This is a genomic window from Aeromonas sp. INTO2, assembly GCF_049860605.1.
In the GTDB taxonomy this organism is placed as follows: domain Bacteria; phylum Pseudomonadota; class Gammaproteobacteria; order Enterobacterales; family Aeromonadaceae; genus Aeromonas; species Aeromonas caviae.
Genome location: NZ_CP187588.1, coordinates 3594810 through 3651587, shown reverse-complemented (window position 1 = coordinate 3651587; position 56778 = coordinate 3594810). Strand labels below are relative to the sequence as shown.

Below are 56778 nucleotides of genomic sequence, written 5' to 3'. Positions count from 1 at the left end.
TAACGGAGAGGGCTTGCAGCACGAAGATGGTCACAGCCACATCCTGGCCAACACCATCCCGAACTGCATCTCCTACGACCCGTCCTACGCCTATGAAGTGGCGGTGATCGTACAGGACGGCCTGCGCCGCATGTACGGTGAGAACCCGGAGAACGTGTTCTACTACATCACTACCCTGAACGAGAACTATGCCATGCCGGCCATGCCGGAAGGCGCCGAGGAAGGCATCCGCAAGGGTATCTACAAGCTGGAAACCGTGGCCGGCACCAAGGCCAAGGTACAGCTGCTGGGTTGTGGTTCCATCCTGGGTCACGTGCGCACTGCCGCCCAGATCCTGGCCAGCGAGTACGGCGTGGGTTCCGACGTGTTCAGCGTCACCTCCTTCAACGAACTGGCTCGTGACGGTCAGGACGCGGATCGCTGGAACATGCTGCACCCGACCGCCGAAGCGCGTGTGCCCTACATCGCTCAGGTACTGGGTTCCGAAGCCACCATCGCTGCGACTGACTACATGAAGTCCTTCGCCGATCAGGTGCGTGCCTTCGTTCCGACCGAGAACTACCGTGTACTGGGTACCGACGGTTACGGCCGCTCCGACAGCCGTGCCAACCTGCGTCGTCACTTCGAAGTGAACGAGTTCTACGTAGTGGTTGCTGCCCTGACCGAACTGGCCAAGCGCGGCGAGGTAGACAAGCAGGTTGTGGCCGAAGCCATCGCCAAGTACGGCATCGATGCCGACAAGGTCAACCCGCTGTACGCGTAAGAGGATTGAGTGTCGCGCCGGGTATCCAGCGCGACCTTGCCTGGGTTTAAACGGATAACGCGGGATGCGCGTGGTGATGCTCAGGCTGCCACGCGGATGCACGCAAGAGGATAAAGCGCAATGTCCAAACAGATTATGGTGCCGGATATCGGTGCCGATGAAGTTGAAGTCACCGAGATCATGGTGGCTGTGGGTGACAAGGTCGAGCTGGACCAGTCCCTGATCGCCGTGGAAGGTGACAAGGCCTCCATGGAAGTCCCGGCTCCGGCCGCCGGTATCGTCAAAGAGATCCTGATCAAGGTGGGCGACAAGGTTGCCACCGGTTCCCAGATCATGGTCTTCGAATCCGAGGGTGCTGCCGCACCGGCTCCGGTCCAGGCTGCTGCCCCGGTTGCTGCCGCGCCGGCCGCCGCTCCTGCTGCTGCCGCTCGCCAGGACGTCAACGTGCCGGACATCGGTGGTGACGAAGTCGAAGTGACTGAGATCATGGTTGCCGTGGGCGACATGGTTGAAGCCGACCAGTCCATCATCGCCGTGGAAGGTGACAAGGCCTCCATGGAAGTACCGGCACCGTTCGCCGGCCGCGTGGTCGAGATCAAGGTCGCCGCCGGCGCCAAGGTTTCCACCGGCTCCCTGGTGATGGTCTTCGAAGTGGCGGGCGCTGCCCCGGCCGCTGTTGCCGCGCCGGCTCCTGCTGCTGCCCCCGTGGCTGCCGCTGCTCCGGTTGCCGCCGGTGCCAAGGACGTCAACGTGCCGGACATCGGCGGTGACGAAGTGGAAGTGACCGAAATCATGGTCGCCGTGGGTGACAAGGTTGAAGCCGACCAGTCCCTGATCACCGTGGAAGGCGACAAGGCCTCCATGGAAGTGCCTGCGCCGTTCGCCGGTGTGGTCAAGGAGATCAAGGTGAAGGCGGGTGACAAGGTCTCCACCGGTTCCCTGATCATGGTATTCGAAGTGGCGGGTGCCGCTCCGGCTGCCGTGGCTGCTCCGGCTCCTGCCGCAGCACCTGTTGCTGCCGCTCCGGCTGCCGCCGCGCCGGCTGCCGCCGCTCCTGCACCGGTTGCCCAGGCTGCTGCCGCCTCCGATTTCGTCGCCAACGACGCCTACGTTCACGCCTCCCCGGCAGTACGCCGTCTTGCGCGCGAGTTCGGTGTCAACCTGGCCAAGGTGAAAGCCTCCGGTCGCAAGGGTCGCATCGTCAAAGAAGACGTGCAGGCTTACGTGAAGGATGCGGTCAAGCGCGCCGAGTCCGCTCCGGCTGCCGGCACCGGCACTGGCAACGGCATGAGCGTCGTGGCCTGGCCGAAGGTTGATTTCAGCAAGTTCGGCCCTGTCGAAGAGCTGGAACTGACCCGCATCCAGAAGATCTCTGGTCCTGCCCTGCACCGCAACTGGGCCATGATCCCCCACGTCACCCAGTTCGACGAAGCCGATACCACGGATCTGGAAGCGTTCCGCAAAGAGCAGAACATCCTGGCCGAGAAGCAGAAGCTGGACGTGAAGATCACCCCGCTGGTGTTCATCCTGAAGGCGGCCGCCAAGGCCCTGGAAGCCCATCCGCGCTTCTGCAGCGCCCTGTCCGAAGACGGCAGCAAGCTGATCATGAAGAAGTACATCCACATCGGTGTGGCGGTGGATACCCCCAACGGTCTGGTGGTTCCGGTGGTTCGCGACGTCAACAAGAAGGGCATCCACGAGCTGTCCCGCGATCTGGCCGAGATCTCCAAGAAGGCCCGTGCCGGCAAGCTGACCGCTGCCGACATGCAGGGCGGTTGCTTCACCATCTCCAGCCTGGGTGGCATCGGCGGTACCAGCTTTACCCCGATCGTCAACGCGCCGGAAGTGGCCATCCTGGGCGTCTCCAAGTCCGAGATGAAGCCGAAGTGGAACGGTAAAGAGTTCGTGCCGCGCCTGATGCTGCCGCTGGCTCTGAGCTACGACCACCGCGTCATCGATGGCGCCGACGGTGCCCGCTTCATCACCACCCTGAGTGGTGTGTTGTCCGACATTCGTCGACTGGTCCTGTAAGTGAGAGGGCGGGCCCAGAGCCCGCCCTTTTTGCTTCTCATTTCGTTAACAGGATTGTAAACTTGCCCCGTTTTTTTCACGGCTGCAGCGGCCTTGTTTGGCATAAGACTGTGCTGTCCGGGGATATAAGAACGACAAAGAGGTCATGATGAGTAAAGAAATCAAAACCCAGGTCGTAGTACTGGGTGCTGGCCCTGCCGGTTATTCCGCTGCCTTCCGTGCGGCTGACTTGGGTCTGGATACCATTATCGTCGAGCGTTACTCCACCCTGGGTGGCGTCTGCCTGAACGTGGGTTGCATCCCGTCCAAGGCACTGCTGCACGTCGCCAAAGTCATTGAAGAAGCCAAGGCGCTGGCCGAGCACGGCATCGTCTTCGGTGCCCCGCAGACCGACATCGACAAGGTGCGTCTGTGGAAAGAGAAGGTCATCAACCAGCTGACCGGCGGTCTGGCTGGCATGGCCAAGATGCGTAAAGTCCAGGTCGTGAACGGCTTCGGCAAGTTCACCGGTCCGAACACGCTGGAAGTGGAAGGCGCCGACGGCAAGACCACCGTCACCTTCGACAACGCCATCATCGCCGCCGGTTCCCGTCCGGTGAAGCTGCCGTTCATCCCCCATGACGACCCCCGCGTATGGGACTCTACCGATGCGCTGGAGCTGACGACCGTTCCTGGCAAGCTGCTGGTCATCGGTGGCGGCATCATCGGTCTGGAGATGGGTACCGTGTACTCCTCCCTGGGTTCCGAGATCGACGTGGTGGAGTTTGCCGACCAGCTGGTACCGGCTGCCGACAAAGACATCGTCAAGATCTACACCAAGCGCGTTGCCAAGAAATTCAACATCATGCTGGAGACCAAGGTCACCGCCGTTGAAGCCCGTGAAGACGGCCTGTACGTCTCCTATGAAGGCAAGCACGCCCCGGCCGAGCCGGTTCGCTATGACAACGTGCTGGTTGCCGTAGGCCGTGTGCCGAACGGCAAGATGCTGGATGCCGAGAAGGCCGGTGTTGCCGTCAACGAGCGCGGTTTCATCGAGGTGGACAAGCAGCTGCGTACCAACGTGGCCCACATCCACGCCATCGGCGACATCGTCGGTCAGCCCATGCTGGCCCACAAGGGTGTACACGAAGGCCACGTGGCGGCCGAAGTCATCGCCGGCAAGAAGCACTACTTCGACCCGAAAGTGATCCCGTCCATCGCCTATACCGAGCCTGAGATGGCCTGGGTGGGTCTGACCGAGAAGGAAGCCAAGCAACAGGGTCTGAACTTCGAAGTCGCCACCTTCCCGTGGGCTGCTTCCGGTCGCGCCATCGCGTCCGACTGCTCCGACGGCATGACCAAGCTGATCTTCGACAAGGAGAGCGGCCGCGTCATCGGTGGTGCCATCGTGGGCACCAACGGCGGTGAACTGCTGGGTGAAATCGGTCTGGCCATCGAGATGGGTGCCGACGCCGAAGACATCGCGTTGACCATCCATGCTCACCCGACTCTGCACGAGTCCGTGGGTCTGGCTGCCGAAGTGTTCGAAGGCTCCATCACCGACCTGCCGAACGTCAAGGCCAAGAAGAAAAAATAATCTTCTGCCCGTTTCATAAGAAAAGCCGCTCCATGGAGCGGCTTTTTGTTGTCTGTCTTTCGGCACCCTACGGTCAGCAGCGCCCCTTCTTGGCCTGTCCCGGTGGGCAGAAGGTACCGTCACCTCCGCGATCCCCGTCACTGACCCGGATCCGGGTATCGTCCACGCTCACATCGGCCCCGTGCACCCGCACGGGCCCGCTGCTGCAGGCACTGAGCAGCCCCCCCAGCACTATCATCACGACCAGCTTACCCATCATACCTCCTCGCGTTTTCCTGATTATGAGGTATGTGGCAGGGCGGTGGGAGACGGCGTATCCCCCGTGCGTCACGGCTTGCCGTGGTCATGAAGAAGGGCGCCGAAGCGCCCTGGTGCGGGTCAGGAAGAGGTGCCGTACGCTCAGAGGCGGAAGTTGCCGACCAGCTTGTCGAGCTCGCCGGAGAGGTGCTGCAGGTTGCGGCTCGACTCGGTCAGGTGATGGGCGATATCGGCGGTCTCCATGGTGAGCTGGTTGATGTCCTCCACGTTGCGGTTGAGCTCCCCCACCACGCTCGACTGCTCTTCGGTGGCGGTGGCGACCTGGATGTTCATGTCGCTGATCTGGGTGATGTGTCCGGTGATCTGGTCGAGGGCGCCGTTGGCCTCGTCGGCCTGGGTCACCACCCGCAGGCTCTGGTTGCGGCCCTGGGCCATGGCGCTGACGGCGCGGGCGCTCTGCTCCTGGAGGCTGTTGATCATGCTCTGGATCTCGGCGGTGGAGGCGGCGGAGCGGCTGGCGAGGTTGCGCACCTCGTCGGCCACCACGGCGAAGCCACGGCCCTGCTCGCCGGCGCGGGCGGCCTCGATGGCGGCGTTGAGGGCCAGCAGGTTGGTCTGCTCCGAGATGCTGCGGATGGTGTCGAGGATGCTGCCGATGGAGTCGGTCTGGCTCGCCAGGGACTCGATGACCCCGGCGACCTGTTCGATTTCACCGGAGAGGCCGACGATGCCGTGACGGGCCTGGGCGACGACCTGGGCCCCCGCATCGGCCTGCTCGTTGGCCTGCTTGGCGACGTCGGCGGCGAGAGACGCATTGCCGGCGATCTCGGTGACGGTGGCCCCCATCTCGTGGATGGCGGTAGCGACCTGGACGGTGCGATCCCGCTGGGCGGTGCAGTTGTGCTGGGTGAGCTGGGCCTTGGCGGCCACCTCGCTGGCGGTGGCGGCCACCTGGCGGGAGTTGCTCGCCACCTGCACGATGGCCCCGTGGATCCGGGTCACGAACTGGTTGAAGCTGTGGGCAATCTCGGCCAGCTCGTCCTTGCCGGTGAGACTGGCGCGGCTGTCGAGGGCGAGGTGGCGGGCCACCTCGCCAATATGGGATTGCAGGAAGGAGACCCGGCGGCGCAGCCCGATGAGGATGAGGGTCGAGACGAGCAGCGAGATGGCGATGGCGATGACGATGATGGCGATCATCTGGGTACGACCGCTGTCATAGCTGTTTTCGCTCAGGTCGTTGCGATGCTGGGCCTGACCTATCAACCCGTCGAGCAGCTCATTGGCGCCCTTGCGCATGACCCCGTAGCTCTGGCTGTAGCGATCCCGGTAGATGGCGCGTGCCTCGTCCATCTTGTTGTCAGAGAGCGCCTGCAACATGGGGGTCAGCTCCTCCCGCTCCACCCGGGTGAATTGATCGAGCAGGGTCTGGGCCCTGGCCCGGGCGTCCGGATCGACCTGGGCCTTGACGGCCTGCTCCATGGCCTGGCGCATCTCGGGAATGTCTTCCTCGCGGGTCTCCTTGACCCGGGTCAGCACCCCCTTTTCGTCGCGCAGGGAGGTGTCCTGCAGCAGCATCATGTCGATGCCGACGCGCATGCGCGGGATGCGGGAGGCCACTTCCGCCATGGCCCGCATGGGGGTGGCGGTATTCTGGAACAGCTCTTCGGCCTGCTGCCTGATGTTGTCCATGCTGCGCAGACTGGCGGCGCCAACCAGCAGCAGGGCGAGACAGGGCACGGTGACGGCCAGGATCAGTTGGGTTTTGATGGTGAGGTTGCCTGCCAGCATGTTGACTCCTTGGTGTGTTGCTGTGTCGCTACTGTAGCGGCTTGTCATGACGGTTCGCCGTCATGGGGGTCGGTATTCCCTGTCGACCCGTTGAAAAAAGGGCGCCGCAGCGCCCTTTCATCTTATAACCGGAAGTTGCCGACCAGCTTGTCGAGCTCGCCGGAGAGCTGTTGCAGGCTGCGGCTGGACTCGGTCAACTGGTGGGCGATATCGGCGGTCTCCATGGTGAGCTGGTTGATGTCCTCCACGTTGCGGTTGATCTCCCCGACCACGCTGGACTGCTCTTCGGTGGCGGTGGCGACCTGGATGTTCATGTCGCTGATCTGGGTGATGTGCCCGGTGATCTGGTCGAGGGCGCCGTTGGCCTCGTCGGCCTGGGTCACCACCCGCAGGCTCTGGTTGCGGCCCTGGGCCATGGCGCTGACGGCGCGGGCGCTCTGCTCCTGGAGGCTGTTGATCATGCCCTGGATCTCGGCGGTGGAAGCGGCGGAGCGGCTGGCGAGGTTGCGCACCTCGTCGGCCACCACGGCGAAGCCACGGCCCTGCTCGCCGGCACGGGCGGCCTCGATGGCGGCGTTGAGGGCCAGCAGGTTGGTCTGCTCCGAGATGCTGCGGATGGTGTCGAGGATGCTGCCGATGGAGTCGGTCTGGCTCGCCAGTGACTCGATGACCCCGGCGACCTGTTCGATTTCACCGGAGAGGCCGACGATGCCGTGACGAGCCTGTGCGACGACCTGGGCCCCCGCATCGGCCTGCTCGTTGGCCTGCTTGGCGACGTCGGCGGCGAGAGACGCATTGCCGGCGATCTCGCTGACGGTGGCTCCCATCTCGTGGATGGCGGTGGCGACCTGGACGGTGCGATCCCGCTGGGCGGTGCAGTTGTGCTGGGTGAGCTGGGCCTTGGCGGCCACCTCGTTGGCGGTGGCGGCGAGCTGGCGGGAGTTGCTCGCCACCTGTTCGATGGAGCCGTGGATCTTGGCGACAAAGTTGTTGAAGCCGGTCGCCACCTGGGCCAGTTCGTCACGGCCATCGACCTTGAGGCGATGGGTGAGGTCGCCATCACCGCTGCCGAGTTCGCGGAACAGGCGGGCCAGTTCGTTGAGGGGGCGGCTCACGGAACCCGCCAGGAGAACGCCGAGCAACCCCATGCCGACGGCGATGGCCAGGCTGACCAGCACCATGTGCAGGCGCGCTCTGTCCAGTTCGGCATAAATCTCGGCCTCCGGCACCTGGGCCACCAGATACCAGTCGAGCAGGGGGATGTAGCTGCTGGCCAGGATCACGGGCTGGCCGTCGACCTCGGCATGGGTGGCGGAAAAGGGCTGCTTGTTGAGCAGGTTGGTGCTACTGCCGCTGGCCAGCTGGGTCAGGTTGTCCCGATCGATGCGGGCGGCGTCGGGGTGCAGCTTCACCTTGCCGCTGCCGTCTGTCATGAAGACGAAGCCGCTGTCGTCGATGCGGAAGTTGGCGAGCATGCTGACCATGCTGTCGAGGGATTTGGCGAGGCCGGCGAGGCCGCGTCCGTCGAGTTGCTGGAAGTTGACGAACAGTTTCACCTCGCCGTTGCTTTCCCGAAAGATGCTGAGCATCAGATCCTGGCGGCTCTTGGTGTAGTCATAGAACCAGTTGTCCTGCTCGTGGTTCAGGATGCGCAGAAAACCGTCCTGGTTGTAGTAGGCGGCACTCTGACGATCGGCGAAGGAGGCGGTGACCAGACCATACTGGCTCGTCATGTCCTTGAGCTGGTTGATGAGGATGGACTCCTGCTCCTTGGGCATGCCGCGCTCGACCCAGTCCAGCACGAAGCGGTCGTTGGCAAGCTGTCTGGCGGCATTGGCGACCGAAGTGAGATCCTTTTCGATCTCCTTGCCGATGCGCTGGGTCAGGTTGGGCAGCTCCTGCTCGAACATGCGGTCCTCGATCAGCTGCTGGGCAGAACGCTGGCTGAAATAGCCCACCAGCAGGCAGGAGAGGGCCACGGCGAGGATGACGGTGGCCAGAATTTTCTGTTTCAGTGTCAGGCTTGCGAACATAAGGGTGACTCCGAAGTGTGAACCAGGGTTGAACTCATAATAGCGGCTGATTTGGCGCGCTCTTGAGGCGGCGGGGGCCTTTATTGTCGATTAACGTTTGCGCTCACACCCGGATTGGGCTGGATTGGCGCCCGATTTTGCCAAGACATCGTCGCAAGCGGGGCGACCCCTCGCCAGCACCCCGGCTTGCGGTTAAAGTGCTTGCACTTATAGTAGGCTGCACCTGACTGGCGGCCTGCCCGCTCGACTCGCACCGGATTTATGGACTCTCATATGCGCATCTTTCATCGGGGATGGACCCACCTGCTCGTGCTCCTGCTGGCGACCCTGCCGTTCATGGCGGCGGCCGGAGCCAATGATCCCGCGCCTTCGGCCAGAAACCCGGGGGCAACCAAGATGGATCGTCCGAGGATCGCCCTGGTACTGAGCGGCGGCGGGGCCAAGGGGTCGGCCCATATCGGGGTGCTCAAGGTGCTGGAGGCAAAGCACATCCCGGTGGACATCATCGTCGGGACCAGCATGGGCTCCTATGTGGCGGGCATGTATGCCATGGGGCTCAGCGCCGAGGAGGTGGAGCGCACGACGCTGGCCATCGACTGGAACAAGGGCTATCAGGACAAGGTGGGGCGCGACGAGCTCTCCCTGCGCAAGAAGCAGCAGACCGAGAAGTACCAGCTGCGCACCGACATCGGGGTCAACGGTGACCAGACCCAGTTGCCGGACGGCTTCTTCCAGGGGCAGTCCATGGCCAGCCTGCTGCGCCACGCCACCTCCAACCTGCCGGCGCAAAAGAGCTTCGACAACCTGCCTATCCCCTATCGCGCGGTGGCGACCGACATGGAGACGGTGACCCCCTTCGTGCTGGATCACGGCAGCCTCGCCAAGGCGATGCAGGCCTCCATGTCCATTCCCGGTGCCCTCAAGCCGGTGGACTGGGACGGCCGCATCCTGGCCGATGGTGGCACGGTCAACAACATGCCGGTGGACGTGGCCAAGGCCATGGGGGCCGACGTGGTGATCGCGGTGGACATCAGCGCCAAGCTGCGTACCCGGGAGTCCCTCAAGTCGGGATTGGCCATGATCGATCAGCTCACCACCTACATGACCCAGGTGGGGACCGAAAAGCAGAAGGCGCTGCTCGGCCCCAAGGACATCCTGCTGACCCCCGAGTTCGGCAACATGGGGATCGCCGACTTCGCCCTGATGCCGGAGGGGATCAAGATCGGGGAGGCGGTCGCCAATAGTGCAGCGGCCCGGCTCGATGCGCTCTCTCTCTCGCCCGCCGCCTACGCAGACTATCGCAACGGCAAGCTGAGCCGGCGCGCCGAGCGCAGCGGCCAGCCCGCCTACTACATCGACAAGGTGGAGATCATCAACAAGTCGCGCCTCTCCGACGACACGGTGCGGGCCATGCTGAACGTGCGTCCGGACAAGGTGCAGACCTACGAGAGCCTGGAGGCGGGGATCCGTCGCCTCTACGCCCTGGAGTCGTTCGATCGCATCACCTACGAGGTGGAGGAGCGGGACGGGGAGAACGTGCTGGTGGTGGACGCCAGCGAGAAGAACTGGGGGCCGGGTTATCTCAACTTCCAGCTCGGTTTCTCCGATGACTTCGAGAGCAGCTCCAACTACAACGTTGGCATGTCCTACACCCTGACCAACGTCAACGACTGGGGAGGCGAGTGGCTGACCGAGGCGTCCCTCGGGACCGCCAAGCACCTCAAGACCGACTTCTACACCCCGCTGGAGCCCTCCCAGACCTACTTCGGCGAGACGAGCCTGGCCTACGACAAGACCCAGCGGCGGGTCTTCTTCCCGGAAGAGAGCAGGTCGTCGTCCGGGGTCAGCTATCTGGACTCCGAGTACAGCTTCACCAGCGTGGATCTCGCCGTCGGCTGGAATCGCCAGCCCTGGAGCCGCTTCTCCCTTGGACTGGAGGGCAAGATCGGCAGCGTGGAGATCCAGAACCTCACCAACGCGGATGCCGATGCCTCCGCCTGGGGACCCTACATCCGCTTCGAGCACGACACCCTCGACAGCCGCTACTTCCCCTATCAGGGGGTCTACTGGGACATCAAGGGGGGCTACTCCTACGTCGATCTCGACCCCTCGGACGGCCCCTCCGAGCAGGCCGAGGGGGTGAATTACCGGCTGGTGATGATCAAGCCCTGGTCCTGGGACAGGCACAGCCTCAACCTGATGCTGGAAGGGGGCGGCTCAAGCTCCCAGGAGACGGTACCGCTGTTCGTGCAGGATCTGGGGGGGCTGTTCCGCATGTCCGGTTTCCAGCATTACCAGTTGAGCGGTCGCTACAGCCTGTTCGGCGGATTGCGCTACATCTACCGGGTGGCGGACAACGACTTCGGTGCCTTCAAGGCGCCCCTGTTCCTCGGGGGCTCCCTCGAGCAAGGGGGGGTCTGGGACAAGGGAGAGGACATCAGCATCGAATCCTCCTATACCTCGGGTTCCCTCTATATGGGGGTGGAGAGTTTCCTCGGTCCCATCTTCCTCGGCTATGGCGTGGCGGAGGGGGGACACGACATGTTCTATCTGCAATTGGGCACTACGTTCCAATAAGGGCGAAATGCTGCCTTTTTGTTAACTCACCTTGGGTGGGCGGCTTGTCACTCTAAAAAAACCTAATGGGTTTATATGGTTATGCTGGTTTGATGAATAACTGCACAGGGTTTGGATTTTAATTAGTCGTTAAAACTTATATAGTGGGGGGCACCCTACGGGTGTCCCGCAAGGACGATCGCCGCGAGCTTGGGCGAACCCCAAAAAAAAGACCAAAGAGGAATTAGTCGTGCTTGAAACATACCGTAAACACGTCGCAGAACGTGCCGCCGAAGGCGTGGTCGCCAAACCTCTGGACGCAGAGCAGGTTGCCGCCCTGGTTGAGCTGATCAAGAATCCGCCCGCCGGCGAACAGGACTTTCTGAAAGAACTGTTGTCCTCCCGCATTCCCCCGGGTGTTGATGAAGCGGCCTATGTGAAAGCCGGCTTCCTCACCGCCGTCGCCAAGGGCGAGGCCCATTCCCCCATCCTGACTGCCGCCGAAGCCGTCGAGCTGCTCGGTACCATGCAGGGTGGTTACAACATCCAGCCGCTGATCGACCTGCTGGACGATGCGACCCTGGCTCCTCTTGCCGCCAAGGGTCTCTCCCATACCCTGCTGATGTTCGACTCCTTCCACGACGTGGAAGAGAAGGCCAAGGCGGGCAATGCCCACGCCAAGCAGGTACTGCAATCCTGGGCTGACGCCGAGTGGTTCCTGAACCGCCCGGCCCTGGCCGAGAAGATCACCGTCACCGTCTTCAAGGTGACCGGCGAAACCAATACCGACGATCTGTCGCCGGCGCCGGACGCCTGGTCCCGCCCGGACATTCCGCTGCACGCCCTGGCGATGCTGAAGAACGCCCGTCCCGGCATCACCCCGGACAAGGATGGCGTCATCGGCCCCATCAAGACCATCGATGCCCTGAAAGAGAAAGGTTTCCCGCTGGCTTACGTGGGTGACGTGGTCGGTACCGGCTCTTCCCGTAAATCCGCCACCAACTCCGTGCTCTGGTTCATGGGCGATGACATTCCGTTCGTGCCGAACAAGCGTGCCGGCGGCGTTTGCCTCGGCGGCAAGATTGCCCCCATCTTCTTCAACACCATGGAAGATGCCGGCGCCCTGCCCATCGAAGTGGACGTCTCCAAACTGGAGATGGGCGATGTCATCGACATCTTCCCCTATGAGGGCAAGATCACCCGCCACGGCACCGACGAGGTGCTGGCCCGGTTCGAACTGAAGACCGAGGTGCTGATCGACGAAGTGCGCGCCGGTGGCCGCATTCCGCTGATCATCGGCCGCGGCCTGACCGACAAGGCCCGCGAAGCGCTGGGTCTGCCGTTCTCCACCGTGTTCCGTCGTCCGCAGCCTGTCGCCGACACCGGCAAGGGCTTCACCCTGGCCCAGAAGATGGTGGGCAAGGCATGTGGCGTGAAGGGCATTCGCCCGGGCACCTACTGCGAACCCAAGATGACCACGGTCGGCTCCCAGGACACCACGGGCCCCATGACACGCGACGAGCTGAAAGACCTGGCCTGCCTCGGCTTCTCCGCCGATCTGACCATGCAGTCCTTCTGCCACACCGCCGCTTATCCCAAGCCCATCGACGTGCAGACCCACCACACCCTGCCTGACTTCATCATGAACCGCGGCGGTGTCTCTCTGCGTCCGGGTGACGGCGTCATCCACTCCTGGCTGAACCGCATGCTGCTGCCGGATACCGTGGGTACCGGTGGTGACTCCCACACCCGTTTCCCCATCGGTATCTCCTTCCCGGCGGGCTCCGGCCTCGTGGCCTTCGCCGCCGCCACCGGCGTGATGCCGCTGGACATGCCGGAATCCGTGCTGGTGCGCTTCAAGGGCGAGCTGCAGCCGGGCATCACCTTGCGTGACCTGGTCCATGCCATCCCCTACGCCGCCATCCAGAAAGGGCTGCTGACCGTCGAGAAAGCGGGCAAGAAGAACATCTTCTCCGGCCGCATCCTCGAGATCGAAGGTCTGCCGACCCTGAAGGTGGAGCAGGCATTCGAGCTGGCGGACGCCAGCGCCGAGCGTTCCGCCGCCGGTTGCACCATCAAGCTGGATAAAGAGCCGATCATCGAGTATCTGAACTCCAACATCGTGATGCTGAAGTGGATGCTCTCCGAAGGCTACGGCGACGTGCGCACCATCACCCGCCGCATCAAGGGGATGGAAGAGTGGCTGGCCAACCCGGTACTGATGGAAGCGGACAAGGATGCCGAGTACGCCGAAATCATCGAGATCGACCTGGCCACCATCAAGGAGCCGATCCTGTGCGCGCCGAACGATCCGGACGACGCCCGTCTGCTGAGCGACGTGGCGGGTGACAAGATTGACGAGGTGTTCATCGGTTCCTGCATGACCAACATCGGCCACTTCCGCGCCGCCGGCAAACTGCTCGAGAAGTATCAGGGCGAGCTGCCGACCCGCATGTGGATCGCGCCGCCCACCAAGATGGACAAGGATCAGCTGACCGAAGAGGGCTACTACGGCATCTTTGGTCGCGTCGGTGCCCGCATCGAAATCCCTGGCTGTTCCCTCTGCATGGGCAACCAGGCGCGGGTAGCGGAAGGGGCCTCCGTGGTCTCCACCTCCACCCGCAACTTCCCGAACCGTCTGGGCAAGGGGGCCAACGTCTATCTGGCCTCTGCCGAGCTGGCCGCGGTTGCCGCCATCATCGGCAAGATCCCAACCGTGGAAGAGTATCTGCAGTATGCCAAGGCGCTGGACGCCACTGCGGCCGACACCTACCGCTACCTGAACTTCAACGAGATCGCCTCCTACACCAAGAAGGCCGATGCGGTGATCCTGCAGCAAGCGGTCTGAGACTCGTCGGTCTGACCACTGAAAATAACAATGCCGCGTCTCGACGCGGCATTTTCCATTTCAGGGGGCTGCGCGATAATGACCCGCCATGCCCAGCAACGGCGTCGTCGATTTGCCTGGTACGCGCGTTGCGCTTTCGTTGTCTGGCCATGATGGCCCCACCGTTTCCTGGTGGGCACTTTTATACCGCGGTACCTGCGAAGCGGGCCCGCGCATTGCGGCGTGGTTGCTATGTTTCTGTTCCGGATTGATCTGGCCCGCATGAAGTGGCGCCTTGGTTGTGCCCTGCTGGTGTTGGCCCTGCCCCTGGTGGTGGGAGGGTGGATAGTGCACGACAGCTACGAGCAGGAGCTGAAGAACGATGCCAGCGCGTCAGCCAGCAAGGCCAGAACCTTGCTGGAGCGCATGCTGGATCAGGCCGAACGGGCCAACCTCGAGGTATTGCCGCTGGCCGGTCGACCTTGCAGCGACAACCTGTTGCTGCTGCGCAAGCGGGTGGCGCTGGAGCCTTTCCTGCGTTCCATCAATCTGGTGCGACAGGGGATCATCAACTGCACCTCGCTGTTCGGGCCTGCCAGGGAAGTGGATGACGGCTCCCGCTACACGGATCGCAAGTTGCTGCTGATGAGCGGCAACCTGGTGCGCAAGAATCACCCCTTGCTGGTGGTGCGTCAGGAGCGGGGGCGTGATGCGGCACTGAGCGCCATTGACAGCAGCCAGCTCAGTTTCATGCTCACCCTGAGCAGCGATCCCAGCGAGCTGTTCTTGCAGGTGGGGTCCGCCTGGCTCGATGAGTCCGGCCACTTCCAAAGCGATCCGCCGAAACTGCACAGCAAGTTTGCCCTGATACTCGCCTCCCAGCGTTACCCCTTCACCATCCACGCCGGTTATGCCATGCCGATCTACTGGCGTGCCCTGTGGGAGGCTCGCCATCTGCAACTGATCTGGCTGGGAGCCAGTTCGCTGGTGCTCTCACTGCTGGTGTGGTGGCTGCTTGGGCGGCCTGGGGCCCTGACGGACGAGCTGAGACGCGGGCTGCGAGCCAGGGAATTTGTCCCCTATCTGCAACCGCTGATCGCCAGCAAGGGCGGCAAGATGGTGGGAGCCGAGGTACTGATGCGCTGGCAACATGCCACCGAGGGGCTGATCCGCCCCGATCTCTTCATCCCCCAGGCGGAAGAGTCTGGCCTGATCGTGCCCATGACGGTCAACCTGATGAAGACGGTGGCCAAGACACTCCACCCGGTGCAGGAGCAGTTGCCCGAGGCATTTCACATCAGCTTCAACATCAGTGCCATCCACTGCCGGGACCTCTCCCTGGTGGCGGAGTGCCGCGACTTCCTCGGCCACTTCGTGCCGGGACGGGTGGTGCTGGTGCTGGAGCTCACGGAGCGGGAGCTGCTGGTGACCAGCCCGCAGACCCTCTCCCTGTTTCGCCAGCTCGACGAGATGGGAGTGCAGCTCGCCATCGATGATTTTGGCACCGGCCACTCCAGCCTCATCTATCTGCAGCAATTCCACGTGGACTATCTCAAGATCGACCGCTCCTTCATCGGCCGTATCGGGACGGAGTCCCTCTCCGAGCACATCGTGGACAACGTCATCGACCTTGGGGGACGGCTGGGGTTGTCCCTGGTGGCCGAAGGGGTGGAGACGGAGCAGCAGGCCGCCTATCTGAGAGGCAAGGGGGTCCAGTATCTGCAGGGATACCTGTTTGCCCGCCCCATGCCGATACGCCAGTTCTGCCGGGAGCTGACGGCGGGAGAGATACAGGTCGCTGCCGGGCGCACCGCCCAGGGCTAGGCCGGGCCCACCAGGCTGTGCAGCCAGTTCACCAGGATGTCGTGGGGGCTGCCGGGTTCGGGAGGGGCGGGGGCGAGCAGGTGATAGCCGGTGCCGTCGGGGACGAAGCCGAGCGGTGCCACCAGCAGACCGGCCTCGATATCGTCGCACACCTGCCGGTAGGGGCCGATGGCGACCCCCAGCCCGGCGACTGCCGCCTGCAGGCTGAAATAGAAGTGCTCGAAGGTCTGACCCGGCCCCTCCTCGTCGGCGGACATACCTGCGTGCTGCTGCCACTCCAGCCAGGCGCCCGGACGGGTCTTGGTGTGCAGACGGGGTGCCGTTGGCCTGAGGGCCTGCACATCCCCCCTGGATTCAAAGAAGTGCGCCACCTTGCCCGGCGGGCAGACAGGGCCGGTCCGCTCTTCGAACAGCAACTGGTTGTAGAGCTCGGCAGGCCACTGGAAGTCGTTGCGCCGGATGGCGAGATCGATGCCGCTGCCAAAGCTGAGGGCGCCGCCGCCCGCCATCAGGTGTACGTCCAGCTCCGGGTGCAGGGCCTGGAAGGCGGGCCAGCGCGGGATCAGCCAGCGCATCAGGAGGGTGGGTTCGCAGGAGAGCACCAGCGACTGGGGGCGGCTCTGCTGGCGCAGGGCCTGCGCCGTCTGGCGGATGCTGCCCAGCCCCTCTCTGACCGCCTGATAGAACCGTTCACCCGCGTCGGTCAGAAAGACCCGGCGCTGGCGCCGCTCGAACAGCATGACCCCCAGATCCTCCTCGAGCAGTCGTACCGCCCGACTGATGGCGCCATGGGTGAGGTGCAGTTCGTCGGCGGCGCGGCCGAAATGCTCGGTGCGGGCAGCCACCTCGAAACAGCGCAGGGCGGTGAGGGAGGGAAGCGAGAGGGCTTTTTGTGAGTTTTTTTTCACCATTCATGTCAGAAATCATCGTTCGTTATTGGTGTTATTGGCAAATAAAATAGCCGATACCCCCTCTAATCAGGACTCTTTTCATGACCGAACTGTTAGCCGTTGTCGCCATTACTCTCTTTGCCGTCATCAGCCCCGGGCCCGACTTTGCCATGGTGTCGCGCAACAGCCTGCTGCTCTCGCGCCGCACCGGCGTGTTGACGGCGATCGGCATCGCGGCCGGGGTCTGCGTGCACGTGGCCTACACCCTGCTGGGGGTGGGCCTGCTGATCCAGCAATCCCTCTGGCTGTTCAACCTCATCAAGCTGGCGGGGGCCGCCTATCTCATCTTCCTCGGCATCAAGATGCTGCGGGCCAAACCGGCTGCCGATGAAGAGAGCATCTGTCAGCCTGCCCTCTCCAGCCTGGGGGCGCTGCGCACCGGATTTTTGACCAATGTGCTCAATCCCAAGACCACCATCTTCATCGTCAGCCTCTTCATGCAGGTGGTGCAGCCGCAGACGCCGCTGGCGGTCCAGATCGGCTATGGCGCCTTCATCGCGCTGGCGCACGCCCTCTGGTTTGGTGCGGTGGCGCTCTTCTTCTCCACCCCTGCGGTGCGGGACCGACTGCTGGCGGTACGCCACTGGATCGATCGGGTGTTCGGGGGGCTGCTGGTGGGATTCGGCATGTTGCTGGCATTGACCCAGCAGACGCGCTGAGGCGGGGAGGGGCGCTCCCCCTATCCACCCCCGACTGTAGGGTCTTGTTTTTCATGCCTTGGCAGCCACTTTTCGGTAGAATTGGCGCTCATTTTGAAGTCAGATGAGGCGCGGTATGACGGTCAGGTTCCAGGCATTTCACAGCATCAAGGCGATTGGCAATCGGGAGGTGCTGTTCAACTGGTCCAGAACCAACCCCCTCGGCGCCCTTGATCAGGTGTGGCGCCCGACGACCCGTGACGAGCTGCAGCAACTGCTGCGGGAATATCCCGAGCGCAAGCTGCGGCTCATCGGCTCCGGCCTCTCTTTCGAACCCATCCACAGCGTCTACGCCGAAGGCAGCCAGGCGCTGCTGGTGGACCTGCACCACCTGCGCGGCCAGCTGGACAAGACTGCCGATACGGTGACCTACCTGGCGGGGACGCCGCTTGATACCGTCTATGCCGACCTCATCGCCATGGATCGCATGCTGCCGGCATCCCCCGGCGTCATCGGCATCCAGACCCTGGGCGGTGCGCTCAGCACCGGCACCCATGGGCAGGGACTGCACCAGTCCGCCCTGTGCGATGCGGTGGCTGCCCTGACCGTGATGCTGGCGAGCGGCGACATCATCCGTGTGGATCGCACCGATCCGCGCTTCGGCGCCTTCGTGATGGGCATGGGGATGCTCGGTATCCTGCTGGATGTGACCCTCAACACCGTGCCCAACCGCATCATGCGCTGCACCAAGTTCACCACCGACTACCCCTTCCTGCTGGAACACAACGAGCGCCTCAACCGGGAGCACGCCTTCGTGAAGAGCTGGTGGTTCGCCTGGACCGGCGAGAGCCACATCTGGCTGGTGGATCCCGCCTCCGATGACGAGGTGGCCCGCTACCGCGCTGGGGGCAGCGAGCCGCTGGTGCTGGAGGGAGACATGGACGAGCGCATGAACCTGGCGCTCAATGCCACCATAGACGCGACCCTGCAGAAGATGGCCAGAGACACCAAGGACGAGGCCAGGGCAGGCGAGCACTTCGAGACGGTACGCCGCTTCAAGGACGCCTCGGATCTGGTGGGCAACGTCTACCAGATCCTCTGCAAGGGAATTCCTGCTCCCCAGATCAACTGCGAGGTGGCCGTGCCCCTCGAACGCATGGGGGAGGCCCTTGAAATCCTGCAGACATGGCAGGAGGCGAACCCCGGCGTGCTGCACTACCCCTTCATCCTGCGCTGCACCGGTCCATCCGTGGCCTGGCTCAGTGCCGCCCATGACAAGTCGGTGTGCTGGATAGGTTTTCTGGTCTATCTGGCGGCGGACGGGACCTTTGTCGGGGGCTCCATGGAGCAGATGCGCGAGTTGCAGCAACTGCTGGTGCCCCTCGGCGGCATTCCCCATTTCGGCAAGCACCTGGCGATGGACCTCTACGACTTCCCGGCCCTGTTGCCGCGCTGGCACGACTTCCTGGCCCTGAAGCGGGAGCTTGACCCCCATGGCCGTTTCGAAAACCGCTGGCTCGGCGACCTGTTCGCCAACCGGTAAGGATCTGACATGACCGATATGCAAGACACTCGCTTACTCATCCTCCTGCCGATCAGAGGGGGGGCAACCCGATGACAGACATGCAAGACACCCGCATCCCCGTGACCCTGCTGACCGGCTTTCTCGGCAGCGGCAAGACCACCTTGCTCAACCATTGGGTCAAGCAGCCCGAGCTCGGGGAGTGTGCCGTGCTCATCAACGAGTTCGGCTCCGTGGGGCTGGATCACCATCTGGTACAGCAGGTGGACGAGCAGGTGGTGCTGCTCGATTCCGGCTGCATCTGCTGCTCGGTGCAGGGCTCCCTGGTGGAGGCGCTGCAGGGGCTCTTCATGAAGGCCATCCAGCGCAAAATCAAACCCTTCAAACGGCTGATCATCGAGACCACGGGTCTGGCCGATCCGGCCCCTGTGCTGTTCACGTTGAGGGAAGAGGGCTTTACCGCCCAGCGCTACCGCTTCGATGGCACCGTCACCGTGGTGGATGCCGGCCATATCGAGCAGCAGCTGGCCGCTCAATATGAGGCGGTCAAACAGGTGGCGCTGGCGGATCTGCTGGTGGTGAGCAAGGGCGATCTGGTGGATGAAGAGACCCTTGCTCGGGTGGAAGCCCAACTGGCGGCCCTCAATCCGGCAGCCCCCATCCAGCGGGTCAGCAATGGGGTGCTCTCACCCGCGGTGCTGGAGAAGCTCGGCGCCTACAACGAGGAGGCGGGGCGCGACGTGCGCCAGTTGCTGGCCTGGCTGCGTACCGAATCCCCGAAGCAGGGGCTGGCTTCGCCCATGCAGCCGAAGATGACGCCGTTTGCCGCCAAGGTGGGGACGGCCGCGCCCACCCGCTTCGAGCACGGCAATATCGAAAGTTTCTCCCTACGCATCGGCGAGCCGCTCAAGCCTTCCCGCCTGCTGGCCGCCATCGATGCGGTGCAGGCGCAATACGGCGATGCCCTGCTGCGCCTCAAGGGGATATTGCAACTGGAAGGGGAGAGCCAGCCCGTGGTGATCCACGGGGTGCACGGCCAGCTCTATCCGTTGCAGGCGCTGGGGGAGTGGCCCGAAGGCAAGGCCCAGTCCCGGCTGGTGTTCATCGTGAAGAGCCAGGACAGGGTAGGCATAGAGCAGTTGTTCCTCTCAACCCTCAAGGCCCCCGAACCCAGCCTGGAAGAGCACCTCAAGGCCATGCTCGGCCACCCGGATGCCTGATATGCTGATATGGCCCGCGCTCGTGCGGGTCTAATGAGATGGTCACCCCCACCCTGTGAGCGGTACGCTGACAGGGTGTTTTTCTTTCAGGAGAGGCCATCATGGAAAACGTTGCGCTTATTGGTATTGATCTCGGTAAACACTCTTTTCACATTCACTGTCAAGACCGGTTCGGCAAGGCTCTTCTTCGCAAGAAGTTCAACCGGACAAAGCTCATCGAATCCCTCGCAACTTTTCCTGTATGCACCATCGTCATGGAGGCATGTGCCGGAGCCCATTACATGGCTCGTCGGCTGGCTGAATTTGGGCATGAGAGTAAGCTCATTTCGCCTCAATTCGTGCGCCCATTCGTCAAGAGCAACAAGAACGACTTCATCGATGCTGAAGCTATTTGCGAGGCCGCCTGCCGTCCCTCCATGCGGTTTGTAACGCCCAAGACCGAAAGCCAGCAAACGTTGGGAGCACTGCATCGTGTGCGCGAATCGTTTGTGCGCGATCGGGTTAAGGCATCGAACCAGATACACGGCTTTTTACTCGAATTTGGCATCAGTCTGCCCGTCGGTCATGCCGCCATCAAGCGCCTGCCTTCTGTGATGGCTGAACACGAGTTACCAGCGCGACTGATTACCATGTTGGAGAGGCTGCATGCCCATTTCAAGTATCTGGAGCAGCAAATTGCCGAGATCGACAAGGAACTGGCCAGCCAGCTTGGCGATGACGATCTTGGTCAGCGTCTGATGACAATCCCTGGTGTCGGCCCGATCACTGCCAGCGTGTTGGCCGCCGAGCTCGGTGACGGAAAACACTATCGATGTAGTCGTGATTTCGCGGCGTCAGTCGGATTGGTGCCACGCCAGTACAGTACTGGGGGCCGGGCAAACCTGAAGGGTATCAGCAAGCGTGGCGACAAAAATCTTAGACGATTGTTGGTGCAATGTGCACGAGCCTATATGCAACGGCTAGAGCGGCAAACGGGACGATTGGCTGATTGGGTCAGGTCTATGTTGACTCGGCGACATTCGAATGTTGTGGCTTGTGCACTAGCCAACAAGTTGGCCCGCACGGCTTGGGCGCTGGCGGCACGGCATACCGAATTTCGGGCAATGCCAACCTGACGCGCCCCTATTTACTTTTGTACTGACACACCCACCTGGTTTTGCGACTGTGATATTGGATGACGTGAACGGCATACCGGCCTGACTGATAACCTGGCAAAAGAATAGGCTTTCTAGGCCGAGGGTCTTTTTAGGACAGTCAGGCGCGATTCTCATCGTGGCGCGGAGAACATTCTCCATCAAGACGCCGGATAGATTTAAGCAAGCCAACCACAACACCCGAAATCAAGGTTGCAAAAAAGGGGGTGACCATAGATTTTCTTATGTGATGAGGAGAGACAGAACCATGCCTGACAGCTCCCCGATGGTGACGCCCGCCCAGCGCAAATGGCTGCCCTGGCTGACGGCGGTCGGTTTTTTTATGCAGACCCTGGATGGCACCATCCTCAACACCGCCCTGCCCAGCATGGCCGAGGCCCTGGGCGAGAGTCCGCTGCAGATGCAGTCCGTCATCATCGCCTACATGCTGACGGTGGCCCTGCTCATTCCCGCCTCCGGCTGGCTGGCGGACAGATTTGGCACCCGCCGGGTCTATCTGGTCGCCATCCTGCTGTTTACCCTGGGTTCCCTGGCCTGTGCCATCGCCAACACCCTGCCCATGCTGGTGATCGCCCGGGTGTTGCAAGGGGTCGGGGGGGCCTTGCTGATGCCTATCGGGCGTCTGGCGGTGCTGCGGGTCTACAGCAAGCATGAGCTGCTGAGGGTGATGTCGTTCGTCACCATCCCCGGTCTGCTCGGCCCCCTCATCGGCCCGGCCCTGGGGGGCTGGCTGGTGGAGGTGGCGAGCTGGCACTGGGTCTTCCTCATCAACCTGCCAGTGGGCCTGCTCGGCTTCGTGGCAAGCTGGCACTTCATGCCCGACCTTCGCCAGCACACCGCCAGGTTTGACTGGCAGGGGTTTGTGCTGTTCAGTGTCGGCATGGTGCTGGTATCCGTCGGTCTGCAAGGCCTGGGGGAGCACAGCATCTCAACCGGCTGGGCCCTGTTTGCGGTATTGTTCGGTCTGGCCGCCATGGCGAGCTACTGGCTCTATGCCGCCACGGCGGAGCAGCCCCTGTTCAGTCTGGCGCTGTTCAAGACGTCCACCTTCGCCATCGGTATCTGGGGCAATCTGTTTGCCCGCCTCGGCAGCGGCGCCATGCCGTTTCTCACCCCGCTCTTCCTGCAACTGGGGCTCGGCTTCTCCCCGAGCAAGGCGGGGATGACCATGATCCCCACGGTGATCGGCGCCATGCTGACCAAGACGCTGGTGAACAAGCTCATTCCGCGCATCGGTTATCGCCGCATCCTGATCGGCAACACCCTGGCGCTCGGGGCCATGATCGCGAGCTTCTATTTCATCGACAACCAGGTGCCCCACGGCGTACTGCTGGTGTGGCTGGCGGTCTTTGGCGCCATCAACTCCCTGCAATTTTCCGCCATGAACACCCTGACCCTGCAGGATCTCAGCAGTGAGCACGCCAGCAGCGGCAACGGTCTGCTGTCGGTGGTGATGCAGCTCTCCATGAGCCTGGGGGTGGCCATCGCCGCCAGCCTGCTGGGACTCTTCTCCATCGGCCAGCCCGAGGAGAGTGGCCGCTGGCTGGAGGGGTTCCACCTCACCTATCTGTGCATCGGCCTGATGTCCATGCTGGCGGCGCTGATCTTCGCCCAGCTGGCGCGGGAAAAGCGCTGAGTCCCAGGCTCAGGGGGCGGGCAGGTAGCTCACGTCGCAGGGCAATCGGGCCAGCAGTCCGGCCAGGTGGGTAGTCTCCAGCAGGAAAGTCTGCTCGGGGTGGCCCGGCGTCCAGGTAAAGGCGTGGTGATTCATGAGCACGGGATCCACCAGCAGGGGGATGTCGGCGCGGGGCAGGAAGGGGCAGACGGCTCCCGGCAGGCAGCCAATCTCGGTCTGCATCTCGTCGGCAGTGCAGATGGAGGGTTTGGCACCGAGCGCCGCCTTGACCGCCTTGCTGTCGAGCCGGCCGTCCCTGTGGGTCAGCAGCAGGGCGAAGCGACCATCCTTGAATTTGAGGAAAAGGGTCTTGCTGAACTCGGCCTGCCAGCCGAGGCGAGCCTTGACCCGCTCGTCGGTGGCGTAATCGAGGATGGGTTCGTGCTCGAAGTGCTGGTAGGGCAGGTCGGTGAGCAACTGACAGTTGAAGTCGTGAATGGCATCGAGTGGCATGGGGTTCTCCTGTGATGGCGGTCATCCTGCCACTTGCACCGGCGCAGGCCCAATCACCGTTTCTTATCCATCATCAGCGGAGTCATCAACAAGGGCACCCGAGGGTGCCCTTGCTGTTCAGTGATGCTGCAATTCGCCCGCTTTCCAGTGGAAGGGAATGGGGTCAAGGCGCTGAGAGGCTTTGTCGTAACCTGCCCACAGCTCAGCGATGGTGCGACCATCGATGGGGTGGCGGAATGTGGGGGCCAGCTCCGCCAGCGGCCAGAGCACGAAGGCGTTGGTGAGGATCTCGCCGCGGGGCAGCACCAGCGGTGTCTCGCAGACCAGCTCGCCGTAGAGCAGCAGATCGAGATCCAGGGTGCGCGGGGCGAACTTTTTGGCATCCGGCTCGCGGCCGTGAGCGAACTCCATGGCGCGCAGCCGCTGGCACAGGGTTGCCAGGGGCAGCTCGGTATCGGCACCCACCACCAAGTTGTAGAAGGGGCGGCCGTTGAAGCCCACCGCCTCGCTCTCGAATACCCGGGAGACCTGCAACTCGCCGAATTCGGCGTGCAGGGCATCGAGGCCGGCGCGGATATGGCGTTCCCGATCGATGTTGGATCCCAGACTGATATAGATGCGGGTCATCAGTTGGCGCTCGCAGCCGGCGTGCGATGGCGCAGGATCTCGACCCCGACGCCTGCCGCATTGGGCACGGCACCCGGTTTGGTCAGGGTCACCTTGACCCACTGTACCCGCTCGTCTTCCAGCACCAGGGCGGCGACCTGCTCGGCCATGGTCTCGACCAGCTCCACTATCTTGCCCTGGGCGTGATCACAGATCTTGCGAGAGAGGGTGGCGTAATCCAGCGCCAGATTGATATCGTCGGTTGCGGCGGCTGGGCGGTTGTCAAACCCCATCTCGAGGTCGAAACAGAGCTTCTGGCGAATGCCCTTCTCCCACTCATATACCCCTATGGTGGTCAAAACCTCGAGTCCGCGAATAAACACCTTGTCCATGACAGTACTTCTTCTTTACTCTTGATGGGCTGTGAAAACAGCGCAGGGATGCAGGCCCGGCAAGCAGATTGCCGCTGGCGGCCGGTTTGGGCGACACGCTTTCGGGCAAGCCCGGGCCTGGGAATGTGGCCCGCATCATACCCCATTCATATCGTGGTAAAAACGACCAAGATGACGGCCCTGACGATTTTGATGATTATTCTGGCCTATCTGGGCGGCTCGCTGTCCAGTGCCGTGCTGGTTTCCCGCATCACGGGTCTGCCGGATCCCCGTGACCATGGTTCCCACAACCCGGGGGCGACCAATGTGTTGCGCCTCGGCGGCCGGATGGCGGCGCTGATCGTACTGCTTCTCGACGTGCTCAAGGGGATGGCCCCCGTCTACCTCGCCTGGTATCTGCAGATCAAGCCCGTCTACCTCGGCTTTATCGGGGTGGCCGCCTGTCTGGGCCACATGTACCCCCTCTTCTTCCACTTCCGTGGCGGCAAGGGCGTCGCCACCGCCCTCGGTACCATGCTGCCCATTGGGTTTGCCATGGGGGGCGCCGTCATCACCACCTGGCTGCTGGTGCTGCTGGTGAGCGGCTATTCGTCACTGGCGTCCATCGTGACCGTGTTGCTCACTCCGCTCTTTACCTATCTGCTCAAACCGGAATACACGTTGCCGGTCTCCCTGCTCTCCTGTCTCATCCTGATCCGTCATCATGAGAACATTACCCGCCTGCTCAAGGGGGAGGAGTCCCGCCTCTGGGGGCGCCGGGGAGCGGTCCCGCCAGCAGAAGTGATGAAAATGGATGATGCTGCGCAAAAAAGAGACGAACGAGACGAAAAGTGAAATTTCCCGTTGACCACCTGCCCTAAAATCCGTTTAATAGCGCCCACGCCCAGATAGCTCAGTCGGTAGAGCAGGGGATTGAAAATCCCCGTGTCGGCGGTTCGATTCCGTCTCTGGGCACCATATTTTGGTGCCATGAAATAAAAACGTGTTCATGCACAATGGTTTGAAGTGTGCCGGCTTAGCTCAGTAGGTAGAGCAACTGACTTGTAATCAGTAGGTCACCAGTTCGATTCCGGTAGCCGGCACCATTTGCCCAGATAGCTCAGTCGGTAGAGCAGGGGATTGAAAATCCCCGTGTCGGCGGTTCGATTCCGTCTCTGGGCACCACGAATAATTCCTCCTTAGCTCAGTCGGTAGAGCGACGGACTGTTAATCCGCAGGTCGCTGGTTCGAGCCCAGCAGGAGGAGCCAAATAAAAAGCCCAGCAGCAATGCTGGGCTTTTTCTTTTCCCGTTTTTCGATGTTCCGCTTCCCGCTGTTCGAAAAGCGTCCTGTCCGGTGACAAAGCTGTCGCAGCGCCCCTCTTGAATCTTTCCTCCCAGTGACTTGGCCCGTCTGCCGAGTATGATGGCGTGGTGAGTCCCTATGCTGTGCCCGCCGGATCACCCTGTCGTGATCGACGCTTGCCGTCACCCCGGCCCGGCAAAACGGGATCGGTTTCTTGAGTGAGGTCATGCATGAATGCAACAGAGCTTTGGCAGCTTTCCCCCGAGCAATTCAACGAGTGGCGGCGTGAGAACGATTATCCCCGTATCTGGGCGCTGCTGGTGGCGTCGCTGCCCCATTTCGACGACTGGATGGCGGAGCAGAAGATAGAAAAAAGCGTGATCTTCCAGATCGGCATCGCCCGCTTCATCAGCTCCCGCTGCGTGCTGAGCCTTTGTGTCTACATGAGCGACGACAAGGTCCGTCTGTATGAGAGCGCCTCGAGTGCACTGGAATCCCTGCGCAAGAGCGGCCTCATCCGCTCGGAGACCCGTTTCGAGCCTTACAGCATGTGGTTGGCGGGAAAACATGGCAATGACGAGGTGAAACGGGTGCAAAGCCTGCTCTCGGTCTCGGAGAACAACAAGGGGGAGGCCCAGGTGCTGGGCAAGCATCGTCTGCTCAACATCGGCGGTGTTGCCCTCAAAAGCCCCATCATCTCCGGCCGGTTGCTCGATTTTACCTGTCTCGACGAGCTCTCTCTCGATGGGGCCGTCAACAACTCCAAGGTTTATCTGTGGCACTGCTCGGCCAAGGGGGTCAGGGTCAATGGCGGGGTGATCGGGCTCGATCTGTTCGACTCCCTGCTGTGGGACCACAGGGCCTGGGCCAAGAAGCGGGAGCTGGCGCTGGAGGACGGGGTCTTTCAGGACTTCACCATAGAGTGCGAGGAGATCCGCTTCCACTCCTCCCGGGCGGTGCTGAAAAACTTCAGCGTCAGCGCCAAGAACTTCGATGCCACCATGGAGCACACCAACCTGGACAAGGTGGAGGTGGTCTACAACGACAATGGGCGGATCGACCACAACGAGGCGAGCAAACTCTATCGCAATGCCAAGCGTCTCTTCTCCAGCGTGGGTGACACCGTCGACGCCGGCGAGTGCTACTACAAGGAGAAGCTGCACGAGATGAAGTCCCTGGCGAGCCCGCGGGAGCTGTTCCGGGAGCGCTGGTTGCGCAGCGGTCCGATGACGAAGTGCTGGCTCTCCCTGCTGTGCTATCTCAAGTGCGCGGGCAAGTTCATCAGCTTCATCACCTGGGGGTTTGGGGAGCGTCCCATCAGAAGCCTGCTGATGTCGATGGGGGTGATCCTGCTGGCGACCCTGACCTATTTCCTGGCGCCGGAGTCTGCAACCCACGGCCATCTGGGACGCTCCCTTTATTTCAGCATCGTCACCTTCGTGACCCTGGGTTATGGGGACATCTCCCAGACCTCCTCGCCGCTGCAACTGCTGTCGGCCATCGAAGCCTTCTGCGGCATGTTCCTGACCGGTCTCTTCCTCGCGGGTTTTGCCTCGAAAACCAAGCAGTATTGACGGGAGCGCCGACGGCGGGTGCCATCAGTGCCCGCCTCCGGTGCCCTCCTGCTGTCTTCCCATCCCTCCCGGCTGTCCCGGCGACCTTGCTTGACGCAGCGGCGGTGGAGCGACTTTATTTAAAGTCATCGCATGCCATGGCAAGCGATGGCGCCACCAGCGCCCGGACATGACGCAATCAGAGGAGAAAGCCCGGTATCGATCCGCCAACCACCGATGTAGAGAAGGAATAACGCTATGATATTGAATCACTTATGGGGATTGTATGCCCATCCCCACACCGAATGGCATACCATAGACGAGCGGCACGACAGCTTCAGAAACAGTCTGACTCACATCCTGCTCGTGGCCCTTATCCCTCCCATCTGCGCCTACTATTCCGCCGTTCACATCGGCTGGAGCATCGGGGTCGGCGATCCCATCACCCTGACCGCCAACAGCGCATTCAAGCTGTCGGTCGCCATGTACGTGACCCTTATCATCGGCGTGCTGGCACTCTCCTATCTGGTGCACTGGATGGGGCATACCTTCGGCTCGGATCCCAGCTACACGACCTCGCTGGAGCTGGCGGCCTACACCTCCACGCCACTCTTCATGGTGGGCTTCTCCGCTTTCTTCCCGCATCTCTGGTTCGTGATGCTCATCGGTTTGGTCGGGCTGACCTATTCCGTCTACCTGCTCTATATCGGCGTGCCCATCCTGATGCACATCACCAAGGAGCAGGGATTCATCTACGCCAGCTCAGTGGTGACGGTCGGCTTGGTGCTGCTGGTCTGCGTGCTGGCTGCCACGGCCATCCTGTGGGGATCCGGCTTCGGTCCCGTCTTCACCCAGTAGCCGTGTATGCCGACGGCAACGACGACAAGGGCGCCTTGATGGCGCCCTTGTCGTTGATCTCTCGCCTGGTCGGCGTGTCTTTGCCAGACCCGGGAGGGAAGTCGTCTGCGTTGATCAGCGGGGATTGCCGCTGCCGATGCCGAACGGGATGCGGTAATCGCTGCTCTGATCGCCGAGGCTGACGGTCAGATTGCCCTGGGCGCGGCTCGGGATCTGTACCTGCTGGGTACCCATCAGGTTGGCGTGGACGGAGGCCACCAGATCACCGGATTCATCGCGCACCTCCAGCATGGGGTTGGCCTTGCCGGCCATGGCGGCGCTGGCATGCCAGTTCACGAACAGCACACCCGGGGTGGCGTTGAAGTCGGCGGGGACGGAAGCCTGGGCAACACCGGCGCTCATCAGGCCTGCAACGGCCAGCATCTTGATCACGTTTTTCATGTTCATTCACTCTCTTGGTTTTTATGTCATTGGCAAGGCCTGATAGGCCTGCATCAATGCATCCTTGCAAGAGGTCATTCAAATGGTGTGTTGTTTTGTCACGGATGTTTGTCGCCCATGTGTATGGGGGACTGCCATGAACGACCAGTTGTTTTGCGGCTTGGCGCTCCTGCCTAAGCGATGTGTGAATATTAAGCGCCTCACCCGGTCATTGTTAGCGAGATAAACTGGCCTACACGTTCAAAAAATATGAATGATGATTTGTGGGGGGCATAGACGGGTTGGAGGGGAGTCACCCTTCCGGAGAGAGGTGCATGTCCCAGACCTGACACCGGATTGTCACATCCGGTGCGTACTGTGTGGCTTCATTTTCACACTGGTTCAAGGATGACTATGTTTCGCGTTTCCTCCCTTGCCGCCTGCGTGGCGGCCACCCTGCTGAGCGGCTGCAATTCGGGCAATGACTCCTCCTCGCCCGCCGTCGGCGACTATCAATACAGCACCAAGGCGGTCTATGCCGCCCGTCAGGCAATGAACAGCTATGAGGTTGCCCCTGAAGGCTTTAGTCCCGTCTTCACCGAACTGGTGGCACGCCATGGCTCCCGCTCGCTGTCCAGCCCCAAATACGATGTGCTGACCAAGCTGGTGTGGGAGGAGGCCGCGAGACAGGGGGCCTTGACCGAGCTGGGCCAACGGCTCGGCGCAAAGGTGGACGCCGTCACGGCCGCCAACCAGACCCTCGGCTATGGCCTGCTGAGTGCGCTCGGCAAGGAGGAGCACGCCAACCTGGCGACCCGGCTCGCCGAACGGCTGCCCACCCTGCTGACCACTGAATCGACTCCCCTCTGCCTCAAGGTCGAGACATCGGGCAAGGATCGCGCCAACGAAAGCGCCTACTTCTTCATGCAGAGCCTGGCCAAACGGGTCTCTCTGGTGACGGACAGCCCCGACTGTTACGTCAGCCAGGAGAACCCTTCCGAGATCGACAAGGGGCTGCGCAACAAGTTCGAGCTCTACTTCCACAAGACCGAGCCGCAGGGGGAGTACACCCGGTATCTGCCCACCTTCCAGGCCTATCAGGCCTTTGTCGGGGACGAAGACAACGGGGTGGCTCCTGCTCCCGAGCTGACCGAGGTCCTCGATGCGCTCAAGGCCCTGCCCAGGACCCGGGTGATGGCCCGCGAGATGCTCGAGCGTCTCTACAGCAAGGCTTTCGTCGACGAGCTGGCCGCCGGGGTGGATTATGTGGCGGTGAATCCGGAAGACGGCGGCAAGACCCATGTGCGCGACGAGGTGGACGCCGCCCTCATGCTCTACAACCTCTTCATCATCGGCCCGGGGATGATCCGGGAGGCGCAGGCACAAGGCGGGTCCTGGGATCTCGAGCAGTTCATCACTCCAGAGGAGTCTGCCTGGTTCTCCTACCTTTCCGATGCCGAGGACTTCTACGAGAAGGGGCCGAGTCTTGCCAGCCAGAGCGCCACCTACGCCGTGGCCCAACCCCTGCTTGACGGCCTCTTCAACGAGGTACAGACCCAGGTGGTGGAAGAGGCGGGCGAGCATGTCGCCAAGCTGCGCTTCGCCCATGCGGAGACCCTGATCCCGCTGGCGGCCCTGATGAAGCTGGAAGGGAGTCGCCAGAGCGCCCAGCCCGGCGTGCTGATGAGTCAGGAAAACAACGAATGGCGTGGCGGCTGGGTCTCTCCCTATGCGGCCAACATCCAGTGGGATGTCTACCGCAACGAGGCCGGCCGGGTGCTGGTGAAGATGCTTTACAACGAGAAGGAGCTCGCCTTCAAGGCAGGTTGTGCCCCCATTGAGGTGGGCAGCTTCTTCTATGACTTCGGCGAGCTCAAACGCTGTTACGACTACTCGTCCTGACGCGCTCGTGCCATCCCCGGGGCCGGTCATCGCCGGCCCCGTTTTTTTGGTTCAGGCGGAGCCGGCTTGTCGACGACCCGCCTGCCAGGTGGTGCCCATGGAGGCGGCGATGATGGCGGCTATCCCGAGCCATTGGGACGGGGGCAACTGCTCGCCCAGCCATACCAGTCCCATCAAGGCTCCCATGGCCGGTTCACCACTGGTGAGAATGCCGTAGCTCTTGAGGGGAAGGCGGCGCAGGGCAAACATCTCGAGAGAGTAGGGGATGGCGCTCGAGAGCAGCCCCACCCCGATGATGGTGAGGATCACGGGGACGGTGAATGACGCCTCGATCGCCCCCTCCAGCCCGAAGGGCAATACCAGCAGGGTGCCCACCCACATGCCCAGCGCCGGAGCCTGTGCGCCCAGCAAGGCTCCTGCCCGCTTTCCGGTGAGCATATAGAGCCCCCAGAAGAGGCCAGCCCCGAGAGCCAGTGCGGCCCCCAGGGGATCGATGGCCTGCTGTGTCGCCCGCAGGGGCAAGAGCAGCAGCAGCCCGGCGATGGCCAGTATCAGCCAGATGAAGTCTGCCCGGTGGCGTGAGGAGAGCAGGGCCACTGTCAGGGGGCCGATGAACTCGATGGCCAGGGCAACGCCGAGGGGAATGCGTGCGATGGCGAGATAGAAGAGCAGGTTCATGGCCCCAAGCGACAGGCCGTAGGGGATGGCGCCCAGCAGGGTGCGTCGGTCGAGGGGGGCACGCCAGATGCGAAACACCAGGGAGAGAAGGAGGGCGGCGCACCCCAGCCGGAACAGGGTCGTACCTGCGGCTCCCAGCAGGGGAAACAGGGATTTGGCCAGGGAGGCGCCGAGGGTGATCGACAGCATGGCGAGCAGGACGGCCAGAAGAGAGGAGAGGGCATTGGGATTGGGTTGCATGGTATTCATACCGGGCAGGACGATGAGCAGTAAAATATATCTGGAGACTTGGGTAAAACCGGTCTAATACTGGCCTTGTGCGATAATTTTTATCTAATGAACCCCATGACCGACAAATTTGATCTGCTCATCCTCGCCGAGCTGCAACAGGATGCCCGTCTGCCCACGCCGGAGCTGGCCCACAGGGTCGGTCTTTCCGCCCCAGCTTGCTACCGCCGCGTCCGCGCCTTGCGGGAGTCCGGTCTCATCGAGCGGGAAGTGGCGCTGGTGGCACCGTCCACCATGGGCTGGCCCATCACCATGCTGGTGCTGGTGACCCTGGAGCGGGATCATGGCCGCATCCTCGATGAGATGATCGCCAGCCTGCAGCGGGAACCCGAGGTGATGGATCTCTGGTATGTGACGGGGGAGCAGGACTTCGTGCTGCAAGTGGCCGCCAGGGACATGCAAAGTTACGAGCAGTTCACCCGTCGGGTGCTCCATGCCAGGGATCAGGTACGCAGTTTCAAGACTCTGGTGGTCATGGGACAGCACAAGCGTTGCGGCGCCTTGCTGCCCGGGTAAAGAGGGGGTTGCGCCGAAGCCTTGCCGGCATTGCGGGAGCGCCGTCAGGGAAAGGAACAGGGGCAGGTACGGCCTGCCCCCTCTGTGTCAGCCAGGTTCCCCGGGCGCCAGCTCCTCTGCCGTCATGGGGCGCAAGACCCGGCAGGGATTGCCGACCGCCACCACGCCTGCCGGAATGTCTCTGGTGACAACGGACCCCGCCCCGATGACGCTGTTGTCCCCTATGGTGACGCCCGGGCAGATGACGACGCTGCCCCCAATCCAGACGTTGTTGCCGATACGCACCGGCTTGCCGAACTCCACCCCCTTGATGCGCGGCGCTACCGCCACCGGGTGGGTAGCGGTGTAGATCTGCACTCCGGGGGCCAGCAGCACGTTGTCGCCTATGTGTACCTCGCACACATCCAGGATGGTGCAGTTGAAATTGGCGTAGAAATTCTCGCCGACAAAGATGTTGGCGCCATAGTCGCAGAAGAAGGGGGGCGTGATGAAACAGCGTTCTGCGCGGCCACCCAGCAGGCGGGTGAGGCGCTCATCCCAGCCAGGAGCATCGGTTCGCTCCCGGTTCAGTTCTCCCAGCAGGGCGCGGCACTGCTCCCGCGCAGCCCGCAGTTCGGGGTCCCCTGCATCATAGGGCGCTCCCGCCACCATCTTCTGCCACTCGGGGCCACGCACGGCGGGCCGCTGCACTGTTGTTGCGTCAGTCATCATTGCTCCATCAGCCAGATCAGGGATTCGTAAGGGCGCAGCTTGCAGGATTGCGGGCGGGCCGGGCTATCCGGGTAGTTGCCAAGCAGCAGCTGCCCCTTGCCACCGGCCAGCTCGGCCGGCAGCTCGAAGGCCGCCGGCTCGCCGTAGAAGTTGCTCACCACCACCAGAGTCTGGCCGCCGGCGCGGCGGACATAGGCCCAGATCTGCGGGTGCCCGGTCAGCAGCTCCTGATAATCCCCCTGAGTGAAGATGGGGTGCGCCTTGCGAAGGGCGACGAGATCCCGATAGTGCCAGAACACCGAGTGCTGGTCGGCTAGCGCCGCCTCGGCGTTGATCACCGGGTAGTTGGCGGCTGGCTTGAGCCAGGGCGTCCCGCTGGTGAAACCGGCGTTGGGGGCGGCACTCCACTGCATCGGGGTGCGCGAGTTGTCCCGGGACTTGGCGCCGAGAATGGCGAGGATCTCGGCCTCGCTCATCCCTTCCGCCTGCTTGATGGCGAAGATGTTGCGGCTCTCCACATCCTGATAGTCATCGATGCGCTGATAACCGGGGTTGGTCATGCCGATCTCCTCCCCCTGATAGATGTAGGGCGTCCCCTGCAGGCCGTGCAGCGTGCTGGCCAGCATCTTGGCGGCGACCACCCTGTGCTCGCCCTCATCGCCGAAACGGGAGACGATGCGCGGCTGATCGTGGTTGCACCAGAACAGCGCCGACCACCCCTTGCCATGCATACCGCTCTGCCAGTGGTTGAAGATGCGCTTGAGTTCGAGGAAATCGAACGGGGCCTTGGTCCATTTGTCGCCGCCCGGGTAATCCACCTTGAGGTGATGGAAGTTGAACACCATGGAGAGCTCGGAACCATCCAGCGCGCCATAGCGCTGGCAGTGTTCCAGGCTGGTGGAAGACATCTCGCCCACCGTCATGGTCCCCACGGGGGCGAAGACGTCGCGGCTCACATCCTGCAAAAATTCGTGGATGCGCGGCCCGTCGGTGTAGAAGCGGCGGCCATCCCCCACCTCGTCGTCAGGGAATGCCTGATCCTTGGAGATGAGGTTGATGACGTCGAGGCGGAAACCGTCGACCCCTTTCTTCGCCCAGAAATGGATGATCTTCTTCACCTCGGCGCGCACGGCCGGGTTCTCCCAGTTGAGATCCGCCTGCTCGCGGGCAAAGAGGTGCAGGTAGTACTGGCCGGTGGCCGGGTCCAGCTCCCAGGCGCTGCCGCCAAACTTGGATTGCCAGTTGTTGGGCACGCCGCCGTCCACCGGATCTTTCCAGATGTAATAGTCGCGATAGGGGCTGTGCTTGTCTCCCAGCGCCGACTTGAACCAGGCGTGCTCGGTGGAGGTGTGATTCACCACTATGTCCATCACGATGCGTATGCCGCGCGCATGGGCGGCGCCCAGCAGGGCCTCGAAGTCGGTCATGGTGCCGTAGGCGGGATCTATGTTGAGGTAATCGGCGATGTCGTAGCCGTTGTCCACCTGGGGGGAGACGTAGACCGGGGTCAGCCAGAGGGCATCGACCCCCAGCGTCTTGAGGTAGTCGAGGCGGGCCATGATCCCCTTGAGATCACCGGTGCCACGGGCGCCGGAATCCTGAAAGCTTTTGGGGTAGATCTGGTAAATCACGGCGCTTTGCCACCAGGGTGTCTGTGTCATGGTTGGTTCGCTCATTGGTTGAAACCGGATTAGTTGGAACAGGGCAACGATAAAAGGCGGAGCCAGGGCTCCGCCGAGGTTGTGTGGATCAGGCCGTGGCCAGATCCAGCTTGCCGGCAGCCTGCTGGCGCTTGTAGACCAGCAGCGTCAGCAGGGCGGGGACCACGATGGCCACCAGCATGGCGATGGCGTAGATGCCCCAGTATTGCGGCTGGATGGAGAGGATGCCCGGCAGGCCGCCCACCCCGATGCCGTTGGCCATCACCCCGGCGAAGCCGCAGATGAGAGCCGCACAGCTTGAGCCCACCATGGCGCACAGCATGGGGAACTTGTACTTGAGGTTGATGCCGTACATGGCCGGCTCGGTCACCCCGAGATAGGCGGAGATGGCGGCCGGGACCGAGATCTCCCGCTCGTTCTCCTTGCGGCTGATCAGGATGATGCCGACGACCGCAGACGCCTGGGCGATGTTGGAGAGGGCGATCAGCGGCCAGATGGGGGTGCCGCCCATGCTCTGCATCAGTTGCAGGTCCACCGCGTTGGTGGTGTGGTGGATGCCGGTGATGACCAGGGGCGCATAGAGGAAGCCGAACAGGGCGGCGCCGATGGGGGCAAACGAACCCGTCATGGCCGCCTTGGCGGCAAAGCCGACGCCGTCACCAATCCAGCGGCCGAACGGACCGATCAGGGCGTGGGCCACGATCACCGCCAGCAGCAGGGAGATGAAGGGCACAATCACCAGGTAGAGATAGGCCGGGATGATGCGCTTGAGGCTGGTCTCCACCCAGGCGAGGAAGACACCCGCCAGCAGGGCCGGAATGACCTGGGCCTGATACCCCACCTTCTGGATGACGAAGAGGCCGAAGTCCCACACTTCCGGGGTCTGCTGGCCGATGCCATAGGCGTTCATCAGTTGCGGCGACACCAGCGTGATACCCAGCACGATGCCGAGGATCTCGGAGCCGCCCATCTTCTTCACCGCAGACCAGCAGACACCCACCGGCAGGAAGTGGAAGATGGCTTCACCCAGCAGCCAGAGGAAGGCGTGCACCTGGGCCCAGAACTGGCTGATCTCGGTGAGGGTGTGGGTGCCGTCGTCGAACATCTTGATATCGCCGATGACGTTGCGAAAGCCCAGGATCAGACCACCGGTGATGATGGCGGGCAGCAGGGGGACGAAGATCTCCGCCAGGTGGGAGATGCCGCGCTCCAACGGGTTCATGTTGTGGCGGGCGGCCTGCTTGGCGGCCTCCTTGCTGCCACCGTTCACGCCGATCTCCTGGGTGAGCGCCTTGTACCACTGATCCACCTCGTTGCCGATCACCACCTGGAACTGGCCGCCCTGGGTGAAGCTCCCCTTCACCGAAGGGATGGTCTCGATGGCTTTGGGATCGGCCTTGGCCGGATCGGCCAGCACGAACCTGAGCCGGGTCAGGCAGTGGCTGACAGTGGTGATGTTCTCTTTGCCGCCGATCCGCTCGATCAGCTGCGCCAGATGCTGTGTGTTGACTTTTGACATGAGCCTTCCCTCTGTGACTCCATGAATAATGGTCGTGTCTTTACCGGCTGGCCAAGGACCGCCCGTTTATTGGTATCGTTCCCAATCAGCATGAAGCCAGTGGCTGGCATCGGCAATGGGAACGTTCCCAATTCGTGGCGCTGGTCACAAAAAGCGCAAAACGCCGGGAATGGAGGAAAAGATAGACTACAGGGGCTGACAGGGGGCGATGGTCGCTCTGGGGGGCTGCCCCTCTTCAATCTGGTCGAGCAGCTGTCTGGCGGCCAGGATGCCGGCGTCCTTGTAGCCGAAATCCAGGCTGAGGGTGTTGGCAAAGAGGAAAGTCAGCATGGGATTGCTGCCAAGGCCGCTCACCAGGATGTCGGTGCGACCCTGCTCCTGCAGGTATTTGGCGGCGCCGATGGCCAGGGTGTCGCTGGCACAGACCATGGCCTGGGTGGTGGGGGTGAGCAGCTCGGCCGCGAGCCGATAGCCGCTTTGCAGACCGAGATCCCCGAGGGCGCTGCGGGGTGTGCGCCCCTGTTCCCGACAGTAGTCGAGGTAAGCCTGATGCCGACGCAGCCCAGTGGTGAGATCGCTGCGTTCCACCCCGAGATAGGCGACCTCGGTCAGGCCACGCTCCCCGAGGTGGGCGAGCACGGCGCGCACCGCCCCGTCATCGTCGAAGCAGACCGACGAGAAGCCGGGGCGCTCGCGGGCCATCAGCACCAGTTTCTCCCTGAGCGGCGCCATGGCGGCATAGTCCAGATCGTTGAAGGCAAACAGGATGATGCCGTCCACCCCGCGCCGCTCCAGCACCGCCAGGTGCTCGCTCACCTTGGCGGGGGAGAACTTGCTCTCCATCAGCACGGCGTCGTAGCCACGCTGGTAGAGGGTCTCCAGCATGCCGCGCACCGCCTGGTTCTCGGAGCTGGAGTCGAGGCGCGACACTACGATGCCGACCACCTGCTGGCTCTGGCTGCGCATGGCCCGCGCCGATTTGCTCGGGACGAAACCGTGCTGGGCGATCACCGATTCGACCCTGGCCCTGGTCTGGGCATTGACCTTGGGATCCTGATTGAGCACCCGGGAGACGGTCGACTTGCCGACCCCGCTGAGGCGAGCGATATCGAGGATGGTCAGTTTCTTTTCCATGGGGGATCCGTGACAGGGGAGGGCGACAACCGGGATGCAGACATTGTTGTGATTAACTCCTGTGAATACAAGCCCATGGCGTTAGAATGCCCTTTCCCAGGCGACTTTCTTCGCCGTTGCACAGGACGCGCATCATGGATCTGTTGGCAAGTCTGCACTTCTCTCTCTCCATCACGGGCCCCATCTGTCTGGTGCTGGTACTCGGCATCTGGCTCAAGCGGCTGGGTCTCTTGCCCGACAGCTTCGTCGAGTCCGCCTCCCGTCTGGTGTTCCAGGTCACCCTGCCAGCTCTCTTGTTTCTCAGCATGGTGCGCACCGATTTTTCCACCATGCCGAGCCCCTGGCTCATCCTCTACGGCCTGCTCGGCACCCTCGCCGGTTTCCTGGTGCTGGAGGTGCTGGCGGCCCGCTTCATCAGCGAGCAGAAATTGCGGGGCATCTTCGTGCAGGGCAGCTTTCGCGGCAACATGGGGATCATGGGGCTGGCCTATGTGCAAAACGCCTACGGCCCGGAGGGGATAGGGGCCGCCGCCCTGCTGGTGGGCTCCATCACTGTGCTCTACAACGTGCTCGCGGTGATCACCCTGACCCGCAGCCTGGGGGGCGGAAAGGGGCTCGCCCCCATACTCAAGGGGATCGTCAAAAACCCCCTCATCATCGCCATTCTGGCGGCCCTGCCCTTCGGTCTGCTCGGCATTGAACTGCCCCAGCTGGTCATCACCACGGGCAACTATTTCGCCAACATGACCCTGCCGCTGGCCCTGCTGTGCACCGGCGCCAGCCTCAACCTCAAGGCCCTGCGCGGCGGCGCCATGCTGACCGGCTGGGCCACGGTCAACCGGTTGTGCTGCATCCCCGTGCTGCTGGTGCTGGGGGCCTGGGCGCTCGGCTTCAGCCCGCAGGCCCTCGGCATCCTGTTTCTCATCAGCTCAACCCCCACCGCCGCCGCCAGCTATGTGATGACCCGCGCCATGGGCGGTGACAGTGCCCTGGCGGCCAACATCATCGCCACCACCACCCTGGGCTCGCTCGTCACCACCAGCCTGGGGGCCGCCCTGATGAACTACCTGGGAGTGATGGGATGATGGGGCGCCGCCATGATGCACGACCCGGGGTTGACGGGATCGGCATTCGCCCTTGACCTTGCCGGAGGCGGCAGCTTTAGGCTGAGGTCACATCGACAGAGGAGAGAGCCCATGACCATCGAACTCACCGTTACCGGCATGTCCTGCGGCGGTTGCGCTGCCAGCCTGCAAAAGGCCTTGCTGGCCCAGCCAGCAGTCCGCACCGCCACGGTCGACTTTGCCAGCCGCCAGGCCGTCATCGAGAGCGAGCTGAGCAAAGCCGAGTTGATCGCCCTGATCGAGGCGAGAGGCTTTCAGGTAGAGTGAATTATCACTTAATTGGTATAAATCAGACTAATATTCTGTTTACTTCTTTTTATTGGTGAGAGTGATCACTTAAATCCCGTTTAAAATGAATAAAAATGCTGCAATTCCCTCATCCAAAAGGATTGCAGCATGACCCTTCCCATTCGCAAGACCCTGATCGCCGCCGTGCTCGGCCTGACCCTCTCCCCCATGGCCATGGCGCTGCCCAGCGTGCACATTCTGGCCACCGGCGGCACCATCGCCGGGGCGGGCCAGTCCGCCACCCAGTCCAACTACGAGGCCGGCAAGGTGGCCATCGAGACGCTGATCGCCGCCGTGCCCGAGATGAAAAACGTGGCCGACGTGCAGGGTGAGCAGGTGGTCAAGATCGGCTCCCAGGACATGAACGACGAGGTGTGGCTCACGCTCGCCAAGCGGGTCAACGCGCTGCTGGCCAGGGATGACGTGGACGGCATCGTCATCACCCATGGCACCGACACCATGGAGGAGACCGCCTACTTCCTCAATCTGACCGTCAAGAGCGACAAGCCGGTGGTGCTGGTGGGCGCCATGCGCCCCTCCACCGCCATGAGCGCCGACGGCCCCATGAACCTCTACAACGCCGTGGTGACCGCCTCCGACCCCGCCTCAAAGGGACGTGGCGTCATGGTGGCGATGAACGACACCGTGCTGGATGCCCGCGACGTCACCAAGACCAACACCACAGGAGTGCAGACCTTCGCCTCCCCCAACTTCGGCCCGCTCGGCTACATCCACAACGGCAAGATCGACTACCAGCGCAGCCCGGCCCGTCTGCATACCAGCAAGACCCCGTTCGACGTGAGCAAGCTCGACAAGCTGCCCCAGGTCGGCATCGTCTACAGCTACGCCAACGCCTCGGACCTGCCGGCCAAGGCCCTGGTGGATGCCAAGTTTGACGGCATCGTCAGCGCCGGGGTGGGCAACGGCAACCTCTACCACACCCTGTTCGACACCCTGGCCAAGGCGAGCAAGGACGGCATTCGCGTGGTGCGTTCCGCCCGCGTGCCGACCGGTTCCACCACCCTGGATGCCGAGATCGATGACGCCAAGTACGGCTTCGTCGCCGCCGAGACCCTCAACCCGCAGAAGGCGCGGGTGCTGCTGATGCTCGCCCTGACCCAGAGCAAGGATCCGGCCCAGATCCAGCGCTGGTTCCAGCAGTTCTAAGACCTCGGCTCGGTCTGATTGACACTACCCCGTGAGATGAAGGGCAGGATGGGATCCTGCCCTTTCTTGTTGCGCCAGAGGCAGAGGCCGGCCCTCAGCTCATCATCAGCCAGCCGCAGAAACCCAGGTAAACCAGTCCCACCAGGGCGAGCCTGCCCGCCGTCATCCGCTCCCGACTGAACCCCCACCACAGCAGCGTGACCGCCAGCAGCGTCACCAGGGAGGAGGCCATCATGGTGCTGTCCAGCAGCCAGGGAGTGAACAGCAGGCAGAACGCCTTGGGAATGGTGCCCTGGATCATCATGGCGCCGGAGATATTGGCCAGCGCCAGCCGGTGTTTGCCCTGCCGCACCCAGATAAGCACGTTCATCAGCTCGGGCATTTCGGTGGCCACCGGGCTCAGCAGCAGGGCCGCCTGCACCGGAGAGAGACCGAACAGCTCGCCCATGTTCTCCAGCTGGTGAACGAACAGCTGGGCCGCCAGCGCCACCACACCGAGCGCCACCAGGGTTTGCAGCAGCACCTTGCCGAGCGCCGGGATCCTGGCGTGCGGATCCAGCTTGAGGGGGGAGGGCAATTCCGCATCGTGGCTGTCGGTCTGTTTCAGCTCACGTCGCACATAGAGGAGGTACATCAGCACGAACAGGGGGGCCAGCCAGGTTTTACCGGTGAAGGCCACCATGCCAAGCAGCACGGCCAACAGGAAGATGCCGGCAAACCAGGCCTGATCGCGGCCTATCTCCCGCTGCACCTCGCCATTGATGGCTCTGTGCTCCCGGCTCATGCACAGCAGCAGGGTCACGCCGACGGCAGCATAGCCAAGGGTGGAGAGCACTAGGGGACCGCCGAGGGCCGCACCTATGCCTATCTGCTGCTGGGCGGGGGCATCCCCCATCAGCAGGGCGGTCAGGGTGACGATGCATTCGGGCAGGGCCGTGCCGAGGGCGGCCAGCAGAGAACCGGTGGCGCTTTGGGACAGTTTGAAATGATGGCCGGTCCATTCGATGCCGTTGACGAAGTATCCGCAGGCCAGATAGATGGTGACGGCAGAGATCAGAAATAACAGCAAGGTTATCAGCATGATGAGTAACCGCCAGGCGAGCAGAACAACCGATGGACCCGATACGGCTCGCCCGGCTGGCGTGCATATCGAGGCCAAAGGTCTTGCAGGACGATAGGTGCTATCGCCGCCCATGCCATGGATCTGCGGATCCAAGAGTGTTGACATGGGCCCTGCCCGGATTTCGGGCGGCTTGCTACTCCCCAGTGACAGTGCGGCTTTTTACCAAGTGGCTCGGTGAGGCGCAAGGCCAACAGAGGATGATCCGCGCGACAAGTTGTAAAAGGATGTGACAACCCCTCGACTCTCCCGTCCGGGATCCTGATCTTTTTACGGGGATCCTTGTGCTGGCACAGCGATTGCTACGAGTTGGCTACTGTCCACATTGACTTGGGAAGGGTGAACGATGAAACGGTGGATCCAACATTTTTACCAGCTTAATCGCCTCAACTGGCTGATGGTCTGGCTGCTGCTTTGCTGCAGCATCATCCTGCTGTTTCCGGCCGGATTGATGAAAGGTGCCGTGAGCCAGTGGGCCACGGCTCATGCGGCCTGGCTTGGGGTCGGCATGTTGATCGCCATCTCCTATTTCTGCAGTCAGGGCTTCCTGATCGCCTGGGAGTGGGCCTGTGACGAGTGGCAGTCCCGCCGCCAGCAGGATCAACTGGCCCAGATGATTGGCTTCCTCGACTTCAACGAGAAGGCGGTGCTGCGGGAGTTCGTACTGCAACGGAAAAGCGTCATAAACCTGCCGATCACCGAACCCGCCGTCAAAAACCTGATGGATGCCGGCGTGCTCACCTACGCCTACGGCAAGCCGACGCGAGAGAAGGAGGACGAGAACCAGATCCGCGCCCTGATGATCGCCCTGCCAGCGCGCCCTCTGCTGACCTACAAGGTTCTGGGGCTGTCGCGGGGCAAGATGAGCGACGAGCAGGTGGAGCAGATCATGAATGCCAGGCCCAAATTCGCGCAGAAAAGCCTCCAGCGCTGACCTTTCCCCCCATGAAAGAAAAGAGCCGGACATCTGTTCCGGCTCTTTGCTGTCTGGCGTTGCTTATTCGGTTCTGGCCTTGAGGTAGCCGGCGTAGTCGGGCACCTGGACGCTGAATGCCTGCTGCATGTGCGGGCTGTCCATGATGAAGTCCGCCGTCGCCTCGTTGGTGGCGACCGGGATGTTCCAGACGGCCGCGAGGCGCAGCAGGGCCTTGACGTCAGGATCGTGGGCGGCGGGATTGAGGGGATCCCAGAAGAAGATCATCACGTCTATCTTCCCTTCGGCGATGAGGGCGCCGAGCTGTTGATCCCCTCCCATGGGGCCGGAGAAGAGGCAGGTAATGGGCAGCTGCGCCTTCTTGCCGAGCAGGGTGCCCGTGGTGCCGGTCGCATAGAGATGGTGGAGCTTGAGCTCCTCCTTGCGGCGCAGCACCCAGTTCAGCAGAGGGGCTTTCATGTTGTCGTGAGCCACCAGAGCAACCCGTTTGTGGGGCGCCATCTCGCGTGCAATCAGTTCCATGGAGGTCATCCGTAGCAAAATGATGGGAATGGGGTCGTATCCTAATCGAAAGCGGCGCCTGCCGCTGCCCCATGCATCGTAACTGTGATCCCGGAGGCGGTTCAATCCGGCGCCTGCCACCCTGACAGACTCTGGCCTGCCTTGTCAGCAGCCAGGTTGGCTACCGTATCGTAGGGCAAGATCTCTGCCGCTGGTGCCATGAAAAAACCCGCCTGGGCGGGTTGGGATTGTCTCTTGATGTCATCGCGATTCAGGATGACTCGGCATGGAGCTGGGATTGCTGGTAGTTTTCCAGACCGATACGAGCGATGAGATCGAGCTGGGTTTCCAGCCAGTCCACATGCTCCTCTTCATCTTCCAGGATCCCCTGAAACAGGTCGCGGCTGACGTAGTCCTGCACGGACTCGGCATAGGTGATGGCGACTTTCAGGTCGGGGATGGCGTCCATCTCCAAAGACAAGTCACAGCGCAGCATCTCTTCCACCGTCTCACCGATGCGCAGCTTGCCCAGATCCTGCAAGTTGGGCAGCCCTTCCAGAAACAGCACCCGCTTGACCAGCTCGTCGGCATGTTTCATCTCATCGATGGATTCGTGATACTCCTTGTGCCCCAGCCCTTTGAGGCCCCAGTCATCATAGATGCGGGCATGCAGGAAGTATTGGTTGATGGCAACCAGCTCATTGGCCAGCACCTTGTTGAGGTGGGCAATGATTTTGGGATCTCCTTTCATCGACATTACTCCTCGTGTTCGAGCCTAGGCAACGATCACTAGAGCTTAGTCCAGAAACATGACCATAACGTGATGGGGAAAGTCGTCCCCTGGAGGGCAGAAGGAGAGATGAAGACGAGAAGTCGGCGGTTTTACGCCACTTCGTAATAGAGCGGTGCCTGCTCTGACTCCATCTTGTCGATTTCGGTAGCGATGATCTCCATCGCCATGCGCACACATTTACCACATTGGGTACCGACTTCCAGCGACTGTTTCAACTGTCGGAATTCAGTCTTGCCTGCCTGTACCGCCTTGCGGATCTGGTTATCTGTGATGCCGCGGCACAAACACACGTACATAATCTGGACCTCATGCTGGAATGAGATGAAATCTAAATGAGAATGGTTCGTAGTGCAAAGAACGAATGGTAATAAGATCCCGTGCTTGCCAGTGATTCCACCCTTGGGGAGAATGCCTGTATCAGAGAGGATGCGAACATGTTCAAAAATCTATTCAATGCCCTGTTCAAGGGAGAGATCGCCCAGAGCCCCGAGGTTGAGCCCATCGAATACATGGGCTATCTCATCTATCCCGAGCCCATGGCGGAAGGGGGGCAATACAGGCTGGCCGGTCGCATCACCAGGGAGATCGACGGGCAATTACAGACCCATCGCTTCATCCGCTCCGATCTCTTTGCCAACCCGGCGGATGCCGAGCGCTTCATGGTGCAAAAGGCCCATACCTTCATCGACCAGATGGGGGAGCGCATGTTTGAACCCCGTGTGAAGCCAGACGCCAGCCCAGCTCCATGATGTCAGCCGAGCTGCTCGCCTTGCGCCACGCTATCGCTTCTGCCGGCGAGCGGCGTCTGATCTGGCTGGAAGGGGAGGAGGATGACTGCATCGTTCGTGCCGAATCCTTGCTGTGGGGGGTGGTGTTCTGGCTGGGGCAGGGTCCTGAGCGTCATGCTCCGCAGCCTGCCGCCAAGGCGCTTCAACGGCTCGGTCAGGAGTGCGACACCCTGGTATTCAATGCCTTCAGCGGTTTTCACCCCGATGCATTCGGTGCCTTGGCGGGGACATTGAGGGCTGGGGGGCTCTTGCTTCTGCTGACCCCGCCGCGGGAGGTATGGCCGACCTACCTAGACCCTGATCGTCAGAGGCTGGTCGCCCAGCCAGAGGAGGTCGATCGTGCCGGGCAGGGGTTCATCTCCCGTCTGGTACGGTTGCTGGAAGAAGATCCGGCGCGAGATCTGACGCCTGCCTCTTGTGATATTACCTGGCAGCCTCTCGACGGGGACCGGCCGCTAAGTGCGGATCAGGCCCGTGCGCTGCCCGCCATCCACAACGTATTGCACGGCCATCGCCGTCGCCCCCTGGTGCTGAGCGCCGATCGCGGTCGTGGCAAGAGCGCCGTGCTGGGGCTGGCGAGCGCCGACTTGCTGAGTCGGGATCCGGCCTTGACGATAGCGGTGACTGCCCCTTCCCACGCTACAGTGGCGACACTTTTTGCCCATGCAGAGCGCGCGCTGGCAGAGATGCCTGAGCGGCTGGCCGGTCTGAGCTATGTGTCCCCTGATCGGGTGGCTCAAGGAGATGTGCTGGCGGATCTGTTGCTGGTGGATGAGGCCGCCGCCATCCCGACCCCGCTGCTGGAAGCCATGCTGGCCCGTCACAGTCGCATTGTCTTCGCTACAACGGAGCACGGCTATGAGGGGACGGGGCGCGGCTTTCATCTGCGCTTCAAGAGGGTACTCGATGAGCAAACCCCGGATTGGCAGGAGCTGCGCCTGGTGGAGCCCATTCGCTGGAGCCTGAGCGATCCGCTGGAGCCTCTGATCTTCCGGCTCCTTGGTCTGAATGCCGACATATCGGCACCTCATCCCCCGACATCACCGACCTGGCGCCTGGTCGGACAAGATGAGCTGGCCCGTGATGACGCGCTGCTCAATCGGGTGTTCGGCCTGCTCGTGCTGGCTCACTACCAGACCAGCCCCAGTGATCTGCGGTATTTGCTGGAGGGGCCGGATCTCGACATTCATCTGATGGAGCAGGGACAGGAGTTGCTCGGGGTGGCGCTGGTCGCGCGGGAGGGCAATATACCCCCTGATCTGGCGCACGCGATCTGGGCCGGACGAAGGCGCCCTCGTGGACATCTGCTGCCCCAGTCGCTGCTGGCCCACGCCGGTTTCGTGACGGCGGGGGAGCGCTCTTATGCCAGGGTGATGCGCATCGCCATCCATCCTGCCCTTCATCGTCTCGGGCTGGGGTCTTGGTTGCTGGACAAGCTGGTATCACATTATCGGGTATTAGGGGTCGATTATCTGGGATCTGCCTTCTCCGCCAGTCCAGATCTGCTGCCATTCTGGCTCAAGGCGGGATTGAAGGTGCTGCGTCTTGGTCTGCAGCGCGATGCGGCCAGCGGCAGTCATGCAGCTTTGCTGCTGATGCCGTTGCAATCGGAATATCACGCCGAGCTGGCGCAATGGCGACAGCGTTTCATGAGCCAGTTGCCGGCCCTGCTGGCGGGTGAACTCAAGAGGCTGGATACCGAACTGGTCTGGCTATCCCTCAGAGGCGGACCTGTCACTCATGTGCCGGATCTGGATGAATTCGAGCATCGGGAACTCGATTGTTTTGCCCACCATCACAAGCCATTCGAATTGTGCCAGGGGACACTGCAACGCTGGCTGCTCCGGCGAGTGATGATGCTGGACGGGTTGAGTCAGGATGAACGACGGTTGCTGATCGCCACCATCTGGCAATATGCGTCCTGGTCCGAGCTGGCTGCCCGACAGGGTGTCGCGGGCAAACCCGCGCTGATAAAAGCATTGCGCTCCCTGCTGGCCAGACTGCTGGCTCAGCAAGCCCCAGCGGGCTGACCCCCGCCTCTGGCACGGCAGAAAACCACGGAGCCCAGGAGGAACCCATGGCCCCTCCCGGGTTCTGCACATCGATTCGACTCACCATGGCTGAAGCTCTCCCCGTTCAAGGCGCGGCCACCCCGGGACCCGTTTCTCCCTCTTCCCTGCTCGCGTTTTACCTATTGCCACTGCTCTGATGAGCCTGGTCAGGGCTGTCTGCATTTTGGTTTTTTCTGAATATGGACTAATACTTGAATGTGAAATGAATTTTAATAAATGCATTATTTTCAGATGGTTAGCGTTGGGTGTATTGAACGCAGGCCATCTTCTCCAACGTGCACAGGGAGTGCAATGTGAGAAACGATGCAGCTCAGGCAGGTGCCGGAATGATGATGTGGTTCATCAGCAGCAGCGCCTTTGCCAATGAGATCCGGTTCAACATGACGCGCGGGGCGACCTCCATCAGCCAGCAGGTCTATGACCTGCACATGACGATTTTCTATATCTGTTGCGTCATCGGTCTGCTCGTCTTCGGCATCATGTTCTGGTCCATCGTGCACCATCGAAAATCGCGCGGTGCCAAAGCCGCCCAGTTTCACGAAAGCACCCGCATCGAGTTGCTGTGGACTGCCATCCCCGTGTTGATACTGATCGCGATGGCGGCACCGGCAACCTCGACTTTGTTGAAGATGGAGGATACCTCCAAGGCCGATCTCACCGTCCTCGTCACGGGCTCGCAATGGAAATGGCATTACAAATACCTCGAGTATCCGGTGGCGTTTTATTCCCTGCTGGCGACCAGCAAACAGCAGATCTCCGGTGATGCCCCCAAGGGCGGCAATTATCTGCTGGAGGTAGATAACCCTCTGGTGTTGCCGGTCGGCAAGAAGATCCGTTTCCTGATGACCTCGGACGATGTCATCCACTCCTGGTGGGTTCCCGCCTTCGCCGTGAAAAAAGATGCCAATCCTGGCTACATCAACGAATCCTGGACGCGGATCGACAAGCCGGGCACCTATCGTGGGCAGTGCGCCGAGCTGTGCGGCAAGGATCACGGTTTCATGCCCGTGGTTGTGGTGGCCAAATCCGCAGAGGAGTTCGAGGCGTGGATTGCCAGGAAGGGAGACGAGCAGGCAACCGCCAAGGCACAGCAACAGGCGCTGGCAGCGGAGACCATGACGTTGCCACAAGCCATGGCGCTGGGGGAGAAAGTCTATCTGGGGCACTGTGCGGCCTGTCATCAGCCCGCGGGTACCGGATTGCCCGGCATCTTCCCGGCGCTCAATGGCAGCAAGGTGACCACACAGGCGGAGCATCGTGCCCAGCATCTGGATACGGTGTTGCACGGCCGGAGTGGTACGGCGATGCAACCTTTTGGCAAACAGTTGACGGCACAGGAACTCGCCGCCGTCATTACCTATGAACGCAATGCCTGGGATAACAAGACCGGTGACCTTGTGCAGCCAGCCGAGGTGCAGTCCCTTCTCAACCCGGCCAATCCGGACAAGGACAAGTGAGGCGTCGGCATGAGTGATGGAATCACGGATACCCCGCACAGCGAACATGTCCACCAGCCAGCGGCCGGTCTGAGGCGCTGGCTCTACACCACCAATCACAAGGACATCGGTACCCTCTATCTGTGCTTTGCCCTCACCATGTTCTTTACCGGTGGCGCCATGGCCATGGTGATCCGGGCAGAACTGTTCCAGCCCGGACTGCAACTGGTGGAACCCCTGTTTTTCAACCAGATGACCACGGTACACGGCCTCATCATGGTCTTTGGTGCCGTCATGCCCGCCTTCACCGGCCTCGCCAACTGGCTGATCCCCATCATGATTGGGGCCCCTGACATGGCACTGCCCCGCATGAACAACTGGAGCTTCTGGATCCTGCCGTTTGCTTTCCTCATCCTCCTGTCGAGCCTGTTTATGGAGGGAGGCGGCCCCAGTTCTGGCTGGACCTTCTATGCCCCCCTGTCCACCCAGTACAGCGGCAACAGCACGGCCCTGTTCGTCTTTGCCATTCACATCATGGGGATCTCCTCCATCATGGGGGCCATCAACGTCATCGTGACCATCTTCAACCTGCGGGCGCCGGGCATGGGTTGGATGCAGATGCCGCTGTTTGTCTGGACCTGGCTCATCACGGCGTTTCTGCTCATCGCTGTCATGCCGGTGCTGGCGGCTGCGGTGACCATGGTGCTGACGGACAAGTATTTCGGGACCAGTTTCTTCGATGCGGCCGGTGGGGGGGATCCTGTCCTGTTTCAGCACATTTTCTGGTTCTTCGGGCACCCGGAAGTCTACATCATGATATTGCCGGCTTTCGGCATCGTCTCCAGCATCATTCCGACCTTCTCCCGCAAGAAGCTGTTCGGTTATCGCTCCATGGTCTATGCCACCAGCAGCATCGCCTTGCTCTCCTTCATGGTCTGGGCGCACCACATGTTCACCACCGGATTGCCCGTGGTGGCGGAGCTGTTCTTCATGTACACCACCATGCTGATCGCTGTGCCGACAGGGGTAAAGGTATTCAACTGGCTTGCCACCATGTGGCGTGGTTCTCTGACATTCGAGACCCCCATGCTGTTTGCCATCGCCTTCATCACCCTGTTCACCATTGGCGGTTTCTCCGGGCTGATGCTGGCCATGACGCCGGCTGATTTTCAGTATCACGACACCTATTTCGTAGTGGCCCATTTCCACTATGTGCTGGTGACCGGTGCCGTCTTCTCGATCCTGGCTGCGGCCTACTACTGGTTGCCGAAATGGACGGGGCACATGTATGACGAGCGGCTCGGCCAATGGCACTTCTGGTGTTCGCTCGTCTCGGTCAATGTGCTGTTTTTCCCCATGCATTTTGTCGGGCTGGCGGGCATGCCTCGCCGCATTCCCGATTACGCCCTGCAATTTGCGGACTTCAACATGCTGATCAGCCTGGGGGGCTTTGCCTTCGGCCTGTCCCAGCTGCTGTTTGTCTGGGGTGTGATCAAATGCATCAGAGGCGGAGCCAAGGCGAGCGATCGGGTATGGGAGGGGGCCGAGGGGCTGGAATGGACGCTCTCTTCTCCCCCTCCCTATCACAGTTTCCAGACTCCACCGGATATCCGGTCGGAAGAGCGTTAGGGAGGTCATATGACCCAGGTCAGTCATGCCCCCTTGCTCAGAAAACTGGCTCTGGTCGTGCTCGTCATGTTTGGTTTTGCCTTTGCGCTGGTGCCGCTTTATGACGTCTTCTGCCGGATCACCGGCCTCAATGGCAAGACGTCTGATCAAATGGCCAGTACGGAGCGGGCGGTGATCGACAGCAAGCGGAGCATCCAGATCGAGTTTCTTGCTCATGCGGATACCCGGATGCCGTGGGAGTTCAGCGGTGAGACGACTCGGCTGTCGGTGAAGCCGGGGGAGGTGAAGATGGTCAACTTTCGGGTGTTCAATCCCACGGAGCGGACCATGGTGGGTCAGGCGGTCCCGTCGGTCTCTCCCGGTCCCGCCGCAGCCTATCTGAAGAAAGTGGAGTGTTTCTGCTTCAATCGCCAGGAGCTGAGGGCAGGGCAGAGCAAGCTGATGCCGCTCAAGTTCTATATTGATCCGGCACTACCGGACAGCATCAATACCATCACGCTCTCCTACTCGCTCTATGACATCACGGAGTCCGTACCTGCACCAGCACTCGCACAGAGGAAATGACCATGGCCAAGGTGAACCAGACCTATTATGTCCCGGACCAGAGTCGCTGGCCCATCATTGGTGCCATTGCACTGTTTTTCCTGGCGTTGGGGGCGGGACATCTGGTCAATGAAGTGGCGAGTGGGCAGACCGGTTTCGGCCGGTATCTGATGATGGCCGGTGTCGCCCTGCTGGCATTCATGTTGTTTGGCTGGTTCCGTCACATCATCCGGGAGTCCATGACCGGGCTCTACAGCGCCCAGATGGACAGATCCTTCAGGCAGGGCATGGTCTGGTTCATCTTCTCCGAAGTGATGTTCTTTCTGGCTTTTTTCGGAGTGCTGTTCTATGCCCGCCAGCTTGCGGTGCCCTGGCTGGATGGTGCGGGCCACAGGGTGATGACGGGCCAGCTGCTGTGGCCGGATTTCACCGCTCACTGGCCCCTGCTCAAGACGCCCGGCGGTGCCACGACCCAGGCCATGCCCTGGCAGGGGATCCCCCTCATCAATACCCTGATCCTGCTCGGCTCCTCCGTGACCCTGCTGTTTGCACACATGAGTCTGGAAAACGGCAGACGCATGCGGCTCAAGGGGATGTTGCTGGCCACCGTGGTGCTCGGGCTGATATTCCTGTGGTTTCAAGGCTATGAGTATCTGCATGCCTATCGGGATCTCGGGCTGCGGCTGGATTCCGGCATCTATGGCAATACCTTCTTCATTCTGACCGGGTTCCATGGACTGCACGTGCTGCTGGGCACCCTTTTCCTGACCATCATCTGGCTGCGCATCATGTTGAGGGATCATTTCACCCCACAGCGTCATTTCGCTTTCCAGGCTGCGGCCTGGTACTGGCACTTCGTCGATGTGGTCTGGCTCTGTCTGTTCGTCTTTGTCTACCTGCTTTGATGCCGTGCTCAGTAGGGGCGAGGGTTGGGCTCCAGCCAGCCCATCGCGAGAGAGAGCAGCAGTATGATGACCACCAGCAGGGAGAAGAAGACGCGCCGGCCCAGAGGTACCGACATCTTTTGCGTATTGCCTGCACTGAGCATCAGCCAGAGGGCGTGAAACAGCTGGCCGATGATGAGCAGCAGCATGAGTATCAGAACGACCTTGATCAACATCTTGGGATCCTCCTCGATATGCGCGATTCGGCTGCACGAGACAAGCGACGACCATGGCATCACAGACGCTGGTTCGTCTTGTTGTTCACTCTGGTGGTGACGGCCGGTTTGTGCAAGCTGGCGTTCTGGCAGTGGCAGCGCGCAATGGAAAAAACGGCCTGGCTGGCGCAGATGGCAAAGATGCAGCAGGCCGGGCCAAGGACATTGGCCCAGATCGACTGGCAACACCCGGAGTCACTGGATGGCCAGCCTCTGCAAGGGAAAGCCGAGTGGGTCAGCCCTTATGTCTGGTTGCTGGACAACCAGATCGTCAACGGGGAGGTTGGCTATGACGTGCTCATCCCGGTACGCGCAGAAGGAGGATCCTCACTGTTGCTGGTCAACCTGGGATGGGTGCCCGCGCCATCCGACAGGTCGCAATTACCCAATCCCGCCATCCCCGCCGCAATGACCCTTGAAGGTGTTCTGCGCATGGCTCCCGGCGGCTTCCTGTTGGGACAGAACATAGAACCAGGCCCCTACCCGAACCGGCTGCAATCCATCAGGGTCGAGACCCTGCGACAGGCAATCGGAGCCCCGCTTGCAGACGCCGTGTTGTATCAAAGACGAACCCCATTCCTCTATCACTACCAGCACAATGTCATGCCGCCCGAAAAACACCGGGCCTATGCGGTGCAATGGCTCGGCTTGGCGCTGGTGGTTCTGTCAGGGGGGGTCATGCTGACAAGGAGGTGCTCCCCATGAGCGGATGGCGACGCTGGCGGGTGCCAGTGCTCTTTGCTGCGGTGATCCTGCTGCCTGTGGTGCTGGCGGCTCTGACTCTTCACCAGGGCTGGTATGAACCCGGCACGCGCAGCAAGGGGCACTGGCTGCACCAGGATATCTATCTGTTGCAACCGCTTCCTGCCCATCAGCACCAATGGCGACTGGTCTATCTGGTGGCCCCTCGCTGCGAGGGGCAATGCCGGCAGGTCCCTGTGCTGATGGCGCGCATCCAGGCGGCACTTGGCCGCAACCTGGACAAGCTGGAGCTGGTCCAGTTGACGCCACCTCACGAGGCAAACAGTGAAATGAGGGAGGGAGAGATGCTACTGGTGGACGACCGCGGGCTGGCCATCTTGCGTTACGAGGTACCCGGCAGCACGACGACCTGGCCGTTGCTTGGCAAGGCGGTACTGTCGGATCTGCAGCAACTGCTCAAATATCAGCGTGGGGTGCAGTGACGATGCAGCCGACATGGGACTCGCATCTTCTGGTGACTGCACGGTCAACGAGGCGGCATATGAAGATGCACAAGAGGCTGGCCTCCGTGGCCATTGCGCTGGCATTTCTTGTCATCGCGCTCGGTGCTTATACCCGGTTGACGGATGCCGGGCTGGCTTGCCCCGATTGGCCAGGTTGCTATGGTTCCCTGGCCATTCCCCGCGCTGAGCATGCGGAACTGGCGGCACAACGTTATCCGGCCAGCCCGCTTGTTCCTCACAAAGCGCGCAGCGAGATGGTGCATCGCTACTGCGCCGGGGTGCTGGGAGGCGTGATTGTGCTCCTGTCCGGCTTGGGCTGGCGTACAGGCGGCCGACTGCGTCACCTCTCGCTCATCTTGCTGGTGCTGGTTGCGGGTCAGGCGGCGCTGGGTATGTGGACGGTGACCCTGGCCCTGCATCCCCTGGTGGTGACCACTCATCTGCTGGGCGGCTTCGTCATCCTGACCTTGCTTTGGCTCTATCGGGCCGAATTGGCAGACTTCACTGTATCCCCGCCCGTACACCAGGGGGTGTCCTGGCTTGGCAGCATGGCCTGCGGCGTGCTGCTGCTGCAGATCGCGCTGGGGGGCTGGACGTCGGCGAACTATGCGGCCATGGCGTGTATGGAGTTTCCCTTGTGCCAGGGCAACTGGCAGGCAGAGCTGAATTGGGCGCAAGCCTTTCATCTCCCTTTGGGGCACGCCAGCTATGAGTTCGGCGTGCTGGGCAAGGAGGCGCGCCAGACCATTCACATCGCCCATCGCCTGGGAGCGCTGACCACGGCCTTGCTGGTGGGGGCTTTCGCCCTCGCGCTGCTCTGCCAGCGGACGCCTCTGAGAGGATTTGGCTGGCTGTTGCTGGGTCTGCTGACCGTGCAGATTGCCTTGGGATTGGCGAACGTCCATCTGGCCCTGCCACTGGCCAACGCCCTTGCGCATAATTTGGTGGCCGCCCACCTGCTGGTCTGCTGTGTGCTGGCGCGCGGGAGGCTCTCTTTGCCTCATCACGACCCCTTGCGACCCCCTGGGATGGTCAGGAGCCGGACATGAATGGGAGAGTGCGGGTACAGCGCTTCGCCCTCCGCCGGGGGCGCGATTATTGTCAGTTGACCAAACCAAAGGTGGTCGCCCTGCTGCTCCTGACCGCCTGGGTGGGCATGCTGCTGGCCGAGCCGACACGCGCCTCTCTGGACGAAATGATACTGGGCCTGGCGGGGATTGGACTGCTCGCTGCCGGGGCGGCGGCCATGAACCATTCTCTGGATAGCGGCATCGATGCCCGGATGCCAAGAACGCGCTGGCGCCCGGTCGCCATGGGACGGATCACGCCGGGGCAGGCGATGAGTTTCGCGATCTGTCTGGCGCTGTCGGGGTTTGTTCTGCTCCATTGGGGCGTGAATCCCCTGACTGCCTGGCTAACCCTGGCCAGCCTGTTCGGCTATGCGGTCGTCTATACCCTGCTGCTGAAGCGGGCCACGCCGCAGAATATCGTCATCGGCGGATTGGCGGGAGCCATGCCACCGCTCTTGGGCTGGACCAGCATCACGGGGCAGCTTTCGGCCGAGCCCTGGCTGCTGGTGATGATCATCTTTACCTGGACGCCGCCCCATTTCTGGTCCCTGGCCATCCACCGGCGCGATGACTATGCCGGTGCCGACATTCCCATGCTGCCCGTCACCCACGGCGCCGATTTCACCAAGACCGCCATCCTGCTCTATCTGCTGATCCTGACGCTGGTCTGTCTGCTGCCCTATCTGATCGGCATGTCGGGGCTTGTCTACCTGGTCGGCAGTCTGGGGCTGAACCTCGGATTCTGCTGGCATGGCTGGTTGTTGAAATATGAGAAGCGCCCCGGCCAGGCGATGCGCACCTTCCGTTTCTCCATCTATCACCTGATGCTGCTGTTTGGTCTGCTGATTCTGGATCACCACTGGTTGTGGCGGCTGTCATGACGTTGATGCGGGTCGAGGTCGGGTGAATGGTGACGCTGCGTCGGTGCACAGCAGGGATGCACAGACCTGATGCAAAACAAGATGGCCCCTTGGGGCCATCTTGTTTTCAGGGGGACGGAGTGGAGCCTAGAGCTTGACCATGATATGGCGCGGCACCGTGTAGTCCTCCAGCGCATAGAGGGAGAGATCCTTGCCGTAACCGGACATCTTCATGCCGCCGTGGGGCATCTCGGAGGTGAGCATGAAGTGGGTGTTGATCCAGGTGCAGCCGTACTGCAGGTGGCTGGCCACCTTGCTGGCAAGGCTCAGATCCTTGGTCCAGACCGATGAGGCGAGGCCGTAATCCGAGTCGTTGGCCCACTGCACCACCTGCTCGGCGTCGCTGAAGCGGGTCACCGACACCACCGGGCCGAACACCTCCCGGCGCACGATTTCATCCTCCTGACGGGCGTGGGCGATCAGGGTCGGCTCGAAGAAGAAGCCGTTGCCGGGGCGGATCTTGCCCCCCGCCGTCACCTCCACGTGGCCGCTGCTCTGGGCCCGCTCCACGAAGCTGGCCACCCGGTTGCGCTGCCGGTCCGAGATGAGCGGCCCCATCTCCACCCCCTCCTCGCGCGGACCGCCCACCTTGATGGAGGCGACCGCCTCCGTCATGGCGGCGACGAACTTGTCGTAGATCTTGCCCTGGGCGTAGATGCGGCAGGCGGCGGTGCAATCCTGGCCGGCGTTGTAGAAGCCGAAGGTGCGAATGCCCGCCACCACGGCCTCCAAGTCTGCATCGTCAAAGATGATAACCGGCGCCTTGCCGCCAAGCTCCAGGTGGGTGCGCTTCATGGTGCGGGCGGCGCTCTGCAGGATCTTCTGGCCGGTGGCGATGTCACCGGTGAGGGACACCATGCGCACCAGCGGGTGCTCCACCAGCGGCGCCCCCACGCTCTCGCCCCGGCCGCAGACGATGTTGATGACGCCGCGGGGGAACAGCTCGCTGGCCAGCTCCGCCAGGCGCAGGGCGGTGAGCGGGGTCTGCTCGGAGGGCTTGAGCACCACCGTATTGCCGGCGGCGAGCACCGGGGCCATCTTCCAGGCCGCCATCATCAGCGGATAGTTCCAGGGGGCGATACTGCCCACCACACCGATGGGGTCGCGGCGGATCATGCTGGTGTGCCCCTCGATGTACTCCCCCGCCAGCGGCCCCTGCAGGCAGCGGGCGGCGCCGGCGAAGAAGCGGAAGCAGTCCACTACCGCCGGCAGCTCGTCATTGAGCACCGCCAGATAGGGCTTGCCGCAGTTGAGGGATTCCAGCGCCGCGAACTCCTCGGCGTGGCGCTCGATGGCATCGGCCAGGCGCAGCAGCAGGGTACTGCGGCTCGCCGGGGTGGTGCGGCTCCACTGGGCGAAGGCGCGCTGGGCGCCGTTCACCGCCCGGTTCACCTGCTCGAACGAGGCTTCTGGCACCGAGGCGAGCAGCTCGCCGGTGGCCGGGTTGAGGATGGGCTCGGCCTGGCCGTCACCGGTGACGAACTGACCGTCGATCAAGAGTTGGGTAGAGAGTTTCATGGTTGCATCCTTGCGCACGCGTTGAGTCGTTATTTGCCACTGCCGGCGACGTCCTGGCCGTCGCGGGTGAGGTAGTAGGCAAGCAGAATGGGAATGGTGGTGAAGGCCACTATGATGAGCGCCACCACGTTAGTGACCGGCCTATCCCGTGGCCGGATCAGCTCCTGATACATCCAGATCGGCAGCGTGGTCTGCTGGCCAGCGGTGAAGGTGGTGACGATCACCTCGTCAAAGCTGAGGGCAAACGCCAGCATGCCCCCCGCCAGCAGCGCCGTGGCGAGGTTGGGCAGGATCACGTAGCGCAGGGTCTGGAAGCCGTCGGCCCCGAGATCCATGGACGCCTCGATGAGGCTCTGGTTGGTGCGGCGAAAGCGCGCCAGGGCATTGTTGTAGACCACCACCACGCAGAAGGTGGCGTGACCGATCACGATGGTCCAGAAGCTGAAGGGGATCTCCATCACCCCGTAGGCGGAGCGCAGCGCGATGCCGGTGACGATGCCGGGCAGGGCGATGGGCAGCACCAGCAAGAGCGACACCACCTCCTGGCCGAAGAAGCGGCTGCGGGCGATGGCCCCCGCCGCCAGGGTGCCGAGCATCATGGCCACCAGGGTAGCGAGCCCGGCCACTTCCAGCGACAGCTGGATGGCGCGCCATACGTCGGGGCGGTTGAGGGTCACCTCGAACCACTTGAGGGTGAGCCCGGGCGGCGGGAACTGGTAGCTCTTGCTCTCGCTGGTGAAGGCGTAAAGGAAGATGAACAGGATCGGAAAGTGCAGGAACAGGAGGCCGCCGATGGCCGCGTACTTGAGCAGGCCGGAGGGCTGGCTGCCATGGTCCCGTTTCATGGAAGTATTAGAGCGCATCGAAGGCCCCCAAGCGTTTCGCGATGGTCAGGTAGATGGCGATGATGAGGATCGGCACCAGCGAGAAGGCGGCGGCGAAGGGCAGGTTGCCCGCCGTGCCCTGCTGCATGTAGACCACCTGACCTATGTACATGGTGGAGTTGCCTATGATGCCGGGGATGATGTAGTCCCCCAGCGTCAGGGAGAAGGTGAAGATGGAGCCCGCCACCACGCCGGGCAGGGCCAGCGGCAGGATCAGGGTGCGAAAGGTCTGGGCCGGGGTGGCGCCGAGATCGCCGCTCGCCTCCAGCAGGGAGCGCGGGATCCGCTCCACCGCTGCCTGGATAGGCAGGATCATGAAGGGCAGCCAGACGTAGACGAACACAATGAAGGTGCCGATGCGCGAAAATGACAGCGACGGCCCGCCGATCACAGGCAGCGAGAGGATGGCGTCCAGCAGCCAGTCCAGTCCCAGAGTATCTGCCAGCCAGCTGATGACCCCCTCCTTGGCCAGGATCAGCTTCCAGGCGTAGACCCGCACCAGATAGCTGGACCAGAGCGGCAGCATGATGCCGACGTAGAACAGGGCCCGGGTCTTGCCGCTGGTGTAGCGCGCCATGTAGTAGGCCACCGGAAAGCCGAGCAGGGCGCAGGCCAGGGTCACCAGCAGCGACATGCCGACGGTGCGCAGGATCACGTCCAGGTTCTCCGCCCGTAGCAGGGCGACGAAGTTCTGCAGCCCCAGCTCGTGGCGGATCTGGCCGCTGAACTCGTCCAGTCCTAAAAAGGCGTTGGAGAGCAGCATCAGCAGGGATCCGACATAGATGATGCCGAGCCAGAGCAGCGGTGGCCCGAGCAGGATGGCCAGCAGCAGGCCTG

50 protein-coding genes, 4 tRNA genes, 1 pseudogene and 1 riboswitch (2 of these 56 running past the window's edge) are annotated in these 56778 nt (G+C 62.1%); of the genes and pseudogenes, 34 read left to right on the top strand and 21 right to left on the bottom strand.

Features of this window, described 5'->3' with window-relative positions; translation table 11 throughout:
• From aceE to lpdA, 3 genes are all read left to right on the top strand, one after another.
• Positions 1-763, top strand: partial view of a pyruvate dehydrogenase (acetyl-transferring), homodimeric type gene (gene aceE, locus ACPW74_RS17240; protein ID WP_039040509.1) — the 3' end only. 1898 nt of this gene lie to the left of the window's left edge; 763 of the gene's 2661 nt are visible here — the last part of the coding sequence; the start codon falls outside the window, past its left edge; the stop codon is at positions 761-763.
• Positions 764-883: 120 nt separating this feature from the next.
• Complete coding sequence (gene aceF / locus ACPW74_RS17235) at positions 884-2794, top strand: pyruvate dehydrogenase complex dihydrolipoyllysine-residue acetyltransferase (protein WP_279981982.1); 1911 nt, start codon at positions 884-886, stop codon at positions 2792-2794.
• Between the two features lie 148 nt (positions 2795-2942).
• Positions 2943-4370: a dihydrolipoyl dehydrogenase gene (lpdA, locus tag ACPW74_RS17230; RefSeq protein ID WP_279981981.1), complete on the top strand. Its 1428-nt coding sequence runs from the start codon at positions 2943-2945 to the stop codon at positions 4368-4370.
• Between the two features lie 73 nt (positions 4371-4443).
• On the opposite strand, the gene ACPW74_RS17225 is transcribed toward lpdA, so the two are convergent.
• The 3 genes from ACPW74_RS17225 to ACPW74_RS17215 form a co-directional block, all read right to left on the bottom strand.
• Positions 4444-4626 carry a hypothetical protein gene (locus ACPW74_RS17225; RefSeq protein ID WP_042015109.1) on the bottom strand — a complete coding sequence of 61 codons (183 nt, stop codon included), beginning with the start codon at positions 4624-4626 and terminating at the stop codon, positions 4444-4446.
• Positions 4627-4769: 143 nt separating this feature from the next.
• Positions 4770-6416: a methyl-accepting chemotaxis protein gene (locus ACPW74_RS17220; protein ID WP_128296220.1), complete on the bottom strand. Its 1647-nt coding sequence runs from the start codon at positions 6414-6416 to the stop codon at positions 4770-4772.
• Between the two features lie 122 nt (positions 6417-6538).
• Entirely contained in the window at positions 6539-8449 is a 1911-nt protein-coding gene (locus ACPW74_RS17215) for a methyl-accepting chemotaxis protein (protein WP_119197032.1), read from the bottom strand.
• Positions 8450-8722: 273 nt separating this feature from the next.
• On the opposite strand from ACPW74_RS17215, the gene ACPW74_RS17210 reads away from it, so the two are divergent.
• From ACPW74_RS17210 to ACPW74_RS17200, 3 genes are all read left to right on the top strand, one after another.
• Entirely contained in the window at positions 8723-11026 is a 2304-nt protein-coding gene (locus ACPW74_RS17210) for a patatin-like phospholipase family protein (RefSeq protein ID WP_103255173.1), read from the top strand.
• A 229-nt stretch (positions 11027-11255) separates the two neighbouring features.
• A complete protein-coding gene (acnB, locus tag ACPW74_RS17205; RefSeq protein ID WP_104452211.1) occupies positions 11256-13853 on the top strand; it encodes a bifunctional aconitate hydratase 2/2-methylisocitrate dehydratase in 2598 nt (865 codons plus the stop codon).
• A 231-nt stretch (positions 13854-14084) separates the two neighbouring features.
• The gene (locus ACPW74_RS17200; protein WP_104452212.1) at positions 14085-15656 is read left to right on the top strand and encodes an EAL domain-containing protein; all 1572 of its coding nucleotides are present in this window, start codon (positions 14085-14087) and stop codon (positions 15654-15656) included.
• On the opposite strand, the pseudogene ACPW74_RS17195 reads toward ACPW74_RS17200, so the two are convergent.
• Positions 15653-16571 (bottom strand): annotated as a pseudogene (locus ACPW74_RS17195) (LysR family transcriptional regulator). The gene ACPW74_RS17200 and the pseudogene ACPW74_RS17195 overlap by 4 nt on opposite strands.
• A 76-nt stretch (positions 16572-16647) precedes the next feature.
• Between ACPW74_RS17195 and ACPW74_RS17190 the strand changes: the two are divergent.
• From ACPW74_RS17190 to mdtD, 5 genes are all read left to right on the top strand, one after another.
• On the top strand, positions 16648-17265 hold the full coding sequence (locus tag ACPW74_RS17190) for a LysE family transporter (protein ID WP_010675804.1): 618 nt from the start codon (positions 16648-16650) through the stop codon (positions 17263-17265).
• Between the two features lie 115 nt (positions 17266-17380).
• The gene (locus ACPW74_RS17185; RefSeq protein WP_104452214.1) at positions 17381-18787 is read left to right on the top strand and encodes a D-arabinono-1,4-lactone oxidase; all 1407 of its coding nucleotides are present in this window, start codon (positions 17381-17383) and stop codon (positions 18785-18787) included.
• A 71-nt stretch (positions 18788-18858) separates the two neighbouring features.
• Positions 18859-19986, top strand: coding sequence for a CobW family GTP-binding protein (locus tag ACPW74_RS17180; protein ID WP_425858409.1), 1128 nt, complete (start codon positions 18859-18861; stop codon positions 19984-19986).
• Between the two features lie 101 nt (positions 19987-20087).
• Positions 20088-21101, top strand: a complete 1014-nt coding sequence (locus ACPW74_RS17175) for an IS110-like element ISAeca3 family transposase (RefSeq protein ID WP_052815087.1) — start codon at positions 20088-20090, stop codon at positions 21099-21101.
• Between the two features lie 286 nt (positions 21102-21387).
• Complete coding sequence (mdtD, locus tag ACPW74_RS17170) at positions 21388-22776, top strand: multidrug transporter subunit MdtD (RefSeq protein ID WP_010675801.1); 1389 nt, start codon at positions 21388-21390, stop codon at positions 22774-22776.
• 9 nt (positions 22777-22785) lie between these two features.
• Here the strand turns inward: mdtD and ACPW74_RS17165 are convergent, their stop codons facing one another.
• The 3 genes from ACPW74_RS17165 to folB form a co-directional block, all read right to left on the bottom strand.
• Complete coding sequence (locus ACPW74_RS17165; protein WP_104452216.1) at positions 22786-23268, bottom strand: YbaK/EbsC family protein; 483 nt, start codon at positions 23266-23268, stop codon at positions 22786-22788.
• A 117-nt stretch (positions 23269-23385) separates the two neighbouring features.
• Positions 23386-23895 carry a 2-amino-4-hydroxy-6-hydroxymethyldihydropteridine diphosphokinase gene (folK, locus tag ACPW74_RS17160; RefSeq protein WP_041213984.1) on the bottom strand — a complete coding sequence of 170 codons (510 nt, stop codon included), beginning with the start codon at positions 23893-23895 and terminating at the stop codon, positions 23386-23388.
• Entirely contained in the window at positions 23895-24266 is a 372-nt protein-coding gene (gene folB, locus ACPW74_RS17155; protein WP_010675798.1) for a dihydroneopterin aldolase, read from the bottom strand. The genes folK and folB overlap by 1 nt, the downstream gene beginning before the upstream one ends.
• A gap of 171 nt (positions 24267-24437) precedes the next feature.
• Here folB and plsY point away from each other — a divergent pair, with 171 nt between their 5' ends.
• From plsY to ACPW74_RS17120, 7 genes are all read left to right on the top strand, one after another.
• A complete protein-coding gene (gene plsY / locus ACPW74_RS17150) occupies positions 24438-25100 on the top strand; it encodes a glycerol-3-phosphate 1-O-acyltransferase PlsY (protein WP_029314836.1) in 663 nt (220 codons plus the stop codon).
• Between the two features lie 47 nt (positions 25101-25147).
• A tRNA-Phe gene (locus ACPW74_RS17145) sits at positions 25148-25223 on the top strand.
• Positions 25224-25275: 52 nt separating this feature from the next.
• Positions 25276-25351, top strand: a tRNA-Thr gene (locus ACPW74_RS17140).
• A 3-nt stretch (positions 25352-25354) separates the two neighbouring features.
• Positions 25355-25430: transfer RNA gene (locus ACPW74_RS17135), tRNA-Phe, on the top strand.
• Between the two features lie 8 nt (positions 25431-25438).
• Positions 25439-25514: transfer RNA gene (locus ACPW74_RS17130), tRNA-Asn, on the top strand.
• Positions 25515-25780: 266 nt separating this feature from the next.
• Positions 25781-27124, top strand: coding sequence for a potassium channel family protein (locus ACPW74_RS17125; protein WP_010675794.1), 1344 nt, complete (start codon positions 25781-25783; stop codon positions 27122-27124).
• A gap of 237 nt (positions 27125-27361) precedes the next feature.
• Positions 27362-27961 (top strand): Yip1 family protein, encoded by a 600-nt coding sequence (locus ACPW74_RS17120; protein WP_029314835.1) that lies wholly within the window; start codon positions 27362-27364, stop codon positions 27959-27961.
• A gap of 114 nt (positions 27962-28075) precedes the next feature.
• Here the strand turns inward: ACPW74_RS17120 and ACPW74_RS17115 are convergent, their stop codons facing one another.
• A complete protein-coding gene (locus ACPW74_RS17115) occupies positions 28076-28408 on the bottom strand; it encodes a hypothetical protein (protein ID WP_039039727.1) in 333 nt (110 codons plus the stop codon).
• A gap of 381 nt (positions 28409-28789) precedes the next feature.
• On the opposite strand from ACPW74_RS17115, the gene ACPW74_RS17110 reads away from it, so the two are divergent.
• Positions 28790-30283 carry a histidine-type phosphatase gene (locus ACPW74_RS17110; RefSeq protein ID WP_161470592.1) on the top strand — a complete coding sequence of 498 codons (1494 nt, stop codon included), beginning with the start codon at positions 28790-28792 and terminating at the stop codon, positions 30281-30283.
• Positions 30284-30334: 51 nt separating this feature from the next.
• On the opposite strand, the gene ACPW74_RS17105 is transcribed toward ACPW74_RS17110, so the two are convergent.
• Positions 30335-31210, bottom strand: a complete 876-nt coding sequence (locus ACPW74_RS17105; protein WP_039039725.1) for an EamA family transporter — start codon at positions 31208-31210, stop codon at positions 30335-30337.
• A 96-nt stretch (positions 31211-31306) separates the two neighbouring features.
• On the opposite strand from ACPW74_RS17105, the gene ACPW74_RS17100 reads away from it, so the two are divergent.
• On the top strand, positions 31307-31765 hold the full coding sequence (locus ACPW74_RS17100; protein WP_279981972.1) for an Lrp/AsnC family transcriptional regulator: 459 nt from the start codon (positions 31307-31309) through the stop codon (positions 31763-31765).
• Positions 31766-31852: 87 nt separating this feature from the next.
• Here ACPW74_RS17100 and ACPW74_RS17095 read toward each other — a convergent pair whose 3' ends face one another.
• The 4 genes from ACPW74_RS17095 to treR form a co-directional block, all read right to left on the bottom strand.
• On the bottom strand, positions 31853-32473 hold the full coding sequence (locus ACPW74_RS17095) for a sugar O-acetyltransferase (protein WP_029314833.1): 621 nt from the start codon (positions 32471-32473) through the stop codon (positions 31853-31855).
• Positions 32473-34137 (bottom strand): alpha,alpha-phosphotrehalase, encoded by a 1665-nt coding sequence (gene treC / locus ACPW74_RS17090; RefSeq protein ID WP_279981971.1) that lies wholly within the window; start codon positions 34135-34137, stop codon positions 32473-32475. Before treC ends, ACPW74_RS17095 begins: the two co-directional genes overlap by 1 nt.
• Positions 34138-34225: 88 nt before the next feature.
• Positions 34226-35656, bottom strand: a complete 1431-nt coding sequence (treB, locus tag ACPW74_RS17085) for a PTS trehalose transporter subunit IIBC (RefSeq protein WP_279981970.1) — start codon at positions 35654-35656, stop codon at positions 34226-34228.
• A gap of 186 nt (positions 35657-35842) precedes the next feature.
• Positions 35843-36790: a trehalose operon repressor TreR gene (treR, locus tag ACPW74_RS17080; RefSeq protein WP_041211765.1), complete on the bottom strand. Its 948-nt coding sequence runs from the start codon at positions 36788-36790 to the stop codon at positions 35843-35845.
• A gap of 134 nt (positions 36791-36924) precedes the next feature.
• On the opposite strand from treR, the gene ACPW74_RS17075 reads away from it, so the two are divergent.
• From ACPW74_RS17075 to ansB, 3 genes are all read left to right on the top strand, one after another.
• On the top strand, positions 36925-37875 hold the full coding sequence (locus ACPW74_RS17075; RefSeq protein ID WP_279981968.1) for an AEC family transporter: 951 nt from the start codon (positions 36925-36927) through the stop codon (positions 37873-37875).
• A gap of 111 nt (positions 37876-37986) precedes the next feature.
• The gene (locus tag ACPW74_RS17070) at positions 37987-38181 is read left to right on the top strand and encodes a heavy-metal-associated domain-containing protein (protein ID WP_042015137.1); all 195 of its coding nucleotides are present in this window, start codon (positions 37987-37989) and stop codon (positions 38179-38181) included.
• 129 nt (positions 38182-38310) lie between these two features.
• A complete protein-coding gene (gene ansB, locus ACPW74_RS17065) occupies positions 38311-39369 on the top strand; it encodes an L-asparaginase 2 (protein WP_010675782.1) in 1059 nt (352 codons plus the stop codon).
• A 94-nt stretch (positions 39370-39463) separates the two neighbouring features.
• Here ansB and ACPW74_RS17060 read toward each other — a convergent pair whose 3' ends face one another.
• Positions 39464-40450: a sodium:calcium antiporter gene (locus ACPW74_RS17060; RefSeq protein ID WP_244053665.1), complete on the bottom strand. Its 987-nt coding sequence runs from the start codon at positions 40448-40450 to the stop codon at positions 39464-39466.
• Positions 40451-40538: 88 nt separating this feature from the next.
• Positions 40539-40646: riboswitch (yybP-ykoY riboswitch) on the bottom strand.
• Between the two features lie 189 nt (positions 40647-40835).
• On the opposite strand from ACPW74_RS17060, the gene ACPW74_RS17055 reads away from it, so the two are divergent.
• The gene (locus tag ACPW74_RS17055; RefSeq protein ID WP_010675780.1) at positions 40836-41423 is read left to right on the top strand and encodes a superinfection exclusion B family protein; all 588 of its coding nucleotides are present in this window, start codon (positions 40836-40838) and stop codon (positions 41421-41423) included.
• A gap of 63 nt (positions 41424-41486) precedes the next feature.
• On the opposite strand, the gene ACPW74_RS17050 is transcribed toward ACPW74_RS17055, so the two are convergent.
• The 3 genes from ACPW74_RS17050 to ACPW74_RS17040 form a co-directional block, all read right to left on the bottom strand.
• The gene (locus ACPW74_RS17050) at positions 41487-41945 is read right to left on the bottom strand and encodes a methylglyoxal synthase (protein ID WP_041211864.1); all 459 of its coding nucleotides are present in this window, start codon (positions 41943-41945) and stop codon (positions 41487-41489) included.
• A 250-nt stretch (positions 41946-42195) separates the two neighbouring features.
• Positions 42196-42675, bottom strand: coding sequence for a bacterioferritin (gene bfr / locus ACPW74_RS17045; RefSeq protein ID WP_103858517.1), 480 nt, complete (start codon positions 42673-42675; stop codon positions 42196-42198).
• A gap of 131 nt (positions 42676-42806) precedes the next feature.
• A complete protein-coding gene (locus ACPW74_RS17040; protein WP_039039715.1) occupies positions 42807-43013 on the bottom strand; it encodes a bacterioferritin-associated ferredoxin in 207 nt (68 codons plus the stop codon).
• Between the two features lie 138 nt (positions 43014-43151).
• On the opposite strand from ACPW74_RS17040, the gene ACPW74_RS17035 reads away from it, so the two are divergent.
• The 6 genes from ACPW74_RS17035 to ACPW74_RS17010 all read left to right on the top strand — a co-directional run bounded on the left by ACPW74_RS17035 (position 43152) and on the right by ACPW74_RS17010 (position 50090).
• A complete protein-coding gene (locus ACPW74_RS17035) occupies positions 43152-43466 on the top strand; it encodes an HlyU family transcriptional regulator (protein WP_275873513.1) in 315 nt (104 codons plus the stop codon).
• Positions 43463-45535, top strand: a complete 2073-nt coding sequence (locus tag ACPW74_RS17030) for a tRNA(Met) cytidine acetyltransferase TmcA (protein WP_279981966.1) — start codon at positions 43463-43465, stop codon at positions 45533-45535. Before ACPW74_RS17035 ends, ACPW74_RS17030 begins: the two co-directional genes overlap by 4 nt.
• A gap of 368 nt (positions 45536-45903) precedes the next feature.
• Complete coding sequence (coxB, locus tag ACPW74_RS17025; protein ID WP_279981965.1) at positions 45904-47034, top strand: cytochrome c oxidase subunit II; 1131 nt, start codon at positions 45904-45906, stop codon at positions 47032-47034.
• Between the two features lie 9 nt (positions 47035-47043).
• Positions 47044-48642, top strand: coding sequence for a cytochrome c oxidase subunit I (ctaD, locus tag ACPW74_RS17020; protein ID WP_069784288.1), 1599 nt, complete (start codon positions 47044-47046; stop codon positions 48640-48642).
• A gap of 9 nt (positions 48643-48651) precedes the next feature.
• Positions 48652-49206, top strand: a complete 555-nt coding sequence (locus ACPW74_RS17015; RefSeq protein ID WP_223931668.1) for a cytochrome c oxidase assembly protein — start codon at positions 48652-48654, stop codon at positions 49204-49206.
• 2 nt (positions 49207-49208) lie between these two features.
• Positions 49209-50090 (top strand): cytochrome c oxidase subunit 3, encoded by an 882-nt coding sequence (locus ACPW74_RS17010; protein ID WP_043152874.1) that lies wholly within the window; start codon positions 49209-49211, stop codon positions 50088-50090.
• An 8-nt stretch (positions 50091-50098) separates the two neighbouring features.
• Here the strand turns inward: ACPW74_RS17010 and ACPW74_RS17005 are convergent, their stop codons facing one another.
• Complete coding sequence (locus tag ACPW74_RS17005) at positions 50099-50305, bottom strand: DUF2909 family protein (RefSeq protein WP_043152873.1); 207 nt, start codon at positions 50303-50305, stop codon at positions 50099-50101.
• Between the two features lie 81 nt (positions 50306-50386).
• On the opposite strand from ACPW74_RS17005, the gene ACPW74_RS17000 reads away from it, so the two are divergent.
• Genes ACPW74_RS17000 through cyoE form a run of 4 tightly spaced genes read left to right on the top strand, consistent with a single transcriptional unit; the run spans position 50387 to position 53500 of the window.
• Complete coding sequence (locus ACPW74_RS17000) at positions 50387-51049, top strand: SURF1 family protein (protein WP_425858408.1); 663 nt, start codon at positions 50387-50389, stop codon at positions 51047-51049.
• Positions 51046-51528, top strand: a complete 483-nt coding sequence (locus ACPW74_RS16995) for a hypothetical protein (RefSeq protein ID WP_279981963.1) — start codon at positions 51046-51048, stop codon at positions 51526-51528. The genes ACPW74_RS17000 and ACPW74_RS16995 overlap by 4 nt, the downstream gene beginning before the upstream one ends.
• A 59-nt stretch (positions 51529-51587) precedes the next feature.
• Positions 51588-52598, top strand: a complete 1011-nt coding sequence (locus ACPW74_RS16990; RefSeq protein WP_279981962.1) for a COX15/CtaA family protein — start codon at positions 51588-51590, stop codon at positions 52596-52598.
• Complete coding sequence (gene cyoE / locus ACPW74_RS16985) at positions 52595-53500, top strand: heme o synthase (protein ID WP_279981961.1); 906 nt, start codon at positions 52595-52597, stop codon at positions 53498-53500. Before ACPW74_RS16990 ends, cyoE begins: the two co-directional genes overlap by 4 nt.
• Positions 53501-53626: 126 nt before the next feature.
• Here cyoE and ACPW74_RS16980 read toward each other — a convergent pair whose 3' ends face one another.
• The 3 genes in view from ACPW74_RS16980 to ACPW74_RS16970 are tightly spaced (at most 29 nt apart) and all read right to left on the bottom strand, a layout consistent with a single transcriptional unit that may run on beyond the window.
• The gene (locus tag ACPW74_RS16980) at positions 53627-55057 is read right to left on the bottom strand and encodes a gamma-aminobutyraldehyde dehydrogenase (RefSeq protein WP_202043179.1); all 1431 of its coding nucleotides are present in this window, start codon (positions 55055-55057) and stop codon (positions 53627-53629) included.
• A 29-nt stretch (positions 55058-55086) separates the two neighbouring features.
• Positions 55087-55902 carry an ABC transporter permease gene (locus ACPW74_RS16975; RefSeq protein ID WP_215270086.1) on the bottom strand — a complete coding sequence of 272 codons (816 nt, stop codon included), beginning with the start codon at positions 55900-55902 and terminating at the stop codon, positions 55087-55089.
• A 7-nt stretch (positions 55903-55909) separates the two neighbouring features.
• Positions 55910-56778: the 3' portion of an ABC transporter permease gene (locus ACPW74_RS16970; RefSeq protein ID WP_425858407.1), read on the bottom strand. 100 nt of this gene lie beyond the right edge of the window; only the last 869 of its 969 coding nucleotides appear in the window; the start codon falls outside the window, past its right edge; it ends in the stop codon at positions 55910-55912.

Excerpts from the sequence above, each read along its gene's own strand:
- ACPW74_RS17225 (WP_042015109.1), bottom strand. The coding sequence starts at position 4,626 with ATGGGTAAGCTGGTCGTGATGATAGTGCTGGGGGGGCTGCTCAGTGCC.
- ACPW74_RS17215 (WP_119197032.1), bottom strand. The coding sequence starts at position 8,449 with ATGTTCGCAAGCCTGACACTGAAACAGAAAATTCTGGCCACCGTCATC.
- ACPW74_RS16975 (WP_215270086.1), bottom strand. The coding sequence starts at position 55,902 with ATGAAACGGGACCATGGCAGCCAGCCCTCCGGCCTGCTCAAGTACGCG.
- ACPW74_RS17035 (WP_275873513.1), top strand. The coding sequence starts at position 43,152 with ATGTTCAAAAATCTATTCAATGCCCTGTTCAAGGGAGAGATCGCCCAG.
- ACPW74_RS16980 (WP_202043179.1), bottom strand. The coding sequence starts at position 55,057 with ATGAAACTCTCTACCCAACTCTTGATCGACGGTCAGTTCGTCACCGGT.
- ACPW74_RS17055 (WP_010675780.1), top strand. The coding sequence starts at position 40,836 with ATGAAACGGTGGATCCAACATTTTTACCAGCTTAATCGCCTCAACTGG.
- ACPW74_RS17125 (WP_010675794.1), top strand. The coding sequence starts at position 25,781 with ATGAATGCAACAGAGCTTTGGCAGCTTTCCCCCGAGCAATTCAACGAG.
- ansB (WP_010675782.1), top strand. The coding sequence starts at position 38,311 with ATGACCCTTCCCATTCGCAAGACCCTGATCGCCGCCGTGCTCGGCCTG.
- treC (WP_279981971.1), bottom strand. The coding sequence starts at position 34,137 with ATGACACAGACACCCTGGTGGCAAAGCGCCGTGATTTACCAGATCTAC.
- aceF (WP_279981982.1), top strand. The coding sequence starts at position 884 with ATGTCCAAACAGATTATGGTGCCGGATATCGGTGCCGATGAAGTTGAA.
- coxB (WP_279981965.1), top strand. The coding sequence starts at position 45,904 with ATGATGATGTGGTTCATCAGCAGCAGCGCCTTTGCCAATGAGATCCGG.
- cyoE (WP_279981961.1), top strand. The coding sequence starts at position 52,595 with ATGAATGGGAGAGTGCGGGTACAGCGCTTCGCCCTCCGCCGGGGGCGC.
- ACPW74_RS17120 (WP_029314835.1), top strand. The coding sequence starts at position 27,362 with ATGATATTGAATCACTTATGGGGATTGTATGCCCATCCCCACACCGAA.
- ACPW74_RS17200 (WP_104452212.1), top strand. The coding sequence starts at position 14,085 with ATGTTTCTGTTCCGGATTGATCTGGCCCGCATGAAGTGGCGCCTTGGT.
- ACPW74_RS17105 (WP_039039725.1), bottom strand. The coding sequence starts at position 31,210 with ATGAATACCATGCAACCCAATCCCAATGCCCTCTCCTCTCTTCTGGCC.
- ACPW74_RS17185 (WP_104452214.1), top strand. The coding sequence starts at position 17,381 with ATGACGGTCAGGTTCCAGGCATTTCACAGCATCAAGGCGATTGGCAAT.
- treB (WP_279981970.1), bottom strand. The coding sequence starts at position 35,656 with ATGTCAAAAGTCAACACACAGCATCTGGCGCAGCTGATCGAGCGGATC.
- ACPW74_RS17010 (WP_043152874.1), top strand. The coding sequence starts at position 49,209 with ATGGCCAAGGTGAACCAGACCTATTATGTCCCGGACCAGAGTCGCTGG.
- lpdA (WP_279981981.1), top strand. The coding sequence starts at position 2,943 with ATGAGTAAAGAAATCAAAACCCAGGTCGTAGTACTGGGTGCTGGCCCT.
- ACPW74_RS17060 (WP_244053665.1), bottom strand. The coding sequence starts at position 40,450 with ATGCTGATAACCTTGCTGTTATTTCTGATCTCTGCCGTCACCATCTAT.
- ACPW74_RS17070 (WP_042015137.1), top strand. The coding sequence starts at position 37,987 with ATGACCATCGAACTCACCGTTACCGGCATGTCCTGCGGCGGTTGCGCT.
- ACPW74_RS16995 (WP_279981963.1), top strand. The coding sequence starts at position 51,046 with ATGAGCGGATGGCGACGCTGGCGGGTGCCAGTGCTCTTTGCTGCGGTG.
- ACPW74_RS17100 (WP_279981972.1), top strand. The coding sequence starts at position 31,307 with ATGACCGACAAATTTGATCTGCTCATCCTCGCCGAGCTGCAACAGGAT.
- folB (WP_010675798.1), bottom strand. The coding sequence starts at position 24,266 with ATGGACAAGGTGTTTATTCGCGGACTCGAGGTTTTGACCACCATAGGG.
- ACPW74_RS16990 (WP_279981962.1), top strand. The coding sequence starts at position 51,588 with ATGAAGATGCACAAGAGGCTGGCCTCCGTGGCCATTGCGCTGGCATTT.
- treR (WP_041211765.1), bottom strand. The coding sequence starts at position 36,790 with ATGGAAAAGAAACTGACCATCCTCGATATCGCTCGCCTCAGCGGGGTC.
- ACPW74_RS17095 (WP_029314833.1), bottom strand. The coding sequence starts at position 32,473 with ATGACTGACGCAACAACAGTGCAGCGGCCCGCCGTGCGTGGCCCCGAG.
- ACPW74_RS17115 (WP_039039727.1), bottom strand. The coding sequence starts at position 28,408 with ATGAACATGAAAAACGTGATCAAGATGCTGGCCGTTGCAGGCCTGATG.
- ctaD (WP_069784288.1), top strand. The coding sequence starts at position 47,044 with ATGAGTGATGGAATCACGGATACCCCGCACAGCGAACATGTCCACCAG.
- ACPW74_RS17110 (WP_161470592.1), top strand. The coding sequence starts at position 28,790 with ATGACTATGTTTCGCGTTTCCTCCCTTGCCGCCTGCGTGGCGGCCACC.
- ACPW74_RS17190 (WP_010675804.1), top strand. The coding sequence starts at position 16,648 with ATGACCGAACTGTTAGCCGTTGTCGCCATTACTCTCTTTGCCGTCATC.
- ACPW74_RS17180 (WP_425858409.1), top strand. The coding sequence starts at position 18,859 with ATGACAGACATGCAAGACACCCGCATCCCCGTGACCCTGCTGACCGGC.
- bfr (WP_103858517.1), bottom strand. The coding sequence starts at position 42,675 with ATGAAAGGAGATCCCAAAATCATTGCCCACCTCAACAAGGTGCTGGCC.
- ACPW74_RS17075 (WP_279981968.1), top strand. The coding sequence starts at position 36,925 with ATGGATCTGTTGGCAAGTCTGCACTTCTCTCTCTCCATCACGGGCCCC.
- mdtD (WP_010675801.1), top strand. The coding sequence starts at position 21,388 with ATGCCTGACAGCTCCCCGATGGTGACGCCCGCCCAGCGCAAATGGCTG.
- ACPW74_RS17165 (WP_104452216.1), bottom strand. The coding sequence starts at position 23,268 with ATGCCACTCGATGCCATTCACGACTTCAACTGTCAGTTGCTCACCGAC.
- ACPW74_RS17175 (WP_052815087.1), top strand. The coding sequence starts at position 20,088 with ATGGAAAACGTTGCGCTTATTGGTATTGATCTCGGTAAACACTCTTTT.
- folK (WP_041213984.1), bottom strand. The coding sequence starts at position 23,895 with ATGACCCGCATCTATATCAGTCTGGGATCCAACATCGATCGGGAACGC.
- ACPW74_RS17005 (WP_043152873.1), bottom strand. The coding sequence starts at position 50,305 with ATGTTGATCAAGGTCGTTCTGATACTCATGCTGCTGCTCATCATCGGC.
- ACPW74_RS17040 (WP_039039715.1), bottom strand. The coding sequence starts at position 43,013 with ATGTACGTGTGTTTGTGCCGCGGCATCACAGATAACCAGATCCGCAAG.
- ACPW74_RS17050 (WP_041211864.1), bottom strand. The coding sequence starts at position 41,945 with ATGGAACTGATTGCACGCGAGATGGCGCCCCACAAACGGGTTGCTCTG.
- ACPW74_RS17220 (WP_128296220.1), bottom strand. The coding sequence starts at position 6,416 with ATGCTGGCAGGCAACCTCACCATCAAAACCCAACTGATCCTGGCCGTC.
- ACPW74_RS17015 (WP_223931668.1), top strand. The coding sequence starts at position 48,652 with ATGACCCAGGTCAGTCATGCCCCCTTGCTCAGAAAACTGGCTCTGGTC.
- plsY (WP_029314836.1), top strand. The coding sequence starts at position 24,438 with ATGACGGCCCTGACGATTTTGATGATTATTCTGGCCTATCTGGGCGGC.
- ACPW74_RS17030 (WP_279981966.1), top strand. The coding sequence starts at position 43,463 with ATGATGTCAGCCGAGCTGCTCGCCTTGCGCCACGCTATCGCTTCTGCC.
- ACPW74_RS17210 (WP_103255173.1), top strand. The coding sequence starts at position 8,723 with ATGCGCATCTTTCATCGGGGATGGACCCACCTGCTCGTGCTCCTGCTG.